The organism is Rhodococcus zopfii NBRC 100606 = JCM 9919, from assembly GCF_001895025.1.
Lineage (GTDB): Bacteria > Actinomycetota > Actinomycetes > Mycobacteriales > Mycobacteriaceae > Rhodococcus > Rhodococcus zopfii.
The window spans coordinates 402,592-455,049 of the sequence record NZ_BCXI01000001.1; the positions used below are offsets into that span (position 1 = coordinate 402,592).

Sequence of the window (52,458 nt, forward strand, 5' to 3'; positions counted from 1 at the left end):
GAGGCCGAGCATGCCGGGGCGGGCCTGCGAGAATTCGCAGCATTTGTCCTGTTCGGCGTGCGGGGCGTGGTCGGTGGCCACGCAGTCCAGGACGCCCTCGGCCAGGCCGCGGCGCAGCGCCTCGACGTCGGAGCGTTCCCGCAACGGCGGGTTGACGCGATTGACGCCGTCGTAGGTCTCGAGCCGCGAGTCGTCGAGCAGCAGGTGATGCGGAGTCACCTCGGCGGTGATCGAAATCCCCTGTCCGCGTGCCCACTTGACGAGCTCGACGGTGCCGGCGGTCGACGCGTGGCAGATGTGGACGCGAGCGCCGGCGTCACGGGCCAGCAGGGCGTCGCGCGCCACGATCGATTCCTCGGCGGCGCGCGGCCAGCCGGCCAGACCCAGCCGCGCCGCGGTCGGGCCTTCGTGGGCGACGGCGCCGACGGTCAGCCGCGGCTCCTCGGCGTGCTGGGCGATGAGGACGCCGAGAGTGCCCGCGTATTCGAGCGCGCGCCGCATGATCAGCGGGTCGTAGACGCAGTGTCCGTCGTCGGAGAACATCCGGACCCGGCCGACGCCGGCCGCCATGGTGCCCATCTCGGCGAGCTGTTTGCCGGCGAGACCGACGGTGACCGCCCCGACCGGGTGCACGTCGACGAGCCCGACCTCCTGGCCGCGCCGCCACACGTGGTCGGTGACCACGACCGAGTCGGCGACCGGGTTCGTGTTGGCCATCGCGAACACCGCGGTGTACCCACCGAGGGCGGCGGCGGCGGAGCCGCTGTCGATCGTCTCGGTGTCCTCGCGGCCGGGTTCACGGAGGTGGGTGTGCAGGTCCACGAAACCGGGCAGCAGAATGTGACCGGTCCCGTCGATCACCTCGGCGTCGGCGTCGGCGTCGAGGCCGGAACCGATCGCGAGGATCTGTTCGTCGCCGAGCAGGACGTCGACCGGGTCGCCCTCGCCGTAGACCAGCACGTTGCGGATGAGCACCTGCGGGGTCACCGAATTATCTCCTGTCCCAATGATTTTCGTCATGCCGATGCCTCTTCGGTGCCGACCAGCAACCGGAACAGCACCGCCATGCGTACGTGCACACCGTTGGTCACCTGCTGCAGCACCGCGGTCTGCGGCGCGTCGGCCACCGCCGAGGCGATTTCCATACCGCGCAGCATCGGTCCGGGGTGCAGCACGACCGCGTCGTCGGAGAGCAGCCTCAACCGGCGCTCGGACAGCCCGTAGCCGATCGAGTATTCGCGCGCCGACGGGAAGAACCCGCCGTTCATGCGTTCGGCCTGCACCCGCAGCATGAGCACCGCGTCCAGGCCGGGCAGTTCCGCGTCGAGCGAGTGGGCCACGGTCACCGGCCATGTCTCCACCCCGACCGGCAGCAGGGTGCGCGGCGCGACGAGCACCACCTCGGCGCCGAGCATCGACAGCAGCAGCGCGTTCGAGCGGGCCACCCGGCTGTGCAGGATGTCGCCGACGATGCCGATCCGCCTGCCTTCCAGCGAACCCAGCCGCTGCCGCAGGGTCAACGCGTCCAGCAGCGCCTGCGTGGGGTGTTCGTGGGTTCCGTCACCGGCGTTGATCACCGAGGGGCCGTTACCGTCGGCGTCGGTCGTCCAGTCCGCGATACGGTGCGCCGCACCGGAGGCGGGGTGACGCACGATCAGCGCATCGGCGCCCGCGGCGTGCAGGGTCAGCGCGGTGTCGCGCAGCGATTCCCCCTTGGACACCGACGAACTCGACGCGCTGACGTTGATGACGTCCGCGCTCATCCACTTGCCGGCGACCTCGAAGGACACCCGGGTCCGGGTCGAGTTCTCGAAGAACACGGTCATCACGGTGCGGCCGCGCAACGTCGGCAACTTGCGCACCTCGCGGCCGAGCAACGCCTGCTCGAACCGTTCCGCCTCGTCCAGAAGCTCGGTCGCGGAATCCGTCGTCAGATCCGCGATGGAGAGCAGGTGTTTCACAGGTTCTTGCCTCCGGAGATCTCCACCGCGTCACGTCCGTCCTGTTCGGTGAGCAACACGCGCACATCCTCGGTGCGGGCGGTGGGTACGTTCTTGCCGACGTAGTCGGCGCGTAGCGGCAACTCGCGGTGCCCGCGGTCGACGAGCACCGCGAGTTGCACGGCACGCGGCCGGCCCAGATCCCGCAGCGCGTCGAGGGCAGCGCGCACGGAGCGGCCCGAGAAGAGCACGTCGTCGACGAGGACGACGAGGGTGTTGTCGACGCCGCCTTCGGGCACCGAGGTGCGTTCGAGGGGGCGATGCGGCTTGGTCCGCAGATCGTCGCGGTAGAGCGTGATGTCGAGGGATCCGACCCGCACGCGAACACCGGAGAACTCCTCGATGCGCTCGGCGATGCGGTGCGCGAGGGTGGTGCCGCGGGTGGGGATTCCGACCAGCACGACGCGGGGCGCTTCGCCCTCGGGGGCGTCGAGTGCGGTCTTCTCGATGATCTGGTGCGAGATGCGGGCAACGGTGCGTCCGACATCCGCGGCCGACAACAACTCGCGGGCGGGCGCTCCGGTTCCGGACGCCGATGAATCGGTGGATGCTGACGAGCCGTCCTCGGACATGGCCATACAGCGACCTCCTTCTCCGCCTCGCTGGACGGATCGTTAAAGGATGCCTGACGGTCAAACAGCCTATCAGCGGCCGGGTGCCGTCACGGCACGGTTGACGGGTGAAGCGCGACACAGGAGCGCCGAACACGAGGGCGGGTCCGGTGAGATCGTCGACCTCGCCCGGACCCGCCCGCGTTGCATCGTGCCCTACTGCTGCGACCCGGATCGGTCCGGGCCGTCGGACTTCTCCACGGCATGCACCGACGTCGCTGCGGCCGCAGCACGCACCTGGTCGGCGACGGCGACGAGCTGGCCGAGAACTCCGTTGACGAAGGCCGGCGAGTCGTCGGTCGACAACTGCTTGGCGAGTTCGACGGCCTCGTCGACGGCCACGACCGGCGGCACGTCGGTGGCGTGGAACAGCTCCCACGCGGCGATCCGCAGAATCGCGCGGTCCACGGCGGGCAGCCGCGCGAGCGTCCACTCGTGCAGGTGGTCGGCGATGAGCTGATCGAGTTCGTCGAGGTGCTCGGCGACACCCCGGACCAGGGTCCGGGTGTACGGCGGGACCGGGGCCACCTGGTCGTCGGTGAGCGCCAGCGCCACGCGGTCCGCGGCGAGGTCGATCGGGTCGGTGTCGCGGGCCTCGGCCTCGAACAGCAGGTCGACGGCGCGTTTACGCGCCTTGTGCCGGGCTCCGAGTCTCTTCTGCGTTCCGGACACTCAGGAGTTCACTCGCCCGAGGTAGTTGCCGTCACGCGAATCGACCTTGAGCTTGTCGCCGGTGTTGATGAACAGCGGGACCTGGATCTCGGCGCCGGTCTCGAGGGTCGCGGGCTTGGTGCCGCCGGTGGAACGGTCGCCCTGCAGTCCCGGATCGGTGTGCTGGACGACCAGCTCGATCGTGACGGGGAGCTCGACGAACAGCGGGGTGCCCTCGTGGGTCGCGACCTGGACGGCCATATTCTCGAGCAGGAAGCGGGCACCGTCACCGAGCGTCTCCGGGGAGATCGAGATCTGGTCGTAGGTCTCGCCGTCCATGAAGACGTAGTCGGTGCCGTCGTTGTACAGGTAGGTCATGTCGCGGCGGTCGACGGTCGCGGTCTCGACCTTGACACCGGCGTTCCAGGTCTTGTCGACGGTCTTGCCGGAGAGCACGTTCTTCAGCTTCGAGCGCACGAACGCCGGACCCTTGCCGGGCTTGACGTGCTGGAATTCGATGATCTGCCAGAGCTGACCCTCGATCTTCAGCACAAGCCCGTTCTTGAAATCACTGGTATCGGCCACTTACTTCGCGTCTCCTAGAGTCGAGGAACCGCCCTTAAACGACGGTCAATGTCTTGTCGGTCAGCGTGAGCAGTTCCGGTGCCTGCTCGCGCACCACGAGCGTGTCCTCGATCCGCACACCTCCGCGCCCGGAGAAGTACACGCCCGGCTCGACGGTCACCGTCGCACCGGCGACAAGTGTACCGGTCGCCGCGGCACCGATCCCCGGCGCTTCGTGGATCTCGAGTCCGACTCCGTGACCGAGTCCGTGCAGGAACAACTCCCCGTACCCGGCATCGGTGATCACCGAGCGGGACACGGCGTCCACCGCGGCACAGTCGACGCCCGGCGCGAGCGCCTCACACCCGGCCTGCTGGGCGCGCAACACCAGGTCGTACAGCTCACGCTGCCAGTCGGCGGCCCTGCCGAGCACGTAGGTGCGGGTCATGTCGGAGTGGTAGCCGCCGACCTGGGCCCCGAAGTCGAGTTTGACGAAGTCGCCGGAGGCCAGCACCGTGCTCGTGGGCCGGTGGTGCGGGATCGCCGAGTTGGCGCCCGCGGCGACGATCGTCTCGAAGGAGATTCCGTCGGCACCGTGGTCGAGCATGCGGGACTCGAGGTCGCGGCCGACCTCCTTCTCGGTGCGGCCGGGGCGCAGGCCTCCGGCGGCGACGAGGTCCGCGAGCGCGCGGTCCGCAGCGGTACACGCCGCACGCAGCAACCCGATCTCGTGTTCGTCCTTGACCGTGCGCAGCTGCTCGACGAGGCCCGGCGCCGCGGTGAACGTCACGCCGCTGCCGAGTCCGGACCAGCGGGCGTGTTCGTCGACGGTGACGACGTGGCTTTCGAAACCCCAGGCCGTTGTCTGCGGTCCCGCGGATTCGACAAGGTGTGCGGCGGCGGCGCGCGCGACGACCGCGCGCAGGTCCGGGACCTGTTCGGCGATCTGGGTGACGTACCGGCCGTCGGTGCACACGACGGTCCGCGATTCGTCCGCGTCGTCGTCGGTGGTGACCAGCAGCGCGGCATTGGACCCGGTGAATCCGGTGAGGTAGCGGATGTTGAGCAGGTCCGTCACCAGCAGCGCGTCGAGCCCACGGTCGGTGAGGGTGGCGCGCAGCGCGGCGCGGCGGGAGGCATGATCGGCGGCCATCGATCCAACGTACCGCGACGGTTCGTGGCCGGTCACAGGACGACGGCACGGTTTCGGGTGTGGGCCGAGACACACTTTTGCCGATTCAGCCGTTACCCTCGGATACATGAAACCCTGGTTGACTCGCGGGCTCGGCCTGACTCTCACGCATGTGCTCGTCCGCGTCCTGCTGGGCGCAGCGCTCGTCCAGTGGCCCCTGCAGGGCACGGTCCTGCGGTGGGGCGGTCTGCTCGTCGTCGTGTTCGTGGCCCTGCTCTGGGGCGGCATCGACGGAATCCGCGATCGTCGGGCGAATCCGGATCCGGATCGCGGCGCGGACCTGACGATGCTGTGGCTGAAGGCCGGCGCGGTCGCAGGTCTGCTCGGCGGATTCCTCACGTGGCTCGTCGATGCGATCACCCCGATCCCGGTCGGCGTCAAGTCGCTGTTCTTCGAGATCACCTCCGGGGCGGCGTTCACCGTGCTTCTGGTGTTCCTGCCGGCCATGCTCGCCGTCACCGTAGGTCGTTTCCTGGTGCGCCGCGAGCAGGCGAAACCGGTCGAGCAACCCGCCCCGGCCCCGGTGCCGGTGGGCGCCGCGGCCGGGGCGAACACGGCGTGGAGCAGCGACGACTCCCCCACCGAGGTGTTCCCCGCTGTCGACCCGCAACGCGACGACAGGCGCTGACAACCGGCGGGCCTCCACTTCCGCGGCCGCCGCGACCATCGTGGTCGCGGCGGCCACGTCGTCTGTCGACCGCCGTCCAGCGGCCACCCCGATGTCGGTCGTCATCCGCCCCTCCGCGTGACGGGCCGACCCTTCACCCGGCGGGTGAACGCTCAGTTTCGAGATCGAAACGGGTCTGTCCTCGTGTCGACTCCACCGATCCGAGAACCGAGGTGCCCCCGATGACCGAAATGCTCGATCTCGATCCCGCCGCCCGCACGATGGCCGACGTGATCGCCGGGATCCGCGACGATCAGCTCACCGCCCGGACGCCGTGCCGGGACGCCACGCTCGGCGACCTGCTCGACCACGTCGGCGGCCTGTGCGTCGCATTCACCGCCGCGGCAACCAAGGAACTCGGTGAGACCACCGCCCGGCCGCCGGCACCGTCCGCCGCCAACCTCGGTGACGACTGGCGCACGCGGATCCCCGCGCAGGTTGCTGCCCTGGCCCAGGCCTGGCACGATCCCGCCGCGTGGACCGGGACCACGCAGGCCGGCGGTGTGGAACTGCCGGGGCGGATCGCGGGACTGATCGCGCTCGACGAGCTGGTGATTCACGGATGGGACCTCGCGGCCGCCGCCGGCCTGCCCTACCCCTGCGACGACGCGTCGGTGGCCGCCTGCACAGCGTTCGCGGCCACCGTCACCCCGGAACAGCGCGCCGAGGGCGGTCTGTTCGGTCCCGTGGTCACCGTCCCGGCCGATGCGCCCGCGTTGGATCGTCTCGTCGGCATGACCGGGCGCAACCCGTCCTGGACGCCACCGCGCGACGCCGGATGAGACGTCCGAGCCGCTTCGCGCCTTGTGTGATGTCACAATCGATCGCCATGAGCGCTATGACGAAGAACTCGGGCGCGCTCGCCGTGGGCGCGCGGGTGACGATGCGAACCGGCTCCGGCCACGCGGCACCGGAACGCGGTGCGATCGTGGCGGACTACGGCCAGGCCGTCGCCCTGGTCGCCGACGATCTCGGCCGCGACTGGGCTCCCGTGCGTCGGTGGGCGGTCGCGCTCGACGACGCCGGCTCGTCTTCGCCGACGACGGCGATCTCGAACCCGACGCAGCGTCGAAGGCCACCGCACCTCGTCGTAGGCCCGGCGCCACCCGAATGCCGTGTCGACGGCGCTACACCGTGTGTACGCGGCGTCGGGGTGGCACGATCGATTGTGGAGATCGTGACGTCGACGTGACGTTCGGCTCCCGAACAGGAAGTTGGGCAAGATGGCGCAGGGCACCGTGAAGTGGTTCAACAGCGAAAAGGGTTTCGGATTCATCGCTCCCGATGACGGGGGCGCCGACCTGTTCGTCCACTTCTCCGAGATTCAGGGCAGCGGCTACCGCTCGCTGGAAGAGAACCAGCGAGTGGAATTCGAGGTCGGGCAGGGGCAGAAGGGGCCGCAGGCCCAGCAGGTCCGCGCCCTCTGACCGGTTTACGAAAGCCGAAATCGGGGCGCATCCCGCGTGGGGTGCGCCCCGCCGGTCGTCGGGTCCGCGTCGTCGCGGCGCGGCTCTACGGGACGACCGGCACGAACGGCAGGATCTCGGCCCCGTAAGGTCCGACCACTCCCGCACTGGATTCGGGCACCTCGTTCCAGGCCCCAGTCAGGTCGCGCAGCGGCTCCGACACCACCAAGCGGGCTTTCGGCCCGAGCTCGGCGAGAACTTCCACCTCCGGGTGCAAGGCGCGGAGCGCAGTCATGTCGGTGGAGTAGAACAGCGACCGCGACAGCGTTTCGCTGGAATATCGGAAGAACCACAGCGACGTTCCATCCGACGTCGCGACCGTCATCTGCACCGGATTCTCGATGCCGTGTGCGCGCGCGACGTCTTCGACGAATCCGACCGCGCGGGCGACGGCGGCGACCGGGTCGTCGGTCAGGCCGAATGTCAGGGCGAGGAAGAACAGCGCCTCCGAGTCCGTCGACCCCAGGATCTCCGGGTACAGCGCAGCGTCCACCGCGAGCAGCAGATCCCGCTTGATCGTCGGATAGCTGTCGACCGCGCCGTTGTGCATCCACAACCAGTTGCCGTGCCGGAACGGATGGCAGTTGCTGCGCTGAACCGGCGAGCCCGTCGACGCGCGCACGTGCGCAAACAGCATCCCGCTGCGGATCTGGGTAGCCAGCTCCCGTAGGTTGCGGTCGTTCCAGGCGGGTTCGATGCTCTTGAACAGCGCCGGTCGCGGTCCTTCCCCGTACCAGCCGATACCGAAACCGTCGCCGTTCGTGGTGGTGGCGCCGAGCTTCGAATGAAGGCTCTGGTCGATGAGCGAGTGCATCGGACGGAACAGCAGATCCTCGGCGAGGATCCGCGCGCCGGCGTATGCCATCCATCTGCACACGGTTCTCATTGAAACAGATCGGAGCGCGCGACCCCCCGTTTTCCGAGCGGACGGTACATTCCGTCGATCTGTGAGGAGCCGAGCGGTACATTCGCTCGGCAAGAACGGGAGCCCCCGAGGCCCCGAACCCACTCTTCCGCAACGTATTGCGAGACTCCCCCGCGAATTCCCGCCGACCGCGCGCCTAATGGACAGAGTCGACGATCGGGGGTTCGGCAACATGACGAATCGCACTGCCCTGGTTGTGTCCGGCGCCGGCGCACGAGGCGCCTACGAGGCGGGGGCTGTCCGGGCCCTGCTTCCCGCGCTCCTGGCCGGCGACGCGATCCCGCAGATTCTGGTCGGGACCAGCGCCGGGGCCCTGAACGTGGCGGGATTGGCGGCCTATGCCCACCTCGGCGCCGAGAAGGCGGCCGAGGAGGTGGTGGCGGCGTGGAGCGACGCGTCGTTGACAGGCGTGTTCTCACCGGTCGGTAGCCTGCTGCGGACGGGCGGAGCGACCCTCGCCAGGCTGATCGGGCTTCCGGTTCCTCCACCCGCCGGGCTTCTCGACACGTCTCCGATGCGGGCCACGCTCGACGCCCTGGTCCCCTGGGATCAGCTACACGAGAACGTCCGCACCGGCAAGGTCCGAGCGATAGCCGTCACCGCGACCTCGCTGGCCACGGGCGGCACCGTGGTGTTCGTCGAGCACAACGACGACGTGCGTCTTCCCGGCTACGACGCACACCGCAACATCAGCTACGTCTCGACCGCTCTCACGATCGACCATCTCCTCGCCTCGGCAGCGATCCCGATTCTGTTCCAACCGATTCGGATCACCGACGAGAAGAACGACGAGTATGCGGGGTGGTACATCGACGGCGGTCTGTTGCTCAACACCCCCATCAAACCGGCGCTCGAGTTCGAAGCCACCAGGATCGGGGTGGTCGCGTCCCACCCGCAGGAACGTTTGCCGCCGCCGGCCGTATCGACGCTGCCTGCGACTCCGCCCGACGTTCTCGGCACCACGGCCTTGTCGCTGCGCGCAATTCTCACGGACCGCATGGTCGACGACCTGTGGACGCTCCGTACCCGCAATGACATGGACGGCTACACACCGGTCGAGGCCGTGTTCGCCGGCCCGGCCCTGGCGGAGACTGTCGAGATCGACCGTCTCGCGGAGGAGGCGTTCGACGGCATGCTCGGATTTCTGCACCGTGTGCGAAATCCGATGGAGACGACGCTGCTACGGCTGATGAGCGACGGAGTACCCGGTCACCGCGAACTGCTGAGCTACACGATGTTCGACTCGAGATTCACCGCGCCCGCCGCGGAGTTCGGCAGCCGTTGCACCCCACAGTATTTGTCACCCAGTCCACGACCGGCGGGACGCGAACGATGAGTCCGCCGTCCCGATCAAGTCGATGTCGGCAGACCAGCGAATCCATCGATGGACCTCGACCATGAAACCGGCCACCGTCACCGCCGTCTCCGTCGGCGGGGTGATGCAGGGACTCGGCGGGCCGGACGAGGATCGCCGCGGCGGCCATCGAAGAACTGACGGCAGCGGACGACGGTGAGTTACAGGTCCACGGATCGGGCGCGCGCTCGAACTCCTCGACTCTCGAACCACCCGAACGGCGTCACCATCCAGGTCTACCGACCGACCGCGATACGCCGACGCCGACGCCGACGCGGACCATCCGCACTGACGACCGCCCGGGGGACCGTGGTGCCCTTTCGGATCTGCTCGAAAGGGCACCACGCGGTCACCGCTCCGTCGCGCGCACGAGCAGGCGCAATTCCGCGCCGAGCGTGCACGCCCGCGGCAGGTCGACGAGCGCGTCCTCACGCAGTTCGGCGGTCAGGCGCGTCACCCGGTCGATCGAATCCGGGACTCGCTGCTGCCACCGCGCCAGGACCTCGTCGACGGCCGCCGGTGCGTGAGGGCCGCGGTCCCGGCGCAGGATGGCGGCGACGAGGCCGTGGTGGCGTTCGGCGAGGTCGTCACGCGCGGTTGCGAGCGCCGCGTTGTCCCACCAACTGTGGTGCCCGGTGGCCAGGTCCGGCGACAATCCGTCGATTCCGAGCAGCGAACCCGTGGCCGCGTGCACCCGGGCGACGATGCGCGCCGGACAATCCAGCGTAATTGCGGTGTCGACCAGCGCCGGGCACTCGCCGAGGAACCGGAAGTCCGGTTCCGCCGCGATGTCCTCGACCAGGTCCTCGATCCCGGCACGCAGCCGCATGATCTCGTCGGTCACATCGAGCGACGGTCGCAGCCGCAGAATCCACGAGACCGCATGCTCGACGAACCCTTGCACGGCACCGAGCCGATCCCACCGGGCGGCACCGGAGTCGGCACTGTCCCGCGCCTCGGCCCACAGCCGGTCGGTGTCGAACACCGCCCGGATCACCGCGTAGGCACGGGCGACCGCCGGTGTGCGTACCCCGAGCCGTTCCTCGAGCTGATAGATCATCCCGGGGCCGACGTGATCGACGAGATCGGAGGCGATCCGGGTGGCGACGATCTCGCGGCGCAGGGGATGGTCCCGGATCTCGTCCCGCAGCAGGTCGCGCATGCCGGCGGGGAAGTATTCGCGGGCGACGGCGGCGAAGACGGGGTCGTCGGGCACGTCGGAGTCGAGTAGGTCCCGGCACACGACGTTCTTCGATCGCGCGAGCAGTGCCGCGATCTCCGGCCTGGTCAACCCGCGACCGGCGCCGGCCCGCGCCGCCAGTTCCTGCACGGTGGGCAGCACCTCGGTGCTGCGCCGGATCCCGCCGGTCTCGAGGTGGACGATGAGCCGTTCGTGTCTGGCGAGCAACCGGGTTGCGCGCGAGCCGGCGAGCCCGAGCGCCACCGACTGATCCCGGCTCGTGCGGAGCACCGTCCGGGCCACCTCGTCCCTGGCGTCGGCCAGCAGCCGGTCGCGCTCGGCGAGGGTCAGACGTCCGCGGCGCCGTGCGGATTCGAGGGCGATCTTCAGATTCACCTCGGCGTCGGAGGTGGCCACGCCGGCCGCGTTGTCGATGAAGTCGGCATTGACGTGGCCGCCCGCGGCCGCGAACTCGACGCGCGCACGCTGCGTCAAACCGAGGTTGCCGCCCTCGCCGACGACACGACACCGCAGCTGCGCGGCGTCGACACGGACGGGGTCGTTTGCCGGATCGGCTGCGTCCGTGTGACTTTCGGAGGAGGCCTTGACGTAGGTGCCGACACCGCCGTTCCAGAGCAGATCCACCGGCGCCGTCAGCAGCGCCTTGATCAACTCGTCCGGGGTGGTGGTCGGGTGGGACAGTCCGAGCAGCCGCCGTGCCGGTTCCGGGACGATCACCGACTTCGCGGAACGTGGCCACACGCCTCCTCCGACGGAGAGGACGTCGCGGTCGAAGTCGTCCCAGCTCGATCCGGAGAGCTCGAACAGCCGACGACGCTCCGCGTAGGCACGGGCCGTATCCGGGTCGGGGTCGAGGAAGATGTGCCGGTGGTCGAAGGCACCGACGAGGCGCAGGTGCGGGGAGAGCAGCATCCCGTTGCCGAAGACGTCACCGGACATGTCGCCGATTCCCACCGCCGTCACCTCGGTGGTGTCCACGTCGAGACCGAGGTCGGCGAAGTGCTCACGGACCGCAACCCATGCGCCGCGCGCGGTGATGCCCATCGCCTTGTGGTCGTAGCCGCTCGATCCGCCCGAAGCGAAGGCGTCGCCGAGCCAGTAGTCGTACTCCGCCGCGATGGAGTTCGCCAGGTCGGAGAACCGGGCGGTGCCCTTGTCCGCGGCCACCACCAGGTAGGCGTCGTCCCCTGCGTGGACGACGGTGCGGTCCGGGTGCACGATCCGTCCCTCGACGATGTTGTCGACGAGGTCGAGCATTCCCCGGATGAACGTCGAATAGGCATGGGCGGGAGAGATATCCGGTCGTCTGCGGACGAACGCGCCCTTGGCGCCGACCGGGACGATGGGCGCATTCTTGACCACCTGGGTCTTCATGAGGCCGAGCACTTCGGTGCGGTAGTCCTCCGGGCGGTCCGAGAACCGCACCCCGCCACGGGCGACTGTGCCGCTTCGCACGTGGATCCCCTCCATCTCGTCCGAGTGGACGAAGATCTCGCGGTGGGGAACGACCGGTCCGGGATCGGCGAGGCGCCCGGACTCGAGCATGAACGCGCCGTGCGGTTTCGGTGCGCCGTGTTCGTCCCGCTGGTACCAGTTGGTGCGCACGGTCGCGGTGACGAACGACTCCAGGCTGCGCAGGATGCGGTCCTCATCCAGGCTGTCCGCCGCACCGCGCCGCGCGGCAAGCGCCGATTCGGCGTCGGCGGTATCCCGGTTGCGCCGGTCCGGATCGAAGCGCGCGGCGAAGCAGGCGACGAGTGCCTCGACGAATCGGGCGTTCCGGCAGAGGGTGTCGACGACGTACCGTTCCGACATGATCAGTCCCGCCTGGCGGGCGAAGCGGGCGGCGGCGCGGATCAGGTCGATGTCGCGCACGCCCACCTCGGCGACGACGGCGAGGCGGGAGTACCCGTCGACGACGGTGTGACCCAGCGCGTGGGCGTCGAAGACCGCCGCCACCCGGCGCGGCGAGCCCGGTTCCCAGTCCGGGGGCGTGACGAAAGCGAACCGGTGCACCCGGCGGTCTTCGTCGTCCACCTTCAGGAGTTCGTGCTCGTCGATCCGCAGCCCGAAATGCTCGAAGGTGTGGACGGAGTCGGCGAGCAGCGGCTCTCGTCCCGGCCATCGCATGACGGCACCCGCGGTACCGTCGGCGGGCTCCTCGACGAACAACAGGGCCGGTCGAGAATCCTGCGAGCGCGCGAGGAGCCGTGCGGCCTCGGCGACGTCGGGGGGCGCCGGTTCGCGCGGATGCGCGGTAGCGGTGTCGGTCATCTGCATGTCCTTTCGATCACCCGGTGTGAGCCGTGATGTGCCGCCAGTCTGCGGATGGCCATCGATGACGGACATGTGTTCGGTGTACAGGAAGGTCCCATAACTTGTACTTCAGGTCCATCACCGGCCGGCTTCTGCACTCCTACAGTTCGAGGAAACCTACGGACGGAGAAGAACATGACCGCAGTGGATCAGGTACTGGGCGGGCCCACGCTCGAGCAGGCACGCCGCATCGTGACGGAGATCCCGGGACCCCGGTCCCGGGAGCTGGCGCGGCGCCGCGCCGCCGCACTGCCGGCGGGCCTGGCCAGTGGCGCCGAGATCTACGCCGCCGCCGGGGGCGGGGGTGTGCTCGTCGACGTGGACGGGAATTCCTTCATCGACCTCGGCTCCGGCATCGCCGTCACCACCGTCGGCAACTCCGCCCCTCGGGTGGTCGAACGCGCCACCGCGCAGCTGCAGCAGTTCACCCACACCTGTTTCCTCGCCACCCCCTACGAGCCGTACATCGAGGTCGCCGAGGCCCTCAACCGGCTGACTCCCGGCACCCACGCCAAGCGCACAGCCCTGTTCAACACCGGCAGCGAGGCCGTCGAGAACGCCGTGAAGTACGCCCGCGCAGCGACCGGCCGGTCCGCCGTGGTCACGTTCGACCACGCCTTCCACGGCCGGACGCTGATGACGATGACCATGACGGCGAAGAATCAGCCCTACAAGCACTCCTTCGGTCCGTTCGCCCCGGAGGTCTACCGCGCCCCGATGGCCTACCCCTACCGGTGGTCGGGTGGGCCCGACCGCGCCGCGGACGAGGCGTTCGAGCAGTTCCGGTTGCTCGTCGACGCTCAGATCGGTGCGGACCAGGTGGCGTGCGTCGTCGTCGAACCCATCCAGGGCGAAGGCGGGTTCATCGTTCCCGCCGACGGATTCCTGCGGCGCATCGCCGATTTCTGCCGGGACCGCGGCATCCTCGTCGTCGCCGACGAGGTCCAGACCGGAATCGCCCGCACCGGAGCCTGGTTCGCGTGCGAGCACGAGGGCCTCGTGCCGGATCTGATCGTCACGGCGAAGGGACTCGCCGGCGGATTCCCCCTCGCGGCCGTCACCGGCCGGGCCGAGATCATGGACCGCGCCCATCCGGGCGGCATCGGCGGCACCTACAGCGGCAACCCCGCCGCGTGTGCCGCGGCGCTCGGCGTATTCGAGACGATCGAGGCCGAGCACCTGCTCGACCGCGCTCAGGAGATCGGCGCGCTGATGCTGCGGGAACTGCGCGAGATCGGCACCCGCCACCCGGTCGTCGGCGACGTCCGCGGTCGCGGCGCCATGGTCGCCGTCGAGCTCGTCGAGCCCGGTACGACCACCCCCAACCGCGAGGCGGTCGCGGAGATCGTCCGGTACTGCCAGGCCCACGGAGTCCTCACCCTGACCGCCGGCACCTTCGGGAATGTGCTCCGGTTCCTGCCGCCGTTGTCGATCTCCGACACGCTGCTCACCGAGGCGTTCTCGGTGCTGCGCGACGCGTTCGCCGCCCTCTGACCACCGCTCCCCTACTCCCGAGGACCAGAGTATGACCACCACCGCACCCGCACGCACGACCGGCCCCCTGCGGCCGCTCGAACTCCTCGGCGCCGACGCGTTGCTCGACGCCGACGAACGCGACATCGCCGCCACCGTCCGGAGATTCGTCGAAACCCGACTCGCCCCCGAGGTCGGCAACTGGTTCGAATCCGCCACGCTGCCCAAGGAGCTGGCGAAGGAGTTCGGCACTCTCGGCGTCCTCGGCATGCACCTGCACGGATACGGGTGCGCGGGCACCAACGCCGTCAGCTACGGTCTGGCCTGCCTGGAACTCGAGGCCGGCGACAGCGGATTCCGTAGCTTCGTCTCGGTGCAGGGCTCGCTGTCGATGTTCTCGATCCACCGCTACGGGTCCGACGAGCAGAAGGAGCACTGGCTGCCCCGGCTCGCCTCCGGCGACGCCATCGGGTGCTTCGGCCTGACGGAACCCGACTTCGGTTCCAACCCCGGGGGAATGCGTACCCGCGCCCGCCGGGACGGGTCGGACTGGATCCTCACCGGCACCAAGATGTGGATCACCAACGGCAATCTCGCGGACGTCGCCACGGTGTGGGCGCAGACCGACGAGGGTGTGCGCGGGTTCGTCGTGCCCACCGACACCCCCGGCTTCACCGCCAACCCGATCCACCGGAAGCTGTCGCTGCGGGCGTCGGTGACCTCCGAGCTGGTGCTCGACAACGTGCGCCTGCCGGCATCGGCCGAGCTGCCGCTCGCCCGCGGACTCGGCGCTCCCCTGTCCTGCCTCAACGAGGCCCGGTTCGGGATCGTGTTCGGCGCGCTCGGCGCGGCCCGCAACAGCCTCGAGACCGCATTGGACTACGCCGCCTCCCGCGAGGTCTTCGATCGTCCGCTCGCCGCCTACCAGCTCACCCAGGAGAAGCTGGCCGACATGACGCTCGAGCTCGGCAAGGGATTCCTGCTCGCGCTGCACCTCGGCCGCCTCAAGGACGAATCCGGGGTCACTCCCGAGCAGATCAGCCTCGGCAAGCTCAACAACGTCCGCGAGGCCCTGGCCATCGCCCGCGAATGCCGGACCATCCTCGGCGCCAGCGGAATCACCCTCGAGTACTCGCCGCTGCGGCACGCCAACAACCTCGAGTCGGTGCTGACCTACGAGGGCACCAGCGAGATGCACCTGCTCTCGATCGGTCGCGCGCTGACCGGTCACGCCGCATTCCGCTGATCCGCACCGTCGACGCGTCGAAGGGACACACCATGACGACACCCGTTCTGCTGCAACACTACATCGACGGTGAGTGGTTCGACGGCGGGGCCGAGGCTCTGACCAGCATCAGCCCCGCCGAGCCGGACGTCACCGTCGCGCACGGCCGGGCGGCCACCGGCGACGACGTCGACCGGGCCGTCGCCGCCGCGCGCGCCGCGGCCCGGCACTGGGCGAAGACCCCGGCGCACGAACGCGGTGCCGTCCTGGCCCGGGCGGCCGCCGTCGTCGAATCGTCCGCCCCCCAGTGGGGCGCGGAACTCGCCCGCGAGGAGGGCAAGACGCGCGGCGAGGGCGTCGCCGAGGTACTCCGCGCCGCCCAGATCCTGCGCTTCTACGGCGGCGAGGGAGACCGGGAGGCCGGTGAGGTGTTCGCCTCCCCGCGGCGCGGGGAACAGATCCTGGTCGCGCGCAAACCCGTCGGCGTGGTGGGGGTCGTCACCCCCTTCAACTTCCCCATCGCCATCCCCGCCTGGAAGATCGCCCCGGCACTGACCTACGGCAACACCGTGGTGTGGAAGCCGGCGGGCACCGTGCCGCTGCTGGCGATGCGGCTCGCGCAGGCCCTCGCCGACGCGGGCCTGCCACCGGGCGTGCTCAACCTCGTCGTCGGCGGCCGGGCGGTCGGCGCCGGCATCGCCGATCATCCGGGGATCGACGCGCTGACCTTCACCGGTTCGACGGCGGTCGGTCGGAGCCTCGCGGCGGCCGGGGCCGCGCGGGGCGTGCCGGTGCAGGCGGAGATGGGGGGCAAGAACGCGGCCGTCGTGCTCGGCGACGCGGACCTCGATCTCGCCGCCGAGCAGGTGCTGCTCGGTGCGTTCCGGTCGTCGGGGCAGAAGTGCACGGCGACCTCGCGGCTGATCGTCACCGACGACGTCGCCGACGAGTTCGTCGGTGAACTGGTCGCCCGGATCGGCAAGTGGACCGTCGGCAATCCCCTCGATGAGCAGGTCCACATGGGCCCGGTGGTCGACGCCGCGGCGCGGACCTCGATCCAGGCCGGTGTCGACGAGGCGGTCCGGCAGGGTGCCCGCCTGCTGTGCGGCGGGCGACCGTACGAGGACGGTGAACTCGCGGCCGGGTTCTACGTGCCGCCCACCGTGCTCGAGTTGCCCGGCACCGGGCTCGACGTGTGGCGGGAGGAGTTGTTCGGACCCGTCCTGGCCGTGTGCCGCGCGGCGGACGCCGAGGCGGCGTTCGCGCTCGCCGACGACAGCGAGTACGGATTGTCGGCCGCGGTGTTCACCCAGGACCTCACCCGCGCGCTCGGGGCGCTCGAGGACCTGGACGTGGGCATCCTGCACATCAACTCCGAATCCGCCGGTGCCGATCCGCACGTCCCGTTCGGCGGCGCCAAGAAGAGCGGCTACGGCCCGAAGGAACAGGGCCGCGCGGCGCGGGAGTTCTTCACCCACACCACGACCGTCTACCTCCGCGGCGGGAGGCCGATCGCATGAGCCAGGGCGCACTCGACGGCATCGTCGTCGCCGATTTCACCCGGGTCCTCGCCGGCCCCTACGCCACGATGATGCTCGCGGACATGGGCGCCGAGGTCGTCAAGATCGAACGTCCGGGCACCGGCGACGACACCCGGGCGTGGGGACCGCCCTACGACGACGCCGGCACGGCCACCTACTTCAACTCGGTGAACCGCAACAAGACCTCCGTGGTCCTCGACCTCGCGTCGGAGCCGGGCCGGGCGGAGGCCCGTCGGCTCGTCGCGCGCGCGGACATCGTGGTCGAGAACTTCCGGGCGGGCACCATGGAGCGGCTCGGCCTCGGCTACGACGACCTGCTCGACGTCAACCCGGGGCTGATCTACTGCTCCGTCACCGGGTTCGGGAGCGGCGACGGGGCAGCCCTGCCGGGCTACGACCTGCTCGTGCAGGCCGTCGGGGGACTCATGAGCATCACCGGACCCGAGGCCGGCACGCCGACGAAGGTGGGCGTCGCGGTCGTCGACGTGCTCACGGGCCTGCACGCCCTCGCCGGGATCCTCGCTGCGCTGCACCACCGCGAGCGCACCGGCGAGGGGCAGCGCGTCGAAACCAATCTCCTTGCCGCGCTGCTGTCCTCACTCGTCAACCAGGGGTCGGCGTACCTCGGTGCCGGGGTGGTGCCCGGCATCCTCGGAAATCGTCATCCCAGCATCGCCCCATACGAGGTGTTCCCGACCAAGGACCGGCCGCTGGCGCTGGCGGTGGGCAACGACAAGCAGTTCACCCGGCTCGCCGAGACGATCGGCGCGCCGGGACTGGCCACCGATCCGCGGTTCGGCAGCAACCCGCTGCGCGTCGCACACCGAGACGAACTGCGGGAGGAGATCACCTCGATCCTCGCCACCGCCGGGGCCGACTACTGGTACGACGAACTCTCCCGCGTGGGTGTTCCGGCCGGACCCATCAACGACGTCGCCGAGGCCTTCGAGTTCGCCCGGCGTCTCGGTCTCGACGCCGTGGTGTCGGTGCCCGGAAGCTCGACGCCACAGGTCGGAAACCCGTTGACCTTCTCCAGGACTCCGGTCCGGTACCGGTCGGCTCCGCCACCCCTGGGTGGAGCCGCGGACTGACCGGAGAGGCCTGGAGGAGTGCCCGTCCCGTCGCGCCCGGCCGCGGCGGGACGGGCGTCGCACGGGGGCGGGACCGTGTCGGATCAAGGATGCACGACGGCGCGAACCTCGTGTGCCGGAACGGTGGCTGCGGGGACTCGATGCCGACGACGTCCAGAAGCGTCACCGATGCCGACAGGTCCATGAACCCGACGGCCTTGCCGTGCAGGCCGTCGGCGGCAGCTGGTTCCTACAGCACAATCTCGGCGACCGTGCAGCTGTACCGGACGAAGGTGGTCACGGTGAGAGCGACGGTGATCGCCGTTCGGGACAACAGACGCTCCGGACAACAGATTCGCCACAACCCTGGCTGCCATCGGCTCGTTTCCGAAGATGTTGGCCTACAGGATCATTCACTCCACCAGCATGACCAGCCGAGCGGGGAACCGATCGAGCGGGAAGCCCTGGACCGTGCCGAAGCCGACGATCATCCGCGCTCGTTCGAGCGACGCAGTGTCCGGTCGCCGGCCGTTCGCGGTCACCGTCACGAACCGCGCGAATTTCGGCGTCGGTGATTACGGTCGAACCCGCCTGCGCCACTATTCCTCCTGGCGGTCCAGCATCTCCCGAGCCTTGACGGCCAGCCACCACTCCACCCGGGTGTGGATCGAGTCGAGATCGCGGCCGGTCAGCTCGGCAATACGGGCGAGCCGGTTCCGCAGGGTGTGCCGGTGGATGCCCAGCGCGACGGCGGCACTCTCGGCCTGAGCGTTGTGCTCGAGGTACGCGGCCAGCGTCTCGACCAGTCCTCCACTCCCCCCGCGCTTCTCGTCGTAGGCATCGAGCGCCTCGAGTCCGGAGCGGGCGATGGCCTGCAGCGCGTCCGGATCCTGCATGCCCAGCAACACGGAGAAGGTGCCCAACTCGGCGAACACCACCGGTACCGTGTCCCCGCCCCGCGCCGCACGAGCCGCCGAGAGTGCTTGGTGGACACTATTTTTCGCGTCCATCACGGCGCACGGCCCGCCCAGCCCGCACCGGACCGGGCGGCTGAGCTGCGCGCGGACGCGGTGCTGGACCCGGGTCGCGATCTCGCGCGCCCGGTCGGCCGGCAGCACCACTGCGACATCCGCACCGACCGAGGCCGCCAGGTATGGGACCGCCTCCGTGGCGAGGGCCGAGCCGACCTGCCGTTCCGCCGGCAGCAGCGGACCGACCTCGGTCAGCACGGCGACCGCGACCGTGTCGGTCGGTTCCAATCCGAAGTATCGGAGCAGGCCGGCGTCCATGCGTTCGGGCGCGTCGAAGAGCGTCCGGGTGACGACGGCCCGCAGCCGCTGCTCCGCGCTCTGTACCTTCGCGGGCTTCCCCAGCTCGATGGAGATCAGCGACACTGCGTGGGCGAGGAGCAGACGGTCGGCCGGCGGGAGCGGTTCCGCGGTGCCGACGGCCAGGTATCCGTAGACGTCCGGTGCGGCGGCGATGCTCTGAACGGTGTAGTGGCCGCCGTCGTCCACCAGCACCTTGCTCATCTGCCGACGTCGCGGCGATCGGGACGCCGACTCCGATACCGCGCGGGCATGCCCGATCGCCCGGGTCGTGTCCGACCCGTACTCGGCGAGGACACGATCGTCCGGGTCGACGACGGCGACGACGCCGGCCAGTGCCTGGCCGAGCGTGGTCACCACCGCGGGCACGCCGCCGCGCAGGGTGGCGCGGGCCAGTCGCTCCTGCTGATCGACGACCCGCTGCACCGCCCGAACCTGATCGGCTGTCAGTTCGTCGATGACCGCGCGGGTGATGGCGACGAAGGGGGTCGAGGCGGGCACGGCGAGTACCGGGAATCCGAGGGCGTCGCCGGCTGCCCGAAGACCGTCCGGCACGCGGTCGAACCGGGTGCCGGTGTCGAACGCCAAGGCCACGCAACCGGCACCGACCAGGCCTTGGAGATAGGTGAACTGGTCGTCGGCACCGGCACCGATCTCCAGCCCGGTGGTCATGACGAGTTCTCCTCCCGAAAGCCACGGAGTGGGATCGGGAAGCTCGATCGGATGCGCCCATTCGATGACTCGGTCGGCACCGTCGCGACCGGCAACGAGGGTGAGCCCCAACTCCGGCAGCGTCGTGAGTCGACGCACGGTGATGGCCATGATGACGTTCCTTTCCCGCACTGGGCGGCTAGGAGGTGGGCCGGTCGGCGAGAACTTCGAGTGCCAGCTGGATGTCCGTGACGTCCCGGGGTGAGCGTAGGGACCGGCCCAGCAGGTCCTCGACCCGCTTCACCCGGTGCCGCACGGTATTCGGATGCAGATTCAACTCCCGCGCAGTGCGCCCCACGTCCAGTTCCCGGGCCAGGTGCAGCACGAGGAAGTCGACCAGGTCGTCGTGGCCGTCGAGCAGGGGGGCCAGGAGCGCGGCAGCGCGGGCGAGGGCTGTCTCCGGGTCGCGGCCCGCCAACAGCCAGTCGGCGAGACCGACGTCCTCGAATCGCTGGGTGATCATACCGAGCCGCCCGGCGGCCCGTCGCGCCCGGCGTGCCTCGCGTAGTTTGCCGGGTCCGCGCGCGGGATCGGTGAACGGCTCGCTCACGCCGCACGTCAGTCCCTCCGGGAGGTTCGCGGACCACGAATCGAAGGCCTCCGCCCGGGCCGGGACCACTCCGACGAGGCCGCCGTCGTCCCGGGCGAGGAGCAGGGTCAGCCCGATGTCGCGGGCCAGCCCGGACACATCCGATTCGACGGCGTCGAGCAGTGAATTGGCCCGGAACACCCACCGACGGTTGTCGTAGTCGGGTGTGGCGGACAGGACCAGTATCCGCATGTCGGGCTCGGGCCCGAACCGGAGCATCTCGAGCTGATCCAGGACGGTGTCGGCATCGGCCGGGTTGCCCGACGCCAGTGCCCGCACGAGTGCGGCGTGCCGCGCGCGGTTCTCGACGGTGGCACGCTGGCGGGTGCGTTCGATCGTGTTGAGCAGCCGCAACGACACCTCGACCGCGGGTGCCGTGAGCGGATCGGCGAGCTCGTTGCTCCGCGAGGCGAGGACCAGCCAGTAGTGCTGGTCGCCCGGGGTGATCGAGTGCGCGCTCACCGACCATCGGCCGACTCGGAACATCAGCCGACCGTCCCGGCCGCGCAATTGGTTTCGGATCAGGTGCACGGGCGCCCCACCCGCCGAGGCGGCGACGTCGCCGACCTCGTTGTAGAGGATCACACTGCTGCGAAGCAGCCCGGCGAGACGGGCCACGAGGTCGACCTCGGGCGCTTCGGCTGTCATCGCTTCGAGCAGATGGTTCTGCATCTGCAGCGTGCGGCGCAGCAGCATCGAGTCCTGCGTCCGCACCGCCGCGTTGACGTGTCCGACCACATCCATGAACGGCAGTTCCGGCGGGATCGACACCACGGCGAACCGGTGGCGTTCGGCCTCGTCGAGCAGAGGGCGGGGGATGTCACCGGTGATGACTCCGAGGCCGTACCCGAGCGCGGTGATACCGGCCCCGACGAGTTCGCGGATCAGTTCACGGCAGGCCTGCTGCGGATCCGCGAGGGCAGGAAACCGCGAGCCGGTGGTGAGCATCATCGATCCCGGAGGCAGCCACCGGGTCGGGTTCTCGATCTCGATCGGGTGTGCCCCGGTGATCTCCACATTCGGGTCGGCATCGGTCACGAGCCGGAGCTCGAGGGCGGGTTCGAGCAGCAGGTCGACGAGCCGGAATCGGTCCGGAAGCAGGTTCGCCATCTTCTCCCTCGGATGTGCAAAACTCCAACGATTGGGGCAACTCAATTCACTATCTCCAATTGATGGGGTGCCGACCAGGCCGAATACTGGGTCACACCCAAAACAGGAGTATGACGATGATCACATCTCGCAGTCCTCACCTTCGCGTCGCCGTGGACGTCGGCGGCACCTTCACAGACGTGTGCATCTTCGACGAGAGCGCTTCGACCACCCGCATCGCGAAGGTTCCCTCGACCCCGGACGACCCGATGCGAGCCGTGATGGACGGCGTGCGCACCGCGGGCATCGATCTCACCGAGGTGAGTCTGTTCTCCCACGGCACCACGGTCGCGACCAATGCGCTCATCACCCGCAACTTCCCACCCGCGGCGCTGGTGACTACCCGCGGGTTCCGCGACGTGCTCGAGATTCGCGACGGCACCAAGGACGAGCTCTGGGACACGTACGTCGACGTCGGCACCCCCTACATCCGTCGCCGGGACCGGTACGAGGTCACCGAGCGCATCGACTACGCCGGCGAGATCGTCACCCCGCTCGACGAGACCGAAGTCCGCGAACTCGCCCGGGTCCTCCGCCGCAAGAACATCAAGACCGTCGCGGTCTGCCTGATCAACAGCTACGTCGACAACACCCACGAACAGCGCGTCCGGGCGCTGCTCGAGGCCGAAATTCCCGACGTCACTGTTTCGACCTCGAGCGAGATCCTCCCCGAGATCTTCGAGTACGACCGCGCCTCCACCACCGTCGCGAACGCCGTGCTCGCGCCGCTGGTCAGCGGATACGTCAACCGGCTCGAAGCGCAGTTGCGCACCGACGGGTACGAGGGCGACCTGCTCCTGCTCCATTCCGGCGGCGGTTCCATGACTCCCGCGATGGTGGAAAAGTTCCCCGTCCGCCTCGCCGCTTCCGGCATCGCCGCCGGCGCGATCGCCGTGGCCGACATCGCGACCCGCTGCGGATACCCCAATGCGATCGGCCTGGACATGGGAGGTACCAGCACCGACATCTCGCTCGTCTACGACGGCGAGGTCCGCACCACCAAGCAGTGGCAGGTCGAGTACGGCTTCCCCATCTCGTTCCCCAGCATCGAGGTGCTCACGATCGGTGCGGGCGGCGGATCGCTGGCCTGGCTGGACGAGGCGGGCTCGCTGCGCAACGGGCCGCAGTCCGCCGGCGCCTCCCCCGGCCCGGCCTGCTACCTGCGCGGCGGCTCCGAGCCGACCAACACCGACGCGAACGTGCTGCTCGGCCGGCTGGGCACCGCCCTCATCGGCGGCGGACTCACCCTGGACGTGGCGGCCGCCGAGAACGCGATCAAACAGAGCGTGGCCGGACCTCTCGGCCTCGACGCCGACACCGCGGCGAGCAACATCATCCAGGTGGCCAACGCGAACATGGCGGATGCGGTGCGGCTGTTGTCGATTCGCCGCGGCTACGATCCGCGTGACTTCGTCCTCGTCGTGTGCGGTGGGGCGGGCGCCCTGCACGGCGCGGCCCTGGCGAAGGAACTGTCCATTCCGACCGTTGTGGTGCCACCCCACCCGGGTATCACCTCGGCGCAGGGCTGCCTTCTCGTCGACATCCGGCACGACCTGTCGGCGATGTTCCAGGGCCGAGTCGACGAGGTCGACACCACCGCGCTCGAATGCGAGTTCCTTCGCCTCGAACAGGAGGGCACGCAGCGTCTTCGCCACGAGGGGGTCCCACCCGAGCGAATGGTCCTCGACCGTCACATCAGCATGCGCTATGCGGGGCAGTGGCGTTCGCTCACCGTCACCGCCGGCAGCGGTCCCGGCTTCCTGACGGAGGCAGTCGAGCGGTTCCACGAGGAGCACGAACGGGACTACTCGTTCCGGCGTGACAACACGCCCGTGGAGATCTACCAGATCGGCCTGCGCGCGGTGGGCACCACACCGAAACCGAACTTCCCGCGAACCTCCGAACCCAGCACTGGTGAGCCGACGCCCGTGGAACGGCGCCACGTCTACTTCGACGAAGCACGCGGCCGGCTCGATACACCCGTCTTCGACCGCGGCACACTGGAATTCGGTGCGCGGATCCCCGGCCCTGCCGTGATCACCCAGCTCGACTCCACCACCGTCGTCCCCCCGGGGACCACCGCCACGATCGACGAGTGGGCGAATATCCGTATCGACATCCAGGAGACCCGATGACCACCACGTCCCCCACCCTCGATCCGGTCACGTTCGAGGTTCTCAAGAACGCGTTCGCCACCTCGGTCGACCTGATGTCCGAGCAGATCCTGCGCACCTGCTACTCGTTCGTCATCTACTCGCGGGACTTTTCCTCCGCACTCTGCGACGCCGAAGGCAATACGGTGATGCAGGGCAGCCAGGACATCGCCGTCCACGTCGGCACCCTCCACTTCCAATGCAAGGCCGTGCTGGAGGAATTCGGCTCCGACATCAACCCCGGCGACATCTTCATGGTCAACGACCCCTACCGGGGCGGCACCCACCTCAACGACGTCAGCTTCGTCCGGCCGATCTTCGCGGACGGGGTCCTCATCGCCTTCGCGCAGAACAAGGGGCACTGGGCCGACATCGGCGGCAGCGTGCCGGGATCGTTCGACGTGACCGCCACCGAACATTTCGGTGAGGGCCTGCGAATCACGCCGGTCCGGGTGTGGCACGAGGGCCGATTCCTCGCCGACGTCGCGAAACTGCTCGTCGCGAACACCCGCTCGCCGGAGATCAGCATGGGTGACCTACACGCCCAGGCCGAGGCGACGGGCGTGTGCGAACGCGAAATCCATCGGTTGGTAGGCAAATACGGTCGCGACACAGTCACCGGCGCGATGCGCGAGGTCCAGGACTACGTCGAGCGGATCGTGCGCAGCCGGGTCGCCGACCTGCCGGACGGCACCTGGACCACCGAGGACTACCTCGATTCCGATCCCGCTCGTCCTGAGGGTCTCGTCCCGATCCGGGTGACCATGACGATCGAGGGTGACCAGCTCAGCTACGACCTGACGGGCAGCGCACCGGCCGTCGCCAGCTTCCTCAACAGCGGCTACGGCACCGCGTTCTCCGGGATCGTGGCCGGCACCAAGTCCTTCTTCCCCGACGTCCCGCTGAACTCGGGCCTCTACAACGCGATCCGCACCGACCTCGGACCGGAGGGCACCGTCGTCAATGCAGGCTGGCCGCACGCGGTGACCGGGTTCTGTTCCGGCCCCTACGAGAAGATCATGAACGCGATCTTCGAACTGTGGTCGAAGGTCGTGCCGTCCCGCGCCATCGCCTGCTCGTTCAACCTCGAGTACCTGCTCGTCGGCGGCCGCGACGCCCGCACCGAGGATCGCTCGTTCTTCATGTGGTACGACTGGATGGCCGGCGGCTGGGGCGGCCGCAGCTCGAAGGACGGCTCGAGCGCCACCGCACCGGTGTTCGGCATCGGCCTGGCCGTGCAACCGTGCGAGGGACAGGAACGGCTGACCCCCGTCCTCACGACCGAACATGCCATCATCACCGATTCCGGTGGACCGGGCGAATACCGCGGCGGGTGCGGACTGTCCAAGGGCGGTGTCCTCACCGACAGCGACAACAGCGTGATGTCCTACTGCTGCGACCGTTCCCGCTCGGTCACGTGGGGCATCGAGGGCGGCCTCCCCTCCATCCCGCACGGCGTCTGGCTCAACCGCGGCACCCCTGAAGAGCGCTTTCTCGGTTCCGTGTTCTCGAATGTGCCGGTCCAGTCCGGGGATTCCTTCGAGCGGCCGTCGGCCGGTGGCGGTGGCTACGGGGATCCGCTGCGGCGGGTCCCGGAGTCCGTGCTCGAGGACGTGATCGACGGGTATGTCTCCGTCGAACGCGCCGCCCTGGACTACGGCGTCGTCGTCGTACCGGTGGATCCCGAGATCGACCGTTACGAACTCGACGACGACGCCACCGAGCGCCTCCGCGCGAAGATCCGCGTGTCTCGCGAGGGTTGGCTCGCCGAGGATCCCGAATCCGTCGCCGTCCGCTACCGCAGTGGTGAGCTGTCCGTGCTCGACCTCGTGCGTCGCTACGGCGTGATCGTCGACTGGGGTACCGGCGAGTTGCTGCCCACCACCACCGCCCAGTTCCGCGATCTCCTGCTGACCCGGTCCGTCGCGCACTGGTCCTGACCGTGAGGGCGGGGCAGCGAACTCGCTGCCCCGCTTCGGTTTCCGCTTCACTCCTTCCCGAACACTCTCCGACCGAACCTCCCACCCGGTATCGCGGGCGGTCGTGCACCCCTGCGCCGGTTCGGATTCCCTCCCCTCGAGAGGCGGCCCCATGCCCGATCAGCTCACCGATTCCGTCCCCGAACCCCGCGCGGAGCGCGACCACGTGCCCGACTCGGGCCGGATGTCCCGGTGGTCGCTGACGATGGCCTGGTGGGCCATGTTCAGCGCAATGTTCTGGCTCTACATCGCAATTGCCTCGGCCGGAGCGGTCGGTGTGCCGGCGACTCTGGTGGGGATGGCCGCCTCCGTCGTCACCTTCGGCGTCGTGAATCTGGCGCTGTCCCGGTATGCGATCCACACCGGCCTGTCCGTCGAGTTGCTGTCCCGGCGCATGTTCGGTGCCGTCGGCTCACTGCTCGCCCCGGCGCTGTTCGCCGCCACCGCGCTCTACTACGGGGTCTTCGAAGGATCCATCGTCGCCGTGGCCCTGCAGGAGTACTTCGGCGGCGATATCAGGCTGTGGTATCTGCTGTGCACGGTGTACATGATTCCCGTGGTGATCGGCGGCGTGGCCGCGTGGCTCGACAAGCTCAACGGGATCCTCCTGCCGTTCTACCTCGCAGGCATGGTCGCCGTCGTGGTGGCCGCGACCGTGCAACAGGGGTACCCCACCGGTTGGCTGACCGCCACGGTGGCGTCGGGTCCGCTTCCGGGCTGGCTCACCGCCTACCTCGTCTACATGGGTGTCTGGGTACTGATGATGTACACCATCGACTACGCGAGGCTCGGTCGAAGTGCCGACGCCGGTTTCCACGGCACCGTCACGTTCGGCTGGGTGTTCTACGCGGTGACCTTCGGGTTCAACGGACTCATCGGCCTCTACCTCCTCGGGGCCCGGGACATCGCCGGAACCGAGTCCGGTGTGGTCGAGGCGGTCGTCGGCTCCCTCGGCTTCGCCGGGGTCCTGCTGATCATCGTGTCCCAGACCCGCATCAATTCCGCAAACTTCCATCTGGCCTCAACCAACCTTCAGGTGTTCGCCCGCCGGGCGCTGGGCCTCGACATACCCCGGGCGGTGTGGGTGGTGGTCACCGCGGTGCTCGCATACCTGCTCATGCTCACCGATGTGCTGGGATACCTGTTGCAGGCCCTCGCCTGGCAGGGCGTGCTGATCACCGCCTGGGTGGCGATCGCGCTGGTCTATGTGCTGCGGGATCGCTGCCACCTCATGCCCGGTACCGCGTCCGGGGGTGTGCCGGCGTGGCTGATCTCCTCGGCCGCGGGTATCGCGCTCACTGTGCAGAAGGTCAGCGCGACGTGGGCCCAGCTCGCGCCGGTCGTGACGGTGGCACTGGCCGCGGGCAGCTACGCGCTGCTCACCCCGCGAGCAGGCGTGACGGACCGCCGGACGGCGGAACCCGAGTCCTCACCGGACGAGGCGCAGCCGGTGTGAATCCGGACGGGCAATTGCCTCGACGGCGAATGTGATCGCGGATCATGTACATCGGCGACATGTCGTGGGTCACATTTGCGGGCCTACTGTTCTCCCATCCGAACGACAGCGCAGTCGGAGCGCCGGAAATGGCACGCGAAGGCGCCGCACGACAGGTTTCGAAGGGAGTGCCGTGCACACCGATTCACAGGCCGAGAGGCCAGACGCCCTGGGGCACGCGCTGAAGAAGCGCCATCTCACCATGCTGTCGATGGGCGGGGTGATCGGCGCCGGGTTCTTCGTGGGCATCAGCGCGATCATCGGCCAGGCCGGCCCCGGCGCCATCCTCACCTGCCTGATCTGCGGCGTCATTGTCTTCCTGGTCATGCGAATGCTCGGGGAGATGGCCGTTGCCAAACCCTGCACCGGCTCGTTCACCGAATACGCCCGCGAGGCCATGGGCAACTGGGCGGGGTTCGCCACCGGATGGCTGTTCTGGTACTTCTGGGTGGTCGTCGTCGGGATCGAGGCCGTGGTCGGGGCCACACTGCTCGGCCGCTGGCTTCCCGACGTCCCGCTGTGGCTGATGGCAGCCGGTCTGCTGTTGATCATGACCGTGGTGAACCTGCTGTCGGTCGGCAATTTCGGTGAGGCCGAATACTGGTTCGCCGGAATCAAGGTCGCGGTGATCATCGCGTTCCTGGTCCTGGCCGGTCTCTACGTGCTGGGCGTCTGGCCCGGCACGGACCTGTCATTCCGCAACCTGACCGCGCACGGCGGCTTCCTGCCGAACGGCTTCACTCCCGTCCTGGTCGGGGTGGTCGCCGTGATCTTCTCGATGACGGGAGCCGAGCTCGTCACCATCGCCGCGGCCGAGTCGAAGGAGCCGGCGGCCGCGATCCGCCGTGCCACCAGCACCGTCGTGTTCCGGATCCTGGCCTTCTTCGTCGGTGCGACGTTCCTGCTCGTCACGATGCTGCCGTGGGACACCTACGTGGTCGGCGAGTCCCCCTTCGTGTCCGCCCTCGACGTCCTGGGCGTTCCCGGGGCTGCCGAGATTCTCAACTTCGTGGTGCTGGTGGCCGTGCTCTCGTGTCTGAACTCGGGGCTCTACACCGCGTCGCGCATGCTGTTCGTGCTCGGTGCCCATCGCGACGCACCCGCATGGATGACGGCGGTCAACTCCCGCGGTGTCCCGCTCAAGGGCGTGCTGTCGTGCACGTTCGTGGGATACGTGTGCATCGTCGCCGCCTACGTCTGGCCCGACACGATCTTCTTGTACCTTGTCACGTCGTCCGGTGCGATCTGCCTGTTCGTGTACATCATGATCTGCCTTTCCGAGCTGGTGCTGCGCCGCCGCTGGGAGCGCACGTCCCCGGAGATCCTGCAGTTCCGGGTGTGGCTGTATCCAGCCCTCCCCGTCGTCGTCACGGCCGTCATCGTCGCAATCCTCGTCGGCATGTGGTTCACCGGCGCCCGTGCCGAACTGGTGCAGTCGCTGATCGCGCTCGGCGTCATCGTCGCCGCGTACCACCTCAACACCCGGTACCAGCGCCGACGCGGACGCGCCCGGACCACCCCACCCGGGGAGACCGCATTGGCACGGGCGATGCACGTCGACAGGGCACCGCGACCCGCCGCGCCGGAGCCTGCCACCTCGGGCGATCCTGCGCACTGACGATCCGCTCCTCGCCGCCGGCCGCATCCGCAGCCGGCGGCGAGTCGTAGTTGCCGGGTGGGCTGCACGCGCTCATGCTTCCTGTCATGGACGGTCCTGTGTTCCCGCCCCCTCCACGCTCGGCGCGTCCGGTTCGGCGCGAATGGGACGCGCTGAGTTCCCTACCGCCATCGACGCGACGATTCGCTCCCGCGCAGGTCGCAGACCTTCCCCCGGCCGCACGACGATGGCTCACCCACGCAGTGGAACCGGGCGTGCCGCTCGCCCGGGTGGTGGCGCTGACCATGCACGGTCACATCAAGCTCGGGTCGTGGCGCCCGTTCCGGGCGACGCAGATCCTCGCGCCAGGGGTCGGGTTCGTGTGGGCGGCCACCGCGCGGGTCGCGGGTCTGCCGGTTCTCGGCTACGACCGGTACGCCGACGGACGCGGCGAGATGAACTGGAAGCTCGGCGGGCTCATCCCCGTGATGTCGGCCGCGACCGCCGATGTCGGCACCAGCGCCGCCGGCCGGCTGGCCTCCGAATTCGTCTTCGTACCATCGACATTCGGGACGGCGACGTGGCACGAGGCGGGTCCCGATGCCGCACTCGCGACCTGGCGTATCGGCCCTCACACCGAGACGGTGTGCCTCGAACTCGCCGGAAACGGCCGGCTCGGGGCGGTCCACCTGGATCGTTGGGGAAATCCGAACGGGAAACCCTTCGGCCGCTACCCGTTCGGGGTGGATATCGAGGCCGAAACATCGTTCTGCGGCATCACGATCCCGAGCCGGTTCCGCGCCGGATGGTGGTGGGGGACGAACCGCTGGTCCGAGGGCGAGTTCTTCCGCGCGGAGGTCACCGCCGCCGCATTCCGGTGAAATGCGCGGCGCCGACCCCACCGAGCATCAGAGCAGCACGGTACCGGCGTCGGCGTTGCCCTGCTTGGCGACCTCCGAGTAGGCCGCGGCGAGCAGCGTCGGGTCCGGCCCCTCGAGCCGGCCCGGTTTCGCGAGACCGTCGAGGACGACGAACCGCAGCATCCCGGCACGATTCTTCTTGTCGGTCTGCATGCCCTTGAGCAGATCGCCGAAGGCCGCGGCGTCGTACGTCGTGGGCAGGCCCACCGATTCGAGGATCGACCGGTGCCGATCGGCGGTCGCGTCGTCGAGACGCCCGGCCAGGCGGCCGAGTTCCGCGGCGAACACGAGTCCGACGGAGACCGCGGCGCCGTGACGCCACCGGTACCGCTCGCGACGCTCGATGGCGTGACCGAGGGTGTGCCCGTAGTTGAGGATCTCGCGCAGGCTGGACTCGCGCAGGTCCGCGGCGACGACCTTCGCCTTGACCTCGATGGAACGACGGATCAGTTCCGGCAGCACCGTTCCGGTCGGATCCAGCGCGGCCTGCGGGTCGGGCTCGATGAGGTCGAGGATCGCGGGGTCGGCGATGAATCCGGTCTTGATGACCTCCGCCATTCCCGCAATGATCTCGTTGCGCGGCACCGTCTCCAGGGTCGCCAGGTCCACGAACACGGCGGACGGTTCGTGGAAGACGCCGACGAGGTTCTTTCCGGCCTCGGTGTTGATACCGGTCTTGCCGCCGACCGCGGCGTCGACCATCGCGAGCAGCGTCGTCGGGATGTGGAAGATGCGCACGCCGCGCATCCAGGTGCCGGCCACGAATCCGGCGAGGTCGGTCGCGGCGCCGCCACCGAGGGAGACGACCGCGTCGCTGCGGGTCAGGCCGATGCGGCCGAGCACCTCCCAGCAGAACCCGGCGACCGCGAGATCCTTGCCGTCCTCGGCATCCGGGATCTCCACGCGGTGCGCGTCGATTCCCTTCTCCGCGAGCACTTCCCGCAGCGCCTCTGCCGTCGCTTCGAGCGGCGGCTGATGGAAGATCGCGACGGTGCGGGTACCTGTGAGGGTGTCGACGATGTCGCCGAGCAGGCCCCGCCCGATGATCACCGGGTAGGGCTGGGCCGTCTGGACATCGACGCGTACCGGTTCGGTCACGGTGTGGTGCTCCGCTTCTCTGCGCTGGTGGACGTGCTCTCGATGGTGCCGGAATCGGCCTCCGCCTCGAGCTTGCTGATCAGGTACTGGACGACGCGTCCCGGGCTGCGTCCGTCGGTCCGGACCCGGATGGTCGCGGCCTGCCGGTACAGCGGGCGCCGTCGGCGCATCAGTTCCCGGTACTTCCTGGCCGGGTCGTCGCCGGCGAGCAGGGGCCGGCCGGCGCCCGTTCCGGTGCGGCGCAGGCCCTCGGCGATGCTGATCTCGAGATAGATCACGGTGTGCCCGGCGAGGCGGCTGCGGGTGCGCTCGGACAGGATCGCGCCGCCGCCGAGGGAGACGATGCCGTTCTGCTGCGCGAGCGCGTCCGCGACGACGCGTTCCTCGATCTCCCGGAAGGCCGGCTCCCCGTCCTCGGCGAAGATCTCCGGGATGGTACGGCCGGTCGTGCGTTCGATCTCGGCGTCGGTGTCGAGCAGCGGCAGCTCGAGCGCCTGGGCCAGACGCCGACCGATCGTCGACTTTCCGGCACCGGGCGGCCCGATCAGTACGGCACGTGGCCTCATGACAGTCACCGCCGCGGACGTGCCGCAATGCCCTTCATGTAGTGGTCGGCGTTGCTGCGGGTCTCGGCCAGCGAGTCGCCACCGAACTTCTCGAGCGCAGCCTGTGCGACGACGAGCGCGACCATCGCCTCGGCGACCACACCGGCGGCGGGCACCGCACACACGTCGGACCGCTGGTGGATCGCGACGGCTTCCTCACCGGTGGTCATGTCCACGGTGGACAGGGCGCGCGGGACCGTCGAAATCGGCTTCATCGCCGCGCGCACGCGCAGCGCCTCACCGTTGGTCATGCCGCCTTCGAGGCCACCGGCGCGGTTTGTCGACCGCAGCACACCGTCCGGGCCGGGAAGCATCTCGTCGTGCGCGGCGCTGCCGCGGCGACGCGCGGTTTCGAAGCCGTCGCCGACCTCGACGCCCTTGATCGCCTGGATACCCATGAGGGCCGCGGCGAGACGCGCGTCGAGACGGTCGGCGCCGCTGATGAACGAGCCCAGGCCGACGGGCAGCCCGTGGACGACGACCTCGACGACGCCGCCGAGGGTGTCGCCGTCACGCTTTGCGGCTTCGATCTCGGCGATCATCGACTCTTCGGCGGCCTTGTCGAACGCGCGCACCGGGCTTGCGTCGATGGCCGCGAGGTCCGCGGCGGTCGGTTCCGCACCGACGTAAGGGTCGGAGGCACCGATGGAGATCACGTGGGAGACGACCTCCGCCCCGAACAGCTGGCGCAGGAAATTGCGGGCGACCGTCCCGGCGGCGACACGTGCTGCGGTTTCGCGGGCGCTGGCGCGTTCGAGCACCGGGCGGGCGTCGTCGAAGCCGTACTTGAGCATGCCGGAGTAGTCGGCGTGACCGGGGCGGGGACGGGTCAGCGGGGCGTTGCGGGCCTGGCCTGCGAGTTCCTCGGCGTCGACCGGGTCGGCGGACATGATGGTTTCCCACTTGGGCCATTCGGTGTTGCCCACCTCGACGGCGACGGGACCGCCGAGGGTGAGTCCGTGGCGCACACCGCCGATGATGGTGACCTTGTCGGCCTCGAACTTCATGCGCGCGCCGCGGCCGTAGCCGAGGCGGCGGCGGGCGAGCTGCTCCGAGATGTCGCTCGACGTCACCTCGACACCGGCGACCATCCCCTCGAGCATCGCGACGAGGGCGGGACCATGGGATTCTCCAGCAGTTATCCAGCGCAGCACACCGCATATCCTTCCATGCCCGATCGGGTTGTCGTGACGGTGGTCCGGTCACGCGACGGTGAGCAGTGCGAGCACGGTGACCGCGCACATCGACGGACCGTGCGGAACGAGCCCCGGGCCGGCTCGCGGTCGCCACCTCTGTCCCACCCGCATCAGGAGTCCCGCGGTGGCGGTGAGCAGCGGTGGACCGACCGCGACGAGCAGCCACACGACCGGCCCCGCGACGCCGGCGGCAGCGCCCACACCGACTGCGAGTTTGACGTCGCCGGCGCCCAGCGACCGCGGGGACGCGAGGTGGGCGAGCAGCATCGGCCCGGCGAGCAGACCCGCGCCGGCGAGCGCCGCGCGACCGGATCCGGCGCCGGCCGCCAGTGCGACGACGGCGACCGCACCGGGCACGGTGAGGACATTCGGGAGTCGTCGCACGAGCAGGTCGACGGCGCTCAGGCACACGCACCACCAGACCAGCGCGGCGAGCAGGAGCGCCGCCGCCGGGGTCGGCCCGACCAGCGCGGCGACCACCGCGCCGCCGCCGCACGCCGCCTCGCAGGCACAGCGGGCGGGGGGTCGCCCCGCGAGTCGGGTGGTCAGGTTCCGGGCCCCGAGACCCGCGACGAGCCCGGCCGACGCGTACAGCACGATTTCCATGGGCGCAGCGTGCCGCGTACGGGGTCGCCGAGCGACCTCCTCGGGCGGGAAAGCCCGAATCTGTGGATGGATCGGGCGGGTGTGGACAACTTCCGGATTGGCACGGCGTGTGACTGACGTATCCGTGCCCCGCGCCCGGATAGACCTTGATGTCGTGGTCGATCCCTGCCGCGTCGAGGATCGGTTCGATGCGGTCGGGAACACCGCGCACCCCGGGCCATCGATCCTTGTCCCCGAAGCTGCCGACGATCGGGCACGCGTGCGGCAGCGACCGCTCGACTTCCCTGGTGAGCCCGCCGTAGTTCACGCTCGCCGCGTCGAAGTCGTGGTCGGCAGCCACCGCGAGCGCGAAGCCCCCACCCATGCAGAATCCGATGACGCCGATTCTGCTCGTGCACTGTGGGTGGGCCACCAGCCACTGCCGGGTGGCGTCGAGTTCACTACCGGGCATCCACCCGCGCATCAACGCGAACAGGCAGCGGGATCGCTTTCCCCAGTAGAAGAGATCCGGTGCGACCGCGAGAAATCCTTCGCTCGCGAGCCACTGGGCATGGGCGCGGACGTCGCGGCTCATGCCCAGTGCGGCGTGGATGACGACCACGCCCGGCCACGGACCGGGTCCTGCCGGTGTCGCGACGTACAGGGGCATCTCGCCTCGTGGTGTGTGGATGCTGGTAGCTGTCACCAGCGGCTCCTTCTGTCGGTTCAGGACTCGGTCTCGGGACCGGCGAGGTCCGGCTGCACTGCCGGGCCGGTGACGTCACAATGCGGCTTGCACGCCACCGAATTCGCCGGTACCGCGGCGATCTGCGCGGGAATTAGGACGGCGGCGAGGACCGCGCCGGCAACGAGCAATCCGGCGCAGATCAGCATCGCGACATCGAACCCCCGGTCGAACGCGGCCGGGTCTGCGAGTGCCGCACCGCCGATGCCGACGAGCCCGGGAAGCGCGGCGACGGCGAGCAGCTGGCTGGTCCGTGCCACCGCGTTGTTGACCCCGGACGCGATCCCGGAGCGCGCGACCGGCACCGCACCGAGGACCGCCGCGGTCAGCGGCGCGACCAGCGACGACAGACCGAGACCGAACACGACGACCGCGGGCAGCACGTCCCGGAGGTAGGACGCGTCCGCGTCGATGCGCAGCATGAGCAGCAACCCGACCGCCGCGACGGCGGGCCCCAGCGTCATCGGTCCGCGCGGGCCGTGCCGCTGCGCGTAGCGACCCGACCGTGACGACAGCAGCAGCATCAGCACGGTGATCGGGATCGTGGCGGCGCCCGCCTGGATCGGCGAATAACCGACGACGAGCTGCAGTTGCAGCACCAGCAGGAAGAACACGCCGCCGAACGCGGCGTAGACGGTGAAGGTGACCAGATTCGCTGCAGTGAACAGGCGGGAGGCGAACAGATCCGGCGGTATCAGCGCGACCGGCGAGCGCCGCTCGATCAGCACGAACGACACCAGGACCGCGACGCCGACGCCGGCGACGAGGGGCTGCGCCTCGATCAACCCGTAGGTCACCAGACCCAGCCCGGCCGCGCCGAGGACCACGCCCGCAACGTCGAGCCGGTCCGGCGGCGACGGATCGCGACTCTCCGGCACGTGCCGGACCGCCGCCCACACGACGGCGGCGGCAAGGGGCAGATTCAGCAGGAACACCGACCGCCAGCCCGCGACCTCGACCATCCAGCCGCCGAGCAGCGGGCCGACGGCACCGGCGACGCCGCCGAAGCCGGACCACAGTCCGATCGCGGCGCCGCGGTCGTCGTCGCGGATGGTGGCCGAGATCAGCGCGAGGGATCCCGGCGTGAGCAGGGCCGCACCCACTCCCTGCAGGATTCGCGCGACCACCAGCGTGGCGACGTTCGGCGCGAGTCCGCACAACAACGATGCTGCCGCGAACCACACTGTGCCCGCGACGAATACACGCCGTCTCCCCCACCGGTCGCCGAGTGCACCACCGAGCAGGATCGCCGACGCCAAGGTCAGCGTGTAGCCGCTGAGCACCCACTGGATGCCGGCGACGCCGGAGCCGAGGTCGGTGGCGATGCGTGGGAGGGCGATGTTGACGACGGTGCCGTCCAGCAATGCGAGGCTCGAGGCGAGCACGGTGGCGGTGACGAGCCACCGGCCCCGGCGGGTGCGCAGACCGACGGTCGCCTCAACCATCTGTTCATGGTGCCTGCATCACCGGGAGCCCGCAGTCGATCCCCGGGGGGCCGGGCGCGCTCCTCGTCGCCGCCCGGACCTCGGCGCCTGTTTCGGCTGGAGCCGCTGTGCTCCGTCGATGCGCACCACCTCGCCGTTGATGTTGGGATTCTCGAGCAGGTGCTGCGCGAGGAAGGCGTATTCGTCTGGGGCGCCGAGCCGCTTCGGGAACGGCACCGATACGGCGAACTCGGCGAGCTTCTCCTCGCCGGGGAACTCCATGAGCGGGGTGCGGACGGTACCGGGAGCCCGACGACGAGATCGACAGATGACGCACCTGAACGCAATGCACTGGCATTCGTTCGACCCGTTCACGCACATCCCTCGCGACCGGGCCACGGTCGGCGCGCTGCGCGCCGCCTCCGCCGGGCACGACGTGAGCATCCAGCCGCGCAGCCACAAGCACACCCCGCCGAGCACAAGCCGTCGGCGTTCCAGGCACAGATCAAGGCGGCCACAGCGCACACCGCGTCCTGACCGACACTCCTGACCCGCGCGCGGTGGCGGATGCTCGTTCCTCATACCTAGATCTGCTAGGGTCACCGTTATCCATAGCACCGCTAGGTATGAGGGCGACATGTTCATCGAGAAAGATCTGGTGGCCGCCTCGGCCACTCCGCTCGTGCTCGGAATCCTCGCCGAGGGCGAGTCCTACGGGTACGCGATCATCAAACGCGTCAACGAATTGTCGCAAGGGCAGATGCAGTGGACGGACGGGATGCTGTACCCCCTCCTGCACCGCCTCGAGCGGGCGGGGCACGTGTCCGCTACCTGGCGCGTCGCCGACAACGGGCGACGTCGCAAGCACTACGCCATCACCGACGCCGGCCGGGGGGTGCTCGCCGACCGGGCGGCGCAGTGGACGGTCGTCGCCGACGCACTGCAGCAGGTGTGGCAGTCGGCCCAGTTGCCTCCTGCTACCGCGCCGGGGTGGTCGTGATGACACTCGACGCGCATCTCGAATCCCGCATCGCCGGTTGGCGCAGTTTCGTCGCCGGCCGGCGGGTGATCTCCCCCTCGGACATCGACGAGATGGAAGATCATCTCAGAGAACAGATCTCGGATCTCGTCTCGGTCGGATTGACCGCCGACGAAGCGTTTCTCGTCGCGGTCGGCCGGATGGGTGGACTCGACGAGATCTCCCGGGAGTTCGCCCAGGAACACTCCGACCGGTTGTGGAAGCAACTCGTCCTCACCCGTGACGCCGGTGAGGAATCCGGCACCGTGCGCCGCCCGAAGGAACTCGCGGTCGTGCTCGCGTGCGCGCTCGGCGCCGGCCTCGCGGTCCGCGCCGGGGTCGAGTGGCTGACGGAGTCGGCACTCGTGCGCAACGCCGCACTGCTCGTCCTGCCGTTCCTCACCCTGTACTTCGCGTGGAAGCGTGACATGCGCCTTCGTACGATTGCGGCACTCGCCCTTCCGTTCGCCGCAGCCGCGGTCGTGCTCAACGTGTTCCCGTTCGAACCGGGGGGTGTCACCGAGATCATCGCGGCGATCCACGCTCCCGTCGCCCTGTGGTTCGCCGTCGGGGCGGCCTATGTCGGGGGCGACTGGCGTTCCCACCGCCGGCGCATGGACTTCGTGCGCTTCACCGGGGAATGGGCGGTGTACCTGGCGTTGCTCGCCCTCGGTGGCGGTGTGCTGATGGGATTGACGGCGGGAGCCTTCGGCGCCCTCGGGATCGACATCGAACCGTTCTTCGAACAATGGATCCTGCCCTTCGGCCCGGCGGGAGCGATCGTGGTCGCAGCGTGGCTCGTGGAGGCGAAACAGCAGGTCGTCGAGAACATCGCGCCCGTCCTCACCCGGGTGTTCACGCCGATCACGATCGTCATGCTGGTCGCGCTGTTCGTCGCGGTGATCGCGTCCGGCAGTGTCGTCACCGTCGAGCGCGACCTGCTGATCCTCATGGATCTGATCCTGGTGCTGGTTCTCGGGCTGTTGCTGTACTCGATCTCGGCCCAGGACCCGCACGCCGCGCCCAACGTGTTCGATCTGCTGCAGGTCGTGCTGATCGCGGCGGCGCTCGCCGTCGACCTGCTGATGCTCACCGCGATGGCCTCGCGCATCGCCGAGTTCGGGTTCACCGCGAACAAGGTCACCGCGCTCGGCCTGAACCTCGTGCTGATGGTGAACCTGGTGTGGGCCGCTCGGCTCGGTGTCGCGTTCCTCCGGGGGCGTGCCGGCTTCGCCGCGGTCGAAAGGTGGCAGACCCGGTATCTCCCCGCCTACTGCGGGTGGGCAGTGCTCGCAGCGGTCGCGATTCCGCCGCTGTTCCGGTTCGTGTGAGCGTAGCTCTATGCTCGGGCGATGTTCCTTCTCTTCGGATTCGGCACCAAGCGGCAGAACCTCGGCGCAGGACAGATCCGAAACTGCCCGCGCTGCAACAACACCACGCAGCGGGCGCGGATCCGGGAATCCCAGCAGTTCACCCTGTTCTTCGTTCCCGTTGCACGCTGGAATCGCCGGGAACTGGAGCAGTGCGGCATCTGCGGCGCCGCCGTCCAAATCTGAACGAGGTCAGTCAGGGTCCACGAAGACCGGTGCCCGCCCGGCCTTTCCTGCGGTGACCGCCTCGATCTGATTGGGCGACCCCATCAGCTCGACCTGCAGTCGGCTTTCGAGCAACAGGGCGGACGCCGGATCCGAGCCGGTCCACGTCTCTTCGTAGAGACGCTTTGCGGCCTGGACCGCATGCGGGGACTTCCCGGCGATTTCACGAGCCAATTCCGAGGCCGCGGCATATGGATCGTCCACCACATGGGTGACGAGGCCGATCTCCTTGGCCTCGGCACCCGTGATGATTCGCCCGGTGAAGGTCAGCTCCTTGGCGACGTCGAGGCCGACGAGTCGCGGCAGGCTCTGCGTGATGCCCATGTCGGGAACGAGGCCCCACTTGACCTCCATGATCGACAACCGGGCGTCCGGGGTCGCGAAGCGGATATCGGCGCCCAGCGCAATCTGCAGTCCACCGCCGAAGCAATTGCCGGTGATCGCGGCAATCACGGGGGCCGGAAGACGGGACCAGCCGTAGGCGACACGCTGGCCGTGGCCGGCGACCTGACCGTCCTCACGCGCAAGCAGATCCCGCGGACCCATGCCCTTCCGATCGGCGAGACCGGTGATGTCGAGTCCGGAACAGAAACTCTTGCCGGCACCGTGCAACACCACGGCGCGGACACTACGGTCGGCAGCAATTCGCGTGGTGGCGTCGACCAGCGCATCGAACATCGCCGGATCCAGAGCGTTGTGCTTCTCGGCTCGATCCAAGGTAACTGTCGCGACACCGCATTCGTCGACCTCGACACGAACCCTGTGCTCACTCATCCGACCCGAACCTCCTGTACCGGCGCCGTTCGGGCTTGCGAGGAAGGGCGCCCGAGATCGTCGAGCCGACTGTACAAGACGGCGTATCCCTACGGATCGACGCGACCAGGCAGCGCACGAGGCCGGTCGCTCCGCAAGGCCGTCGGAGGCGACCGGGCGGCAGGCGGCCTCGGCCGTCGTGCCTGCCACCGTCGCCCGCCCCCTTTCCGAGCGAAGGGCACGTTCAGTCGATCCAAGGAGACGAGCGGTACATTCGCTCGCACGCACACGCACGCAACCGGGCGGCACCGATTCGCCCGCAGCCGTTCGAAGAGCCGCAGCCGTTCGAAGGGGTGCGCCCCGCCTACCTCCGAGTGACGGTCGCGGGCGCCTCATCCGCCGGCGCGGACAACCCGCCGGGCAGGTACCTCCCGGTCACGACGCCCAGCACGGTTCCCGCGACGAGTCCGGTCACGGCCCCCAACGCCACAACCGCCGGGGTCGACCACGTGCTCTCGGGTGTCGTTGCACCCAGGAAGATCACCGCCATCGTGGGCGGCCAGGCCAGCGTGTTGCCGAGGATCCAGCGGGACGGCCGACGCACGACGCCGCGCAGCACCATCGCCTGCGCCGCGCCGAGCAGCGCGCCCATGACCGCCCCGAGCGCGAGCGCACCGACCAGCACGAGAAGCAGCGGTGGTTCCGGACCGCCGTCGTCCGGGGCGAGCACACCGGGCACCGACGCCAACGCCCATCCCACGCCGGCAACCGCAGCCGTCACCCCGAACCACGCCCAGGCGTTCAACCGCGGCAGGCGCCGGCGCAAACCCCGCGCCTGCAGGCCGCCCAACGCGGCACCCTCGACGAGCCCGCCCGCGACCACCACGGCCAATGCCACCGCGAACACCCCACCGTGAGGGTCCTCGCCGAGCACGCGCTGCGAGACCTTCGCAGCGAGTGCCGAGGCTGTCATCCCGATCGTTTCCGCGCACGCGCACAGCACGATCCACCGGCGCACGGTGAGCCCACGGCCATGCAGATGTCCGATTTCCGGGGTGTTCGTGGGAGCGCTACCGGACGTCATCGTCGCTCTCGGCGCGGACAGTGGCGACCCACTCGTCGATGTCCGCCCAGTCCCGGGCATCGCCGTAGTGACCGCCCATCAGCCGGAACACGATCCGCCCGACACCCGGCCAGTCGCCGGGCGCGATGGTACCGGCGAAGAATCGGTGCCCGCGCACGTCGGCGGCCGAGGCCCGCAGCGCCTGCACCGCCTTCGGCTCCGGTGTCACCCGCCGCAGGTATCGCGCGACCCGGGGCGACAGGAGGCTGCTCGACGCGCCCACCGACGACACCGAATACGCCCACACCGCCCGACCTCGGAGATCCGGGCCGAGACGTTCGAGCGCGTCTGCCGCGTCGGGAAGCCACTGACCGTTGTGGATCGCACTGCCGAGGACGAGCACGTCGTACGCACCTACCGAGGTGACCGCCGACAGTTCCCTCGAATCCACGGTATGACCGGCCTGCTCGAGTCCCGTGGCGATGCGTTCCGCGATCCCGCGCGTGGCCCCTTTCGCGGTCGCGTATCCGACCAATACCCTCATGACTCGCCCCTCCCGCTGCACTGTCACTCCAGTGTGGCTTCCCCGCAGACGAAGTGTACGAGCTTCACGTCACACGCAGCGTCTGCGAAGCGGCTCACGAAACGTGGCTGAGCTGCCACCACACACCGGCGCCCGTGTCGGTGTTCCACCGCTGTCCGGCCGCGGCGGAGAGGACGTCGTCACGGACCAGGTCCGGCAGCACGCGGTAGCGGATGGACGAGCGGTCGCTGACCAGCGCAAGCGCCCACCACAAGGCCTGGACGTAGTCCCGCGCGGAGGCGGCACCGTCCCACTGGTAGAACCCCCGGTACCGACCGGCTTCGTCTGCGGTGAGCCACAGCTTCGAGACGAATCCGGGGAATCCCGCGAACAGCGGTGTGTTGAGCAGGCTTTCCGCCCGAAACAGGGCATGTCCACGACCGCGGACACCGCGTAGCCGGAATTCGACCACGAGGATCACGGGGTCGGTCGGCTCTGCGCGGTCCGCGACGGTTTCCCGGTAGATCACCGCAGAGGTGCCGTCAGCGAAGGTCATCGTCCGGCCCTTGTTTCCGGCCGGAAGGTGCAGTCGCTGCCCCGCGAGGAGCTGTGCGGTACGTCCGGCGCAGCGCGCGAGACGCGGCAAGGCTGTGCGCAGCGGAAGCGGGTGGGGCCGGTCGTCCGGCTCGCCACCGCGTCCGGGTGAGTTCGGCGCAGGGTCGTTCGAGGCCATCGTCCTGTCGGTCCTGTAGGAGCACAGCCGTCACCGCGACGGCCACGCAGACACCGAAAACCCTACGCCACGGACGGACCCGGAGCGGTCGCAGGCTTCGCGACAGGTGTTCCGGCGACGGCGACTCCGCGCGCTCCACCGCGCGTCCGCGATACTCGTTCACGTTCGGCAGGACCACACGGAAACGGAGCGAAGGCGTGAAACATGCATCGGCAGGCCGGTCGACCCGGGCCATCCACGGCGCCAACGTCACCGATGCGCACGGCGCGCCGCACCTGCCGATCTACAACACCACGACCTTCGCGTTCGAGAACACCGAGGCGTTGCTCGACGTCGCCGACGGACGCGTCCAGGGCCCGCTCTACACCCGCTACGGGCTGAACCCGACGATCTTCGCTCTCGAGGAAACCACGGCCTCGATCGAAGGCACCGAGAGCGCGCTGGCGTTCTGCTCGGGCATGGCCGCCGAAACCGCGTTGTTCGCGCACTACGGCCGCGACGGGATCGTGTGCGTCGGCGACGCCTACGGCGGCACCATGGAACTGCTCGGCAATCAGCTCGCGCGGCTCGGTATTTCGACTACCTTCCTGCTCGGTGGCGAGCTCGACCGGCTCGAGGACGTGCTCGGCGCCGGAGCGAAGCTGGTGTTCTTCGAAACCCCGACCAATCCGACGCTGGGGATCCACGACATCACCGCGATCTCGGAGCTGGCGCACCGCCACGACGCGAAGGTCGCGGTCGACAACACCTTCGCCTCGCCGATCAACCAGCGACCGCTCGAGCTCGGCGCCGATCTCGTCTCGTATTCGGCGACGAAATACCTCGGCGGACACTCCGACCTCACCGCCGGATTCGTGCTCGGCGCAACCGCACTCGTCGAACCGCTGAAGGGTTGGCGCAAGAGCTTCGGTTCGACGATCGCGCCGGAAACAGCGGCGATGCTCTCGCGCAGCCTGCGCACCCTCGTCGTGCGGGTCCGGCAGCACAACGCCAACGCGCAGGCGGTTGCCGAAGCGATGGAGGCCGATCCGCGAGTGTCGCGGGTCCTGTATCCGGGGCTGCCGAGCTTTCCCGGTCATGCCCTCGCCGCGAAGCAGATGTCCGGGTTCGGCGGGGTCGTCACCATCGAGCTCGCCGCTGACGCGGCCACCACGGTGAAAGTCGTCGACCGGCTCGAGCTGTTCGCGTTGGCCCCGAGCCTCGGGGGTGTGGAAAGTCTGGTCACACAACCGGTCACCACCACCCACTACGACCTCTCCCCCGAGGAACGCGCACGGCGCGGCATCACCGGGTCGATGATCCGCCTGTCGATCGGCCTCGAGGACGCCGACGACCTGATCGCCGATCTCACCCGGGCGCTCGACGTCGTCGAACTCTGAGCCCGGTTGCCCGTCGGGTCGGCGTGCCGTCCGGCAGGATGGGGACAGGCCCGATCCTCGAAGGAGGACGAAGAAGATGTGCGGACGCTACGCGAGCATGAGCACCCGCGACGATCTGCTGGCGGCATACGACACCGCCACCACGGTCGGCGACGAACTGCCCCCGTCCTACAACATCGCCCCCACCCAGCACGTGAACGTCGTGCTCGAACGTGCCCCGCGCCACGAGCCCGACGCCGAGCCCATCCGGCAGATCAACAGCACGGTCAAGTGGGGTCTGGTGCCGTCGTGGGCGAAGGACCCGAAGATCGGATCCCGCATGATCAACGCGCGGTCCGAAACCGTCACGAGCAAACCCGCATTCAAGGCGGCCGCGGCGCGGCGGCGGTGCATCCTCCCGGCCGACGGCTACTTCGAATGGATGAAGGACGAGAACGGCAGGAAGATTCCGTTCTTCCTGCACGCCGACAAGCCGATCGCAATGGCAGGCCTGTATGAGCTGTGGCCGAATCCTGAACTGCCCGAAGATCATCCCGATCGATGGTTGTGGACGTGCACGGTACTCACGCGACCGGCGACCGACGTTGCCGGGCACATCCACGACCGCTGCCCCGTGCTGCTGCCGGAGCCGTTCGTCGGGCCGTGGCTCGACCCGACCCTCACCGATCGCGACGACGTCGACGCCTTGCTCAACTCGATCCCGGAACCGCATCTGCAGCCGTACGAGGTGAGTACCGCGGTGAACAATCCGCGCAACAACTCGCCGGAGCTCCTCCTCCCGGTGAACACCTGACGCCGTTCAGGCTCGAGGAATCCCCGGCCCGGCGGACACTCCGCGGGTTACGGACCGGTGCAGTCGGTCCAGTGTTCCGGGTCGCACAGCGTGAACACGATGCGACCGTCGGGTTCCCGGTCCGGAAGAACCAGTACGCGCCACCGCGGGATCCATTCACCGATGCCCCCGCCCAGCGCGAGAGCCTGCCCGATCGCGTCGACATCATGGTGACGGAACGTGCATCTATTTCCGTCCCAGGACAATTGGACCGTCTTGTCGTCCAGGATCTCGACAAGTGCGTGTACCGCAAGGTCGCGGTCGCCGAGGGCGTGCCGGGCACGTATGTGGTGCGCGTGATGTCCGTCGTGAAACGAGTTGCACGTAGCGGCGGCGGCGCGGACGATCGAACGGGCAACGAGAATCATCGTGGTCCTCCGGGTAAGCCCCGGGGCGGGGCGCTCCTGTCCGAGCCGGTCGGTCTCGGACCGCTTCGTCACCCGAACCACCCGCGAGCGTGGGGTTGGTGTGCCGTCCAGTCGGGGCTTGGCGACGGCAACTCGTGAAGCAACGCCACTGTACCGCACCGGAGGCTGCGCGAGTTCGGTCAGGCACGGTGAGCCCCGTGGCGGTCGGGACAGCCCGGAGTGCCCGCGGCCGGTGGAACAGCCTGCTGCAACCGAGTTCGGGGACGTGGAAGTGCTCGCCCCGCAGGCGGACGGCACCCTTTGCTCCCGTGTTCGGCGCGAGTGTGAGGAGCGCGGTGCAGGTCAGAGCAGGTCGGCCCTGTCCACGAGCCAGCGTCCGTCCACAATGTCGAGCGTCATCACCACGCGGCTGCGGTCGACCCGCGGTTTCGGGCTGGCGGCGTTCGTGATCGTCCGGTCGACGAAGAGCAGGACGACGACCTCGTCGTCGGCCGCCGACCGCACCGCGGCGTCCGCTACCGTGCCCATGCTGGTGGCGTTGTTGTCCACCAGCATCTGCTCGAGCTGGCTACTGGACCGCGAGTACATGTGCGGAACTCCCGCGTCGCTCCGGCCAGGACGTCGGAGAAGTTCCGGTCGATGTCGCCGGCCTCGATGCTGGTGAGGGTGACGGCGTAGTTCCTCGCGGTCTCGAGCGCCTACGGCGCGGCGCGGTCCACCACCGCATCGGAATACATGCGCCAGCAGGCGAACCCCGCTCCGGCGCACACCGCGCCGACGAGCAGCCCGGCGAGCACCCGGCGGACGCGGTGCGGCGGACCTGCGGTGTCGGACCGGTCCGGCCGAGCGGGTCGCTACCCGGGGCCGACTTGTCGGTGTCGTCTCCCGCGGGCCGTGGTGCCGCCGCCGCGCCGCGGGGAAGCAATTGCGGGTCAGGGCAGTGCGTATTGAGGAACGGCTCCGGGCAGTCCGGTCGCGACGGCGCCGAGGCAGCGGACAGTCGCACGGCACCCGCGGGAAGACGTCGACGCTGCCCCAGATTCCGCCGCCGCGGAAGACCGTGCCGATCGACACCCCGCGCAAGGTCACATCCTGACCGGGCGCGGCTGAGGTCGCACACATAGGCGCTGAGGAAGCTGCCCGCCTGACTGATCCGGGCAAGACCTTTGAGCAGCAAGGGCACATTGGCGCCCGTGTAGCCGAAATCCTTCTTCCCCGCGTTGAAATGGGAGGAGAACCCTGGCTCCCGTTCGAGGAACTCGGTGACCCCGGGCCGGATGGCCGCCGCGATCTCGGCAACCCGGTCGCCGACCCGTGCGATCGTGTCCACGGACGTGATCAGGTCGGGCTTGCGGGACGCGAGCTCGGTGGGGATCGCCTGGGAAGGTGTTTGCGAACTCTGATGCTTGAGGTGACCAGCGTGGATGTAGGAAAAGAAGTGAACTCATGGTAGGTCAGGAGGGGCTTACGCCACGACCCGACCAGGAGTCCACGTTGTCATCATCGACATCGTTCATCGCGCTGTGCCCGTCGTGCCCCCAACGAAGACGGCGGGCACCGTTGCCGGGTGCATCCCTCACAATCGGTCACCGACACACAATGGGCGATTCTCGAGCCGCTGCTCCCACCTCCCGGCAACCTCTCCGGACGCGGGGACAACCCAAAGCCCTGGCGTCGTCGCATTCTCGACGCGATCTTCTCCGTGGTTCGGGGCGGTATCGTGCGGGCGGCAACTGCCGTCGGAGTTCCCGCCGGCGATGACGGTCTACGCCGTCTTCGCCCGGAACGTCCGGTCGCGGTCTGGGCGAAACACGTTCTGGCTCTTGCGGTCGAGGTTGTCAAGCGCACCGCCGACACCACCGGATTCGCGGTTCTTCCCCGCAGGTGGGTGGTTGAGCGGACCGTCGCGTGGATCAGCCAGCACCGCCGTTGCGTCCGCGATTACGAGACCCGTCCGCAGAATCACGAAGCGATGGTGTACATCGTCATGATCGTGACCATGTCCCGCCGGCTCGCCCGGTCTGCGTGACATCTACCGGGTTCTCAAACACGTTCTCAGGCATGCTCGGCCATAGCGCCTTGTCCCCGATCAGTCGCATGATCGCAGGAACGAGCAACGGTCGGACAACGAAGGTGTCCAGTAGGATGCCGATGGCCATCGCGAGACCGAACTGGAACAGTTCCCGGATCGGTTGGGTGGTCAGTACAGCGAAGGTGGCTGCCAGAATGAGCCCCGCGGATGAGATCACCCCACCAGACCGGGTAAGCGCCACCCGCAGGGCCGCCCGTGGTGGATGTGCCGAAAGCTCTTGCCGGTAGCGGCTCATCAGGAAGATGGTGTAGTCGACACCGAGCGCGACCAGGAACACGAAGATGTAGATCGCAACCCGGTTCCCGATCCCAGCGTCCCCGAGCAGCGTGACAGTGATGAAGGTCGTGAGCCCGAGTGTCGCGGTGAACGACAGCACCAGCGTCCCGATCAGGTACACAGGTGCGAGCACGGACCGCAGCAGCAGTGCCAGTACCGCGGCGACGATCACGAGTACCAGTGCGGCAACGACCCAGTTGTCGCGATCGAGCGCCGCCCGGATATCGACGGAGTGAGCCGTTTCTCCGCCAACGAGGACCTGCGCGTTTTCTATCCCAGCACTGTCCGCTGCAGACTGAGCGGCGGAAGCGAGGGTGTCCACGCGGTCCATTGCCTCAGGACTGTAGGGGTTGTCGGTGAAGGTGACTTGGAATGCTGCGGTGGTCCCTTCGGCGCTGACCGCGGGATACTCACCCACTCGGGCCACCCCGTCCACGTCCGCCAGACCGCTAGCGATCCTGTTCCAGTCCGGGGAGGGCGTCGTCCCGGACGGCGTGGTGACATACACGCTCGACGGTGCGATCTCCCCAGGCCCGAACGCGTCTGCGATCATGTTCTGACCGGCCTCGGATTGGGTATCGATGCGGAATCCGCTGATGAAGTCGAAGCTTTCACGGTAGCCGGTCAGGCCCGCGGTCATCACGAGAAGGCCGAGAAGCGTGGAGACCAATACCGCCTTCGGCGATCGGTCGACCAGGTCCGAGACCCGTTCCCAGACTTTGCCACCGGCGCGGCCCGCGGCTGCTTGGGTTGTGGACGGCCAGAACAGCTTTCCTCCGAAGAGCAACATGAGCGCAGGGGTGAAGGTGAAACCGACAAGCCCCATCGACGCGACGCCCAGCGCGAGATACGGGCCGAACCCGCGCAAGGCCGGAGAGACCGCTGCCAGCAGAGCCAGCATTGCCAGGACGATAGTCGAGACACTCGACAGGATCGCCTCGGACACTCCCCGCAACGCCCGCATCATGGCGGCCGGGCGATCCGGTTCCTCGACGAGGGCCTCGCGGTAGCGGGCGGTGACGATCAGTGCGTAGTCGGTACCGACACCGAACAGCAGCACGGTCATGATCGACGCGGTCTGCGAACTGATGTCGAACCAGCCCGCGTCGGCCATCATCGCGCCCACCGTCTCGGCGAGCCGCATCGCGACACCGACACCGACCAGCGCCACAACCACGAGGACCGGCGACCGGTAGATCACCAGGAGGATGATCGCGACCAGCAGGATCGTTCCGAGGAGCAGGATCTTGTCGCCGCTGCTGAACACCTTCACGGTGTCGGTGGCGATTCCTGCAGGCCCGGTGACCGCCGCGTCAGCAGGCCCGGCGGCCTCGCCGACCAGATCGCGAAGCACACCGACCGTGTCCTGGAACGAACTGTCGGTCGGGTTGCCGGTCAGCGACACGACAATCATCTCGCTGCCACCGTCAGTGGTGCGCAGATTGGCACCGCCAGGACTGTCGGCGGTGACAACAGCGGCGATCGAGGGATTGTCGGCTCTCGCACCGTCAATGCTCGTGACGATCCGCTCCACTGCCGCCGCCGTCGCGACCCCGTCGGCGCCGTGCACGACGACGATTGCCGGGGTGCCCTCATTGCGAGGGAACTCGCGGGCAGCGAGTTCGGCAGCCTGCACGGATTGCGATGAAGCGGGCGGATCGTTTGCACCCGTGTTGTTTTCGACGTCCTCCAAGGCGGGGGCCGCGCTTGCGAGGACAGCCACCAGGATGATCCACAGCAGCACGGCGATACCGGCCCGACGCCGGGATCCGAAGAGGGTGTTCATGAAGCGTGATGTCATATCGTGGCATCCAATCCCGACTGGAAAGCGTTCATCGCACCGACGTCGGATAGCGGGACGGGAAGTCGGAGTAGCGGTCCGCCCCCGGGACGAAACGCCCGGTACGGGCAGCCCACACCTCGAACGCGATCGTGGCGAACGGCGGCAGCGAAGAGACCAACGCCAACAGTAGGGTCCGCGGGCGCCAGCCGAGCCGGACGTACATCGCGATCGAGAGCACGACGAACGTCACGAACACTGCGCCGTGCAGGGATCCGAAGATTCGAACGCCGACCTCGGTGCTCTTCGCGATCCACTTGAGGTACATGCCGATCAGCAACCCGAGCCAGGTCACCGCTTCCAGCGTTGCCACGATACGGAACGCCCGCACGAGAATGCGGGCATCCGACGTCGCCGCCGGACGTTGAGGCTGGTCACTCATGCCACTTCCTCCACATTCGTTGATGTGCTCGCTATTTCGCGAAAGTCGCGGTGTTCGGGCGCGCGCACGACTGCGCTTCGAAGTGCGAGGAAGAAGACGACGAAGGCGACGGTCAGCAGGACATGACCTATACCGGCAATCCCCGAGATCGCGGCCGACCCTTCCTTGCCGAAGACCTGCATGGTCCCGTGGACGAGCTGCATCGACACCGTGAGGATCAGGCCGGCGTGGAAGGTGACGGTGAACCATCGGTGGAGCGGGCTGGCCGAGAGCACGAACAGGCGCTCGAAGACGGCAACGATCAGCAGGAACAGCACCCCGAGAACTAGGAAATGGGTGTGCACGGTGGACAGTTGAGTCGGGCCGTCGAAGTCCTGAGCCTTGGTCAGTTCCCGGTAGTACAGGCCCGACGCCAGACCCGCGACGGCGTACCCGAACGCGGAATCGACAAGTATTTTCACACCTTCCATCCGACCGGATTCCGGATTCGGGCACATCCGCAGAACGGTGCGATTCATCTACGACTTTGGATAGAGATGGCGTGGAGCAACACCGCTCGAGCCCAGCCCGCCCTCTCAGCGACGACGACCCGTCTACCCCTGCGATCGCTGGAAGTCCCTGCTGCCGAACAAACGTCAAGGATGGTCGGTGGCTTCGCCGATAATCCCCCGCGCGCGTGCCTGCGCGACCGCCGCTGTCCGCGACCGCACCCCCAACTTGCCGAACGCGTTCGTCAGATGCGTCTTCACGGTGCCCTCGCTGAGGAACATGCGGTGTGCGATCTCCCGGTTGGAGTATCCGACTGCGACAGCCTCCAACACCTGAACTTCACGTGGGGTGAGGGTCGCCGCGGGACCACGCATCTGCGCCATCAGTTTCGCGGCAACTGCCGGGGAGAGCGCACTCGCGCCCCCTGCTGCCGCGACGATTGCCGTGAAGAGTTCCGCCGGTGCGGTGTCCTTGAGTAGATAGCCGCTGGCACCGGCTTCGATCGCGCGCAGGATCTCAGCATCGGTGTCGTAGTTCGTCACCACCAGGACCCGAGGTGCGTCCGGCAGCGACCGGATCCGGCTGGTCGCCTCCACGCCGCTCAGTCCGGTTCCGAACCGCAGATCCATGAGTACGAGGTCGACCTCCGTGTCTCGACACAACGCAACGGCGTCTTCGCCGGTGGACGCCTCGGCGACGATCTCGAATTCGTCCGAGTGTCGTTCGAGCAATGCGCGCAATCCTGCGCGCACTATTTCGTGGTCGTCCGCGAGCACGAGCCGAATCATCGCGACTCCTCCTCCTGTTGTGTGAGCGGGAACGCCACCGACATCGCGGTGTGCCCAGGCTCGGACTCGATGGACCAACGCCCGCCGAGTTGCTCGACACGGGTTCGCATGGCATTGAGTCCGAAGTGGTGTGCGGAGGGATCGGCGAGGATTGCGGTGTCGAATCCGTGACCGTCGTCGACCACGTCCAGATGCACGGCGTCGGCACCATAGCTGAGGGTGACTACGGCGTTGCGGGCCTCGGCATGGCGCACGACGTTCGACACCGCCCCCTGGAGGAGGCGTACCAGAGCCGACTCCACCGGCATCGGCAAGGACACTGCTTGCCCTTCCACAAGGAGCCCGATTGTGCATTGTCCCCCTGCCGCCCGGTCGCACACCCTGTCCAGCGCATCGACGAGCGAGTTTCCCGCCAGGTCTGCAGGCGAAAGAGCCGCGATCAGGCGGCGCGCATCTGCCAACCCCGCCGAGGCAGTTCGCCGGGCCAATACGATCTTGTCCGCTGCGCCGGTCGGCAAGTCTTCAGTCTCAGCGGCGTGCAGCAGCATCTGAATGCTGCTCAACCCCTGTGCAACGGTGTCGTGAATCTCCCTGGCCAACCTCTCACGTTCGGCCAGTTCACCCGCGGTTCGTTCCGTCTCCGCAAGCTCTGCACGGGTGCGGTGTAGATCTTCGATCAGTTGCTGCCGTCGCTCCGTCTCGCGGAACAGCACCCGGAACCCCAGCCCAACAACGACACCCACGACGGCACCCAACATCGACCCGACTAGTGCACCACCCCACTGGCCTCGAGTTTGGACGGCGATCACGGTGTTGAGGAGGGTGATCACCGACACCGCTGACACCGCGGGGATCAGTGGCACCTCGGTCATGAAGAGCAGGATGAGTCCGAACGACACATACGCCGCATCGGCGCCGAGGAGCGCCATCGCAACCCACACTGCACACAACGCTCCCAGCCAGGCGAATCGCGCAACGGGAGCGCGCAAGGTACTGGCACCCACGATGTGAACGACGACGAACACCGCGGTCAGCGGACCGATCCATCCCACCGACGCTTCCGAGAGCAGCACCGCCCGCAGCAGCACGATCAACGCCAGAACCACGACGAGAACGTGCAGCCCTAGCCGAAGTCGAGCAACGCCCGTGAACGCGGATTCATCAACCATCACAACACACGATAGCGACGGCGACCCACCGCCGGGATTACGTCCGAGGACGCAGCCGAGCGAACGACGGCCGAGATCCTGTTCACCGTCGTGCATTATGCAACATCCCTGGTGCCGGTGTGTTCGGCGCGATGGACTACACCACAGGGCATTTCGGCGCCTCGACGATCGGGGCACTGCTCGGCCTGATCGCCACCCGCTGCGCGACCTCGTTCGTTCGGCCCAGTTCCTCTTCCAGCCCGTCGACGGCCTGGTGCATCGAGGCGATGATGCACAGCGGTCCGAGGACCGCCTGCCCGAGGGCGGCCTCGACCTGCGGCGGCTGCCGCAGCGTCGGTGCCTTCAGCTCGGTGAGGATCTGTTCGACGAGGCGTGGATCATTGCGCCGGTCGCAACGTCCGAGAAGACTCTCGAGACGTCGGCGGGTGAGCTCGCGACCCGTCGACGGGGTGTGCGCAGCGGTGAGAACGGTCAGTGCGGCGCGGTGCTTCAAGTTCGGAAAAGCTTGCAGAGACTGGGATGAACTCAAGCAATACCGACCGGAGCCGACTGATGGTTTGATGCAGGGCCCAGATGGCCTCCTGATGTTGGCGGGCCAGTGCCTTGACCGCTCGTCCGTGCTCACTGATGGCCGGCAGCAGTCGGTGCGTGTTCTGGTCGGTGCGCAGAATGTTCGCCAGAACCGCGGCGTCATCGGGATCCGATTTGCCGTCGGCCTGGCCGTGGCGTTCGCGGTAGCGGGCCACCGCCCGTGGGTTGATCGGATAGACGGTGAAGCCGGCCTCGGCGAGGGCCACGACGAAGCGGTTCTTTTCGGTTTCGATCGCGATCGGAGTGTCCTTCGAGCTTCCTCCGTTCTCGGCGATCAGCCGAAGTGGTGTATTGAATCCGTCTGCGCCGGTGCCGATTCGCGCTCGTGCCACGATGTGTCCGGTGTCGTCGGCGAGGGCGATGTCGTCGTGTGTCTCGGCCCAATCGATTCCGCAGATGATACCCGTGTGGTGTCCTCCCTGTGTCGGCGTCGTCCCTGTCGGTGAGCTCGGGGTTGGTGCGGCGACCTGATGGACAGCGCTCGCGGGCGCGGCATCTCACAAGCCGATCACCTATCCCCGGGGGCGACTGGCAAGGCCACCGTCTACGTTGCGAGACCTCTCGCGCAGTCCGTGTCCTCAACAGCAGTGGTCACCTGTCAGCAGCTCACCACTTCAGACTGCGCCCGGATCGGTGAAATCTCAGTGACCTCCTGCCGGTCGCTGTCCGTGTCGGACCGGGGTCCGACTCTTCCATTGGGTGTAGGGGTCGGACCCAGGGCCCCGGCAAAGTCGTAT

Annotated in this window: 49 protein-coding genes, 3 pseudogenes and 1 riboswitch (1 of these 53 only partly in view); of the genes and pseudogenes, 20 read left to right on the top strand and 32 right to left on the bottom strand. The window is 68.6% G+C overall.

Annotated features, from left to right (window positions below):
• The 6 genes from RZ1_RS01790 to RZ1_RS01815 all read right to left on the bottom strand — a co-directional run.
• A protein-coding gene (locus RZ1_RS01790; RefSeq protein ID WP_072808613.1) for a dihydroorotase crosses the window boundary here: on the bottom strand, window positions 1-1,020 show its 5' portion. It extends 327 nt beyond the left edge of the window; 1,020 of the gene's 1,347 nt are visible here — the first part of the coding sequence; it begins with the start codon at window positions 1,018-1,020; its stop codon lies off the left edge, out of view.
• A complete protein-coding gene (locus RZ1_RS01795) occupies window positions 1,017-1,961 on the bottom strand; it encodes an aspartate carbamoyltransferase catalytic subunit (RefSeq protein WP_072808615.1) in 945 nt (314 codons plus the stop codon). Before RZ1_RS01795 ends, RZ1_RS01790 begins: the two co-directional genes overlap by 4 nt.
• Window positions 1,958-2,578 (bottom strand): bifunctional pyr operon transcriptional regulator/uracil phosphoribosyltransferase PyrR, encoded by a 621-nt coding sequence (pyrR, locus tag RZ1_RS01800; protein ID WP_072808616.1) that lies wholly within the window; start codon window positions 2,576-2,578, stop codon window positions 1,958-1,960. The genes RZ1_RS01795 and pyrR overlap by 4 nt, the downstream gene beginning before the upstream one ends.
• Before the next feature lie 189 nt (window positions 2,579-2,767).
• On the bottom strand, window positions 2,768-3,283 hold the full coding sequence (gene nusB / locus RZ1_RS01805) for a transcription antitermination factor NusB (RefSeq protein WP_072808618.1): 516 nt from the start codon (window positions 3,281-3,283) through the stop codon (window positions 2,768-2,770).
• On the bottom strand, window positions 3,284-3,847 hold the full coding sequence (efp, locus tag RZ1_RS01810; RefSeq protein WP_072808620.1) for an elongation factor P: 564 nt from the start codon (window positions 3,845-3,847) through the stop codon (window positions 3,284-3,286).
• A gap of 34 nt (window positions 3,848-3,881) precedes the next feature.
• Complete coding sequence (locus RZ1_RS01815; protein WP_072808787.1) at window positions 3,882-4,979, bottom strand: M24 family metallopeptidase; 1,098 nt, start codon at window positions 4,977-4,979, stop codon at window positions 3,882-3,884.
• A 106-nt stretch (window positions 4,980-5,085) separates the two neighbouring features.
• Between RZ1_RS01815 and RZ1_RS01820 the strand changes: the two genes are divergently transcribed.
• The 4 genes from RZ1_RS01820 (at window position 5,086) to RZ1_RS01835 (ending at window position 7,112) form a co-directional block, all read left to right on the top strand.
• A complete protein-coding gene (locus RZ1_RS01820) occupies window positions 5,086-5,646 on the top strand; it encodes a B-4DMT family transporter (protein ID WP_072808622.1) in 561 nt (186 codons plus the stop codon).
• Between the two features lie 221 nt (window positions 5,647-5,867).
• On the top strand, window positions 5,868-6,467 hold the full coding sequence (locus tag RZ1_RS01825; RefSeq protein WP_072808624.1) for a TIGR03086 family metal-binding protein: 600 nt from the start codon (window positions 5,868-5,870) through the stop codon (window positions 6,465-6,467).
• Window positions 6,468-6,514: 47 nt separating this feature from the next.
• Window positions 6,515-6,877 (top strand): hypothetical protein, encoded by a 363-nt coding sequence (locus RZ1_RS31750; protein WP_169917814.1) that lies wholly within the window; start codon window positions 6,515-6,517, stop codon window positions 6,875-6,877.
• Between the two features lie 31 nt (window positions 6,878-6,908).
• Entirely contained in the window at window positions 6,909-7,112 is a 204-nt protein-coding gene (locus RZ1_RS01835) for a cold-shock protein (RefSeq protein ID WP_068158269.1), read from the top strand.
• An 85-nt stretch (window positions 7,113-7,197) separates the two neighbouring features.
• Here RZ1_RS01835 and RZ1_RS01840 read toward each other — a convergent pair whose 3' ends face one another.
• Window positions 7,198-8,016 (bottom strand): class II glutamine amidotransferase, encoded by an 819-nt coding sequence (locus tag RZ1_RS01840; RefSeq protein WP_072808628.1) that lies wholly within the window; start codon window positions 8,014-8,016, stop codon window positions 7,198-7,200.
• Between the two features lie 232 nt (window positions 8,017-8,248).
• Here RZ1_RS01840 and RZ1_RS01845 point away from each other — a divergent pair, with 232 nt between their 5' ends.
• Entirely contained in the window at window positions 8,249-9,412 is a 1,164-nt protein-coding gene (locus RZ1_RS01845) for a patatin-like phospholipase family protein (RefSeq protein WP_072808789.1), read from the top strand.
• A gap of 367 nt (window positions 9,413-9,779) precedes the next feature.
• Here the strand turns inward: RZ1_RS01845 and RZ1_RS01850 are convergent, their stop codons facing one another.
• Complete coding sequence (locus RZ1_RS01850; RefSeq protein WP_072808791.1) at window positions 9,780-12,905, bottom strand: NAD-glutamate dehydrogenase domain-containing protein; 3,126 nt, start codon at window positions 12,903-12,905, stop codon at window positions 9,780-9,782.
• 177 nt (window positions 12,906-13,082) lie between these two features.
• On the opposite strand from RZ1_RS01850, the gene gabT reads away from it, so the two are divergent.
• Genes gabT through RZ1_RS01870 form a run of 4 tightly spaced genes read left to right on the top strand, consistent with a single transcriptional unit; the run spans window position 13,083 to window position 18,277 of the window.
• Window positions 13,083-14,441 (top strand): 4-aminobutyrate--2-oxoglutarate transaminase, encoded by a 1,359-nt coding sequence (gabT, locus tag RZ1_RS01855; RefSeq protein WP_072808630.1) that lies wholly within the window; start codon window positions 13,083-13,085, stop codon window positions 14,439-14,441.
• Between the two features lie 31 nt (window positions 14,442-14,472).
• The gene (locus RZ1_RS01860) at window positions 14,473-15,666 is read left to right on the top strand and encodes an acyl-CoA dehydrogenase family protein (protein WP_072808632.1); all 1,194 of its coding nucleotides are present in this window, start codon (window positions 14,473-14,475) and stop codon (window positions 15,664-15,666) included.
• Between the two features lie 32 nt (window positions 15,667-15,698).
• The gene (locus RZ1_RS01865; RefSeq protein WP_072808634.1) at window positions 15,699-17,165 is read left to right on the top strand and encodes an aldehyde dehydrogenase family protein; all 1,467 of its coding nucleotides are present in this window, start codon (window positions 15,699-15,701) and stop codon (window positions 17,163-17,165) included.
• Window positions 17,162-18,277, top strand: a complete 1,116-nt coding sequence (locus tag RZ1_RS01870; RefSeq protein ID WP_072808635.1) for a CaiB/BaiF CoA transferase family protein — start codon at window positions 17,162-17,164, stop codon at window positions 18,275-18,277. The genes RZ1_RS01865 and RZ1_RS01870 overlap by 4 nt, the downstream gene beginning before the upstream one ends.
• Window positions 18,278-18,669: 392 nt before the next feature.
• Here RZ1_RS01870 and RZ1_RS31600 read toward each other — a convergent pair whose 3' ends face one another.
• The 3 genes from RZ1_RS31600 to RZ1_RS01880 are packed head-to-tail and all read right to left on the bottom strand — an operon-like array spanning window position 18,670 to window position 21,994.
• Window positions 18,670-18,804 (bottom strand): hypothetical protein, encoded by a 135-nt coding sequence (locus tag RZ1_RS31600; protein ID WP_280522807.1) that lies wholly within the window; start codon window positions 18,802-18,804, stop codon window positions 18,670-18,672.
• 51 nt (window positions 18,805-18,855) lie between these two features.
• Window positions 18,856-20,406 carry a PucR family transcriptional regulator gene (locus tag RZ1_RS01875; RefSeq protein ID WP_072808637.1) on the bottom strand — a complete coding sequence of 517 codons (1,551 nt, stop codon included), beginning with the start codon at window positions 20,404-20,406 and terminating at the stop codon, window positions 18,856-18,858.
• A gap of 28 nt (window positions 20,407-20,434) precedes the next feature.
• Window positions 20,435-21,994, bottom strand: coding sequence for a PucR family transcriptional regulator (locus RZ1_RS01880; protein ID WP_083583458.1), 1,560 nt, complete (start codon window positions 21,992-21,994; stop codon window positions 20,435-20,437).
• A gap of 110 nt (window positions 21,995-22,104) precedes the next feature.
• On the opposite strand from RZ1_RS01880, the gene RZ1_RS01885 reads away from it, so the two are divergent.
• The 5 genes from RZ1_RS01885 to RZ1_RS01905 all read left to right on the top strand — a co-directional run bounded on the left by RZ1_RS01885 (window position 22,105) and on the right by RZ1_RS01905 (window position 30,138).
• Window positions 22,105-24,168: a hydantoinase/oxoprolinase family protein gene (locus RZ1_RS01885; RefSeq protein WP_072808639.1), complete on the top strand. Its 2,064-nt coding sequence runs from the start codon at window positions 22,105-22,107 to the stop codon at window positions 24,166-24,168.
• The gene (locus RZ1_RS01890) at window positions 24,165-26,126 is read left to right on the top strand and encodes a hydantoinase B/oxoprolinase family protein (RefSeq protein ID WP_072808640.1); all 1,962 of its coding nucleotides are present in this window, start codon (window positions 24,165-24,167) and stop codon (window positions 26,124-26,126) included. Before RZ1_RS01885 ends, RZ1_RS01890 begins: the two co-directional genes overlap by 4 nt.
• Before the next feature lie 151 nt (window positions 26,127-26,277).
• Entirely contained in the window at window positions 26,278-27,621 is a 1,344-nt protein-coding gene (locus RZ1_RS01895) for a purine-cytosine permease family protein (protein ID WP_072808642.1), read from the top strand.
• Window positions 27,622-27,793: 172 nt separating this feature from the next.
• Window positions 27,794-29,278, top strand: coding sequence for an amino acid permease (locus tag RZ1_RS01900; protein WP_072808644.1), 1,485 nt, complete (start codon window positions 27,794-27,796; stop codon window positions 29,276-29,278).
• An 86-nt stretch (window positions 29,279-29,364) separates the two neighbouring features.
• Entirely contained in the window at window positions 29,365-30,138 is a 774-nt protein-coding gene (locus tag RZ1_RS01905; protein ID WP_072808795.1) for a DUF6920 family protein, read from the top strand.
• 27 nt (window positions 30,139-30,165) lie between these two features.
• On the opposite strand, the gene aroB is transcribed toward RZ1_RS01905, so the two are convergent.
• The 7 genes and pseudogenes from aroB to RZ1_RS01940 all read right to left on the bottom strand — a co-directional run.
• Window positions 30,166-31,275 carry a 3-dehydroquinate synthase gene (gene aroB, locus RZ1_RS01910; RefSeq protein ID WP_072808646.1) on the bottom strand — a complete coding sequence of 370 codons (1,110 nt, stop codon included), beginning with the start codon at window positions 31,273-31,275 and terminating at the stop codon, window positions 30,166-30,168.
• On the bottom strand, window positions 31,272-31,841 hold the full coding sequence (locus RZ1_RS01915) for a shikimate kinase (RefSeq protein WP_072808648.1): 570 nt from the start codon (window positions 31,839-31,841) through the stop codon (window positions 31,272-31,274). Before RZ1_RS01915 ends, aroB begins: the two co-directional genes overlap by 4 nt.
• Before the next feature lie 5 nt (window positions 31,842-31,846).
• Window positions 31,847-33,034, bottom strand: a complete 1,188-nt coding sequence (aroC, locus tag RZ1_RS01920; RefSeq protein ID WP_072808649.1) for a chorismate synthase — start codon at window positions 33,032-33,034, stop codon at window positions 31,847-31,849.
• 48 nt (window positions 33,035-33,082) lie between these two features.
• Window positions 33,083-33,682 (bottom strand): prepilin peptidase, encoded by a 600-nt coding sequence (locus RZ1_RS01925; protein WP_072808651.1) that lies wholly within the window; start codon window positions 33,680-33,682, stop codon window positions 33,083-33,085.
• A gap of 121 nt (window positions 33,683-33,803) precedes the next feature.
• Window positions 33,804-34,331: pseudogene (locus tag RZ1_RS01930) on the bottom strand (dienelactone hydrolase family protein); the annotation flags it as partial.
• A 56-nt stretch (window positions 34,332-34,387) separates the two neighbouring features.
• Window positions 34,388-35,851: an MFS transporter gene (locus RZ1_RS01935; RefSeq protein WP_072808653.1), complete on the bottom strand. Its 1,464-nt coding sequence runs from the start codon at window positions 35,849-35,851 to the stop codon at window positions 34,388-34,390.
• A gap of 90 nt (window positions 35,852-35,941) precedes the next feature.
• A pseudogene (locus RZ1_RS01940) lies at window positions 35,942-36,139 on the bottom strand (3-hydroxyacyl-CoA dehydrogenase); the annotation flags it as partial.
• 328 nt (window positions 36,140-36,467) lie between these two features.
• Here RZ1_RS01940 and RZ1_RS01945 point away from each other — a divergent pair.
• From RZ1_RS01945 to RZ1_RS01955, 3 genes are read left to right on the top strand one after another with little or no spacing between them, the layout of a single operon-like run.
• Entirely contained in the window at window positions 36,468-36,830 is a 363-nt protein-coding gene (locus RZ1_RS01945) for a PadR family transcriptional regulator (RefSeq protein ID WP_072808655.1), read from the top strand.
• A complete protein-coding gene (locus tag RZ1_RS01950; protein ID WP_072808797.1) occupies window positions 36,830-38,179 on the top strand; it encodes a permease prefix domain 1-containing protein in 1,350 nt (449 codons plus the stop codon). The genes RZ1_RS01945 and RZ1_RS01950 overlap by 1 nt, the downstream gene beginning before the upstream one ends.
• Window positions 38,180-38,200: 21 nt before the next feature.
• Complete coding sequence (locus RZ1_RS01955; protein ID WP_072808657.1) at window positions 38,201-38,404, top strand: zinc-ribbon domain-containing protein; 204 nt, start codon at window positions 38,201-38,203, stop codon at window positions 38,402-38,404.
• Between the two features lie 6 nt (window positions 38,405-38,410).
• Here RZ1_RS01955 and RZ1_RS01960 read toward each other — a convergent pair whose 3' ends face one another.
• From RZ1_RS01960 to RZ1_RS31110, 4 genes are all read right to left on the bottom strand, one after another.
• Entirely contained in the window at window positions 38,411-39,217 is an 807-nt protein-coding gene (locus RZ1_RS01960) for a crotonase/enoyl-CoA hydratase family protein (RefSeq protein ID WP_072808659.1), read from the bottom strand.
• Between the two features lie 343 nt (window positions 39,218-39,560).
• Entirely contained in the window at window positions 39,561-40,169 is a 609-nt protein-coding gene (locus tag RZ1_RS29870; protein ID WP_139281740.1) for a hypothetical protein, read from the bottom strand.
• Window positions 40,170-40,266: 97 nt separating this feature from the next.
• Window positions 40,267-40,803 carry a flavodoxin domain-containing protein gene (locus tag RZ1_RS01970; RefSeq protein ID WP_072808663.1) on the bottom strand — a complete coding sequence of 179 codons (537 nt, stop codon included), beginning with the start codon at window positions 40,801-40,803 and terminating at the stop codon, window positions 40,267-40,269.
• A gap of 94 nt (window positions 40,804-40,897) precedes the next feature.
• Window positions 40,898-41,515 (bottom strand): YdhR family protein, encoded by a 618-nt coding sequence (locus RZ1_RS31110; protein WP_238072125.1) that lies wholly within the window; start codon window positions 41,513-41,515, stop codon window positions 40,898-40,900.
• Between the two features lie 197 nt (window positions 41,516-41,712).
• On the opposite strand from RZ1_RS31110, the gene RZ1_RS01980 reads away from it, so the two are divergent.
• The gene (locus RZ1_RS01980; RefSeq protein ID WP_072808665.1) at window positions 41,713-42,894 is read left to right on the top strand and encodes a trans-sulfuration enzyme family protein; all 1,182 of its coding nucleotides are present in this window, start codon (window positions 41,713-41,715) and stop codon (window positions 42,892-42,894) included.
• A 76-nt stretch (window positions 42,895-42,970) separates the two neighbouring features.
• Window positions 42,971-43,687 (top strand): SOS response-associated peptidase, encoded by a 717-nt coding sequence (locus RZ1_RS01985; protein ID WP_072808667.1) that lies wholly within the window; start codon window positions 42,971-42,973, stop codon window positions 43,685-43,687.
• A 47-nt stretch (window positions 43,688-43,734) separates the two neighbouring features.
• On the opposite strand, the gene RZ1_RS01990 is transcribed toward RZ1_RS01985, so the two are convergent.
• Together RZ1_RS01990 and RZ1_RS01995 are read right to left on the bottom strand one after the other, a co-directional pair.
• Window positions 43,735-44,166, bottom strand: a complete 432-nt coding sequence (locus tag RZ1_RS01990) for a hypothetical protein (RefSeq protein ID WP_169917828.1) — start codon at window positions 44,164-44,166, stop codon at window positions 43,735-43,737.
• Window positions 44,122-44,234, bottom strand: a riboswitch (SAM riboswitch). It overlaps the preceding gene by 45 nt.
• 202 nt (window positions 44,235-44,436) lie before the next feature.
• Window positions 44,437-44,682: a hypothetical protein gene (locus RZ1_RS01995; RefSeq protein ID WP_072808670.1), complete on the bottom strand. Its 246-nt coding sequence runs from the start codon at window positions 44,680-44,682 to the stop codon at window positions 44,437-44,439.
• A gap of 979 nt (window positions 44,683-45,661) precedes the next feature.
• On the opposite strand from RZ1_RS01995, the pseudogene RZ1_RS31800 reads away from it, so the two are divergent.
• Window positions 45,662-45,754: pseudogene (locus tag RZ1_RS31800) on the top strand (transposase); the annotation flags it as partial.
• A gap of 105 nt (window positions 45,755-45,859) precedes the next feature.
• Here the strand turns inward: RZ1_RS31800 and RZ1_RS31115 are convergent.
• The 8 genes from RZ1_RS31115 to RZ1_RS02040 all read right to left on the bottom strand — a co-directional run bounded on the left by RZ1_RS31115 (window position 45,860) and on the right by RZ1_RS02040 (window position 52,122).
• Entirely contained in the window at window positions 45,860-46,060 is a 201-nt protein-coding gene (locus tag RZ1_RS31115) for a hypothetical protein (RefSeq protein WP_244899310.1), read from the bottom strand.
• Window positions 46,061-46,079: 19 nt separating this feature from the next.
• A complete protein-coding gene (locus RZ1_RS02015) occupies window positions 46,080-48,248 on the bottom strand; it encodes an MMPL family transporter (protein ID WP_238072126.1) in 2,169 nt (722 codons plus the stop codon).
• A 46-nt stretch (window positions 48,249-48,294) separates the two neighbouring features.
• Window positions 48,295-48,684: a DUF3817 domain-containing protein gene (locus tag RZ1_RS02020; protein WP_072808674.1), complete on the bottom strand. Its 390-nt coding sequence runs from the start codon at window positions 48,682-48,684 to the stop codon at window positions 48,295-48,297.
• A complete protein-coding gene (locus tag RZ1_RS02025; RefSeq protein ID WP_238072127.1) occupies window positions 48,681-49,202 on the bottom strand; it encodes a DUF2871 domain-containing protein in 522 nt (173 codons plus the stop codon). Before RZ1_RS02025 ends, RZ1_RS02020 begins: the two co-directional genes overlap by 4 nt.
• A 117-nt stretch (window positions 49,203-49,319) precedes the next feature.
• A complete protein-coding gene (locus RZ1_RS02030) occupies window positions 49,320-49,961 on the bottom strand; it encodes a response regulator (RefSeq protein ID WP_072808676.1) in 642 nt (213 codons plus the stop codon).
• Window positions 49,958-51,130 (bottom strand): sensor histidine kinase, encoded by a 1,173-nt coding sequence (locus RZ1_RS02035; RefSeq protein WP_072808803.1) that lies wholly within the window; start codon window positions 51,128-51,130, stop codon window positions 49,958-49,960. Before RZ1_RS02035 ends, RZ1_RS02030 begins: the two co-directional genes overlap by 4 nt.
• Before the next feature lie 136 nt (window positions 51,131-51,266).
• The gene (locus RZ1_RS31120; protein WP_238072128.1) at window positions 51,267-51,623 is read right to left on the bottom strand and encodes a hypothetical protein; all 357 of its coding nucleotides are present in this window, start codon (window positions 51,621-51,623) and stop codon (window positions 51,267-51,269) included.
• Entirely contained in the window at window positions 51,508-52,122 is a 615-nt protein-coding gene (locus RZ1_RS02040) for an IS110 family transposase (RefSeq protein WP_307718277.1), read from the bottom strand. The genes RZ1_RS31120 and RZ1_RS02040 overlap by 116 nt, the downstream gene beginning before the upstream one ends.
• Between the last annotated feature and the right edge of the window lie 336 nt (window positions 52,123-52,458).

Excerpts from the sequence above, each read along its gene's own strand:
- pyrR (WP_072808616.1), bottom strand. The coding sequence starts at position 2,578 with ATGGCCATGTCCGAGGACGGCTCGTCAGCATCCACCGATTCATCGGCG.
- RZ1_RS01815 (WP_072808787.1), bottom strand. The coding sequence starts at position 4,979 with ATGGCCGCCGATCATGCCTCCCGCCGCGCCGCGCTGCGCGCCACCCTC.
- RZ1_RS01820 (WP_072808622.1), top strand. The coding sequence starts at position 5,086 with ATGAAACCCTGGTTGACTCGCGGGCTCGGCCTGACTCTCACGCATGTG.
- RZ1_RS01825 (WP_072808624.1), top strand. The coding sequence starts at position 5,868 with ATGACCGAAATGCTCGATCTCGATCCCGCCGCCCGCACGATGGCCGAC.
- RZ1_RS31750 (WP_169917814.1), top strand. The coding sequence starts at position 6,515 with ATGAGCGCTATGACGAAGAACTCGGGCGCGCTCGCCGTGGGCGCGCGG.
- RZ1_RS01835 (WP_068158269.1), top strand. The coding sequence starts at position 6,909 with ATGGCGCAGGGCACCGTGAAGTGGTTCAACAGCGAAAAGGGTTTCGGA.
- RZ1_RS01840 (WP_072808628.1), bottom strand. The coding sequence starts at position 8,016 with ATGGCATACGCCGGCGCGCGGATCCTCGCCGAGGATCTGCTGTTCCGT.
- RZ1_RS01845 (WP_072808789.1), top strand. The coding sequence starts at position 8,249 with ATGACGAATCGCACTGCCCTGGTTGTGTCCGGCGCCGGCGCACGAGGC.
- RZ1_RS01850 (WP_072808791.1), bottom strand. The coding sequence starts at position 12,905 with ATGACCGACACCGCTACCGCGCATCCGCGCGAACCGGCGCCCCCCGAC.
- gabT (WP_072808630.1), top strand. The coding sequence starts at position 13,083 with ATGACCGCAGTGGATCAGGTACTGGGCGGGCCCACGCTCGAGCAGGCA.
- RZ1_RS01860 (WP_072808632.1), top strand. The coding sequence starts at position 14,473 with ATGACCACCACCGCACCCGCACGCACGACCGGCCCCCTGCGGCCGCTC.
- RZ1_RS01865 (WP_072808634.1), top strand. The coding sequence starts at position 15,699 with ATGACGACACCCGTTCTGCTGCAACACTACATCGACGGTGAGTGGTTC.
- RZ1_RS01870 (WP_072808635.1), top strand. The coding sequence starts at position 17,162 with ATGAGCCAGGGCGCACTCGACGGCATCGTCGTCGCCGATTTCACCCGG.
- RZ1_RS01875 (WP_072808637.1), bottom strand. The coding sequence starts at position 20,406 with ATGGCCATCACCGTGCGTCGACTCACGACGCTGCCGGAGTTGGGGCTC.
- RZ1_RS01880 (WP_083583458.1), bottom strand. The coding sequence starts at position 21,994 with ATGGCGAACCTGCTTCCGGACCGATTCCGGCTCGTCGACCTGCTGCTC.
- RZ1_RS01885 (WP_072808639.1), top strand. The coding sequence starts at position 22,105 with ATGACGATGATCACATCTCGCAGTCCTCACCTTCGCGTCGCCGTGGAC.
- RZ1_RS01890 (WP_072808640.1), top strand. The coding sequence starts at position 24,165 with ATGACCACCACGTCCCCCACCCTCGATCCGGTCACGTTCGAGGTTCTC.
- RZ1_RS01895 (WP_072808642.1), top strand. The coding sequence starts at position 26,278 with ATGCCCGATCAGCTCACCGATTCCGTCCCCGAACCCCGCGCGGAGCGC.
- RZ1_RS01905 (WP_072808795.1), top strand. The coding sequence starts at position 29,365 with ATGGACGGTCCTGTGTTCCCGCCCCCTCCACGCTCGGCGCGTCCGGTT.
- RZ1_RS01915 (WP_072808648.1), bottom strand. The coding sequence starts at position 31,841 with ATGAGGCCACGTGCCGTACTGATCGGGCCGCCCGGTGCCGGAAAGTCG.
- RZ1_RS01925 (WP_072808651.1), bottom strand. The coding sequence starts at position 33,682 with ATGGAAATCGTGCTGTACGCGTCGGCCGGGCTCGTCGCGGGTCTCGGG.
- RZ1_RS01935 (WP_072808653.1), bottom strand. The coding sequence starts at position 35,851 with ATGGTTGAGGCGACCGTCGGTCTGCGCACCCGCCGGGGCCGGTGGCTC.
- RZ1_RS01945 (WP_072808655.1), top strand. The coding sequence starts at position 36,468 with ATGTTCATCGAGAAAGATCTGGTGGCCGCCTCGGCCACTCCGCTCGTG.
- RZ1_RS01950 (WP_072808797.1), top strand. The coding sequence starts at position 36,830 with ATGACACTCGACGCGCATCTCGAATCCCGCATCGCCGGTTGGCGCAGT.
- RZ1_RS01955 (WP_072808657.1), top strand. The coding sequence starts at position 38,201 with ATGTTCCTTCTCTTCGGATTCGGCACCAAGCGGCAGAACCTCGGCGCA.
- RZ1_RS01960 (WP_072808659.1), bottom strand. The coding sequence starts at position 39,217 with ATGAGTGAGCACAGGGTTCGTGTCGAGGTCGACGAATGCGGTGTCGCG.
- RZ1_RS29870 (WP_139281740.1), bottom strand. The coding sequence starts at position 40,169 with ATGACAGCCTCGGCACTCGCTGCGAAGGTCTCGCAGCGCGTGCTCGGC.
- RZ1_RS01970 (WP_072808663.1), bottom strand. The coding sequence starts at position 40,803 with ATGAGGGTATTGGTCGGATACGCGACCGCGAAAGGGGCCACGCGCGGG.
- RZ1_RS31110 (WP_238072125.1), bottom strand. The coding sequence starts at position 41,515 with ATGGCCTCGAACGACCCTGCGCCGAACTCACCCGGACGCGGTGGCGAG.
- RZ1_RS01985 (WP_072808667.1), top strand. The coding sequence starts at position 42,971 with ATGTGCGGACGCTACGCGAGCATGAGCACCCGCGACGATCTGCTGGCG.
- RZ1_RS01995 (WP_072808670.1), bottom strand. The coding sequence starts at position 44,682 with ATGTACTCGCGGTCCAGTAGCCAGCTCGAGCAGATGCTGGTGGACAAC.
- RZ1_RS02015 (WP_238072126.1), bottom strand. The coding sequence starts at position 48,248 with ATGAACACCCTCTTCGGATCCCGGCGTCGGGCCGGTATCGCCGTGCTG.
- RZ1_RS02020 (WP_072808674.1), bottom strand. The coding sequence starts at position 48,684 with ATGAGTGACCAGCCTCAACGTCCGGCGGCGACGTCGGATGCCCGCATT.
- RZ1_RS02025 (WP_238072127.1), bottom strand. The coding sequence starts at position 49,202 with ATGAATCGCACCGTTCTGCGGATGTGCCCGAATCCGGAATCCGGTCGG.
- RZ1_RS02030 (WP_072808676.1), bottom strand. The coding sequence starts at position 49,961 with ATGATTCGGCTCGTGCTCGCGGACGACCACGAAATAGTGCGCGCAGGA.
- RZ1_RS02035 (WP_072808803.1), bottom strand. The coding sequence starts at position 51,130 with ATGGTTGATGAATCCGCGTTCACGGGCGTTGCTCGACTTCGGCTAGGG.